Origin of the sequence: Pseudoxanthomonas dokdonensis (assembly GCF_001431405.1) — a bacterium.
Lineage (GTDB): Bacteria > Pseudomonadota > Gammaproteobacteria > Xanthomonadales > Xanthomonadaceae > Pseudoxanthomonas_A > Pseudoxanthomonas_A dokdonensis.
Genome location: NZ_LDJL01000002.1, coordinates 1 through 57,671 on the forward strand (window position 1 = coordinate 1; position 57,671 = coordinate 57,671).

44 protein-coding genes and 1 pseudogene (1 of these 45 running past the window's edge) are annotated in these 57,671 nt (G+C 66.5%); 13 read left to right on the forward strand and 32 right to left on the reverse strand.

Annotated features, from left to right (window positions below):
• From ABB29_RS01290 to ABB29_RS01305, 4 genes are all read right to left on the reverse strand, one after another.
• Window positions 1-835: TPM domain-containing protein (locus tag ABB29_RS01290; RefSeq protein ID WP_057656813.1), on the reverse strand; the 835-nt coding region annotated here is incomplete at its 3' end.
• Between the two features lie 14 nt (window positions 836-849).
• Window positions 850-1,485, reverse strand: a complete 636-nt coding sequence (locus ABB29_RS01295; protein ID WP_057656814.1) for a LemA family protein — start codon at window positions 1,483-1,485, stop codon at window positions 850-852.
• A gap of 99 nt (window positions 1,486-1,584) precedes the next feature.
• On the reverse strand, window positions 1,585-2,331 hold the full coding sequence (locus tag ABB29_RS01300; RefSeq protein ID WP_057656815.1) for a TerC family protein: 747 nt from the start codon (window positions 2,329-2,331) through the stop codon (window positions 1,585-1,587).
• Between the two features lie 39 nt (window positions 2,332-2,370).
• Entirely contained in the window at window positions 2,371-2,751 is a 381-nt protein-coding gene (locus tag ABB29_RS01305; RefSeq protein WP_057656816.1) for a diacylglycerol kinase, read from the reverse strand.
• Between the two features lie 209 nt (window positions 2,752-2,960).
• Between ABB29_RS01305 and ABB29_RS01310 the strand changes: the two genes are divergently transcribed.
• Together ABB29_RS01310 and ABB29_RS01315 are read left to right on the forward strand one after the other, a co-directional pair.
• A complete protein-coding gene (locus tag ABB29_RS01310; RefSeq protein WP_057656817.1) occupies window positions 2,961-3,674 on the forward strand; it encodes an SGNH/GDSL hydrolase family protein in 714 nt (237 codons plus the stop codon).
• Window positions 3,675-3,747: 73 nt separating this feature from the next.
• Complete coding sequence (locus ABB29_RS01315) at window positions 3,748-4,212, forward strand: VOC family protein (protein ID WP_057656818.1); 465 nt, start codon at window positions 3,748-3,750, stop codon at window positions 4,210-4,212.
• 72 nt (window positions 4,213-4,284) lie between these two features.
• Here ABB29_RS01315 and ABB29_RS01320 read toward each other — a convergent pair whose 3' ends face one another.
• The 7 genes from ABB29_RS01320 to ABB29_RS01350 all read right to left on the reverse strand — a co-directional run bounded on the left by ABB29_RS01320 (window position 4,285) and on the right by ABB29_RS01350 (window position 11,013).
• A complete protein-coding gene (locus ABB29_RS01320; protein ID WP_057656819.1) occupies window positions 4,285-4,662 on the reverse strand; it encodes a VOC family protein in 378 nt (125 codons plus the stop codon).
• Between the two features lie 28 nt (window positions 4,663-4,690).
• The gene (locus ABB29_RS01325) at window positions 4,691-5,338 is read right to left on the reverse strand and encodes an RNA polymerase sigma factor (protein ID WP_057656820.1); all 648 of its coding nucleotides are present in this window, start codon (window positions 5,336-5,338) and stop codon (window positions 4,691-4,693) included.
• 71 nt (window positions 5,339-5,409) lie between these two features.
• A complete protein-coding gene (locus ABB29_RS01330; protein WP_057656821.1) occupies window positions 5,410-6,645 on the reverse strand; it encodes an ABC transporter permease in 1,236 nt (411 codons plus the stop codon).
• Entirely contained in the window at window positions 6,642-7,376 is a 735-nt protein-coding gene (locus tag ABB29_RS01335; RefSeq protein ID WP_157062443.1) for an ABC transporter ATP-binding protein, read from the reverse strand. The genes ABB29_RS01330 and ABB29_RS01335 overlap by 4 nt, the downstream gene beginning before the upstream one ends.
• Window positions 7,373-8,908, reverse strand: a complete 1,536-nt coding sequence (locus ABB29_RS01340) for an efflux RND transporter periplasmic adaptor subunit (RefSeq protein WP_057656822.1) — start codon at window positions 8,906-8,908, stop codon at window positions 7,373-7,375. The genes ABB29_RS01335 and ABB29_RS01340 overlap by 4 nt, the downstream gene beginning before the upstream one ends.
• Before the next feature lie 95 nt (window positions 8,909-9,003).
• Window positions 9,004-10,275: a sensor histidine kinase gene (locus ABB29_RS01345; RefSeq protein WP_057656823.1), complete on the reverse strand. Its 1,272-nt coding sequence runs from the start codon at window positions 10,273-10,275 to the stop codon at window positions 9,004-9,006.
• Window positions 10,276-10,311: 36 nt separating this feature from the next.
• Window positions 10,312-11,013 carry a response regulator transcription factor gene (locus tag ABB29_RS01350; RefSeq protein ID WP_057656824.1) on the reverse strand — a complete coding sequence of 234 codons (702 nt, stop codon included), beginning with the start codon at window positions 11,011-11,013 and terminating at the stop codon, window positions 10,312-10,314.
• Window positions 11,014-11,210: 197 nt separating this feature from the next.
• On the opposite strand from ABB29_RS01350, the gene ABB29_RS01355 reads away from it, so the two are divergent.
• Window positions 11,211-11,570 carry a DMT family protein gene (locus ABB29_RS01355; protein WP_057656825.1) on the forward strand — a complete coding sequence of 120 codons (360 nt, stop codon included), beginning with the start codon at window positions 11,211-11,213 and terminating at the stop codon, window positions 11,568-11,570.
• Between the two features lie 801 nt (window positions 11,571-12,371).
• Here ABB29_RS01355 and ABB29_RS01360 read toward each other — a convergent pair.
• The 4 genes and pseudogenes from ABB29_RS01360 to nudE all read right to left on the reverse strand — a co-directional run bounded on the left by ABB29_RS01360 (window position 12,372) and on the right by nudE (window position 15,156).
• Window positions 12,372-12,695 (reverse strand): YnfA family protein, encoded by a 324-nt coding sequence (locus ABB29_RS01360; RefSeq protein ID WP_057656826.1) that lies wholly within the window; start codon window positions 12,693-12,695, stop codon window positions 12,372-12,374.
• A 242-nt stretch (window positions 12,696-12,937) separates the two neighbouring features.
• A pseudogene (mazG, locus tag ABB29_RS01365) lies at window positions 12,938-13,747 on the reverse strand (nucleoside triphosphate pyrophosphohydrolase); the annotation flags it as partial.
• A 43-nt stretch (window positions 13,748-13,790) separates the two neighbouring features.
• The gene (gene cysQ / locus ABB29_RS01370) at window positions 13,791-14,612 is read right to left on the reverse strand and encodes a 3'(2'),5'-bisphosphate nucleotidase CysQ (RefSeq protein ID WP_057656827.1); all 822 of its coding nucleotides are present in this window, start codon (window positions 14,610-14,612) and stop codon (window positions 13,791-13,793) included.
• Window positions 14,605-15,156: an ADP compounds hydrolase NudE gene (gene nudE, locus ABB29_RS01375; protein ID WP_057656828.1), complete on the reverse strand. Its 552-nt coding sequence runs from the start codon at window positions 15,154-15,156 to the stop codon at window positions 14,605-14,607. Before nudE ends, cysQ begins: the two co-directional genes overlap by 8 nt.
• A gap of 62 nt (window positions 15,157-15,218) precedes the next feature.
• On the opposite strand from nudE, the gene bioA reads away from it, so the two are divergent.
• Both bioA and ABB29_RS01385 read left to right on the forward strand, forming a co-directional pair.
• Window positions 15,219-16,619, forward strand: a complete 1,401-nt coding sequence (gene bioA / locus ABB29_RS01380) for an adenosylmethionine--8-amino-7-oxononanoate transaminase (protein WP_083487335.1) — start codon at window positions 15,219-15,221, stop codon at window positions 16,617-16,619.
• On the forward strand, window positions 16,610-17,344 hold the full coding sequence (locus ABB29_RS01385; protein WP_057656830.1) for a 16S rRNA (uracil(1498)-N(3))-methyltransferase: 735 nt from the start codon (window positions 16,610-16,612) through the stop codon (window positions 17,342-17,344). Before bioA ends, ABB29_RS01385 begins: the two co-directional genes overlap by 10 nt.
• A 50-nt stretch (window positions 17,345-17,394) precedes the next feature.
• Here ABB29_RS01385 and ABB29_RS01390 read toward each other — a convergent pair whose 3' ends face one another.
• The 7 genes from ABB29_RS01390 to pilG all read right to left on the reverse strand — a co-directional run bounded on the left by ABB29_RS01390 (window position 17,395) and on the right by pilG (window position 29,196).
• Entirely contained in the window at window positions 17,395-17,745 is a 351-nt protein-coding gene (locus tag ABB29_RS01390; RefSeq protein WP_057656831.1) for a hypothetical protein, read from the reverse strand.
• Between the two features lie 199 nt (window positions 17,746-17,944).
• Window positions 17,945-18,415: a chemotaxis protein CheW gene (locus tag ABB29_RS01395; RefSeq protein ID WP_057656832.1), complete on the reverse strand. Its 471-nt coding sequence runs from the start codon at window positions 18,413-18,415 to the stop codon at window positions 17,945-17,947.
• A 13-nt stretch (window positions 18,416-18,428) separates the two neighbouring features.
• Entirely contained in the window at window positions 18,429-19,685 is a 1,257-nt protein-coding gene (locus ABB29_RS01400) for a chemotaxis protein CheB (RefSeq protein ID WP_057656833.1), read from the reverse strand.
• Window positions 19,672-26,016 carry an Hpt domain-containing protein gene (locus tag ABB29_RS01405; protein ID WP_057656834.1) on the reverse strand — a complete coding sequence of 2,115 codons (6,345 nt, stop codon included), beginning with the start codon at window positions 26,014-26,016 and terminating at the stop codon, window positions 19,672-19,674. The genes ABB29_RS01400 and ABB29_RS01405 overlap by 14 nt, the downstream gene beginning before the upstream one ends.
• Window positions 26,017-26,099: 83 nt before the next feature.
• A complete protein-coding gene (locus ABB29_RS01410) occupies window positions 26,100-28,136 on the reverse strand; it encodes a methyl-accepting chemotaxis protein (protein ID WP_057656835.1) in 2,037 nt (678 codons plus the stop codon).
• Window positions 28,137-28,191: 55 nt separating this feature from the next.
• Window positions 28,192-28,722 (reverse strand): chemotaxis protein CheW, encoded by a 531-nt coding sequence (locus ABB29_RS01415; protein WP_057657104.1) that lies wholly within the window; start codon window positions 28,720-28,722, stop codon window positions 28,192-28,194.
• A 72-nt stretch (window positions 28,723-28,794) separates the two neighbouring features.
• On the reverse strand, window positions 28,795-29,196 hold the full coding sequence (gene pilG, locus ABB29_RS01420; protein ID WP_057656836.1) for a twitching motility response regulator PilG: 402 nt from the start codon (window positions 29,194-29,196) through the stop codon (window positions 28,795-28,797).
• Between the two features lie 227 nt (window positions 29,197-29,423).
• On the opposite strand from pilG, the gene gshB reads away from it, so the two are divergent.
• Together gshB and ABB29_RS01430 are read left to right on the forward strand one after the other, a co-directional pair.
• Window positions 29,424-30,371, forward strand: coding sequence for a glutathione synthase (gene gshB / locus ABB29_RS01425; protein WP_057656837.1), 948 nt, complete (start codon window positions 29,424-29,426; stop codon window positions 30,369-30,371).
• A gap of 1 nt (window position 30,372) precedes the next feature.
• Window positions 30,373-31,266 (forward strand): energy transducer TonB, encoded by an 894-nt coding sequence (locus tag ABB29_RS01430; protein WP_057656838.1) that lies wholly within the window; start codon window positions 30,373-30,375, stop codon window positions 31,264-31,266.
• Window positions 31,267-31,296: 30 nt separating this feature from the next.
• On the opposite strand, the gene ABB29_RS01435 is transcribed toward ABB29_RS01430, so the two are convergent.
• From ABB29_RS01435 to mrcB, 5 genes are all read right to left on the reverse strand, one after another.
• Entirely contained in the window at window positions 31,297-32,910 is a 1,614-nt protein-coding gene (locus ABB29_RS01435) for an ABC-F family ATP-binding cassette domain-containing protein (RefSeq protein WP_057656839.1), read from the reverse strand.
• 116 nt (window positions 32,911-33,026) lie between these two features.
• Complete coding sequence (gene tsaB / locus ABB29_RS01440; RefSeq protein WP_057656840.1) at window positions 33,027-33,743, reverse strand: tRNA (adenosine(37)-N6)-threonylcarbamoyltransferase complex dimerization subunit type 1 TsaB; 717 nt, start codon at window positions 33,741-33,743, stop codon at window positions 33,027-33,029.
• Entirely contained in the window at window positions 33,740-35,719 is a 1,980-nt protein-coding gene (gene yoaA / locus ABB29_RS01445; protein WP_057656841.1) for a DNA repair helicase YoaA, read from the reverse strand. Before yoaA ends, tsaB begins: the two co-directional genes overlap by 4 nt.
• 20 nt (window positions 35,720-35,739) lie before the next feature.
• Entirely contained in the window at window positions 35,740-36,333 is a 594-nt protein-coding gene (locus ABB29_RS01450; protein ID WP_157062444.1) for a tetratricopeptide repeat protein, read from the reverse strand.
• A complete protein-coding gene (gene mrcB / locus ABB29_RS01455; RefSeq protein WP_057656843.1) occupies window positions 36,330-38,726 on the reverse strand; it encodes a penicillin-binding protein 1B in 2,397 nt (798 codons plus the stop codon). The genes ABB29_RS01450 and mrcB overlap by 4 nt, the downstream gene beginning before the upstream one ends.
• Window positions 38,727-38,814: 88 nt before the next feature.
• Between mrcB and ABB29_RS01460 the strand changes: the two genes are divergently transcribed.
• Entirely contained in the window at window positions 38,815-40,914 is a 2,100-nt protein-coding gene (locus tag ABB29_RS01460) for a glycosyltransferase (RefSeq protein WP_057656844.1), read from the forward strand.
• 16 nt (window positions 40,915-40,930) lie between these two features.
• Here the strand turns inward: ABB29_RS01460 and ABB29_RS01465 are convergent, their stop codons facing one another.
• Together ABB29_RS01465 and ABB29_RS01470 are read right to left on the reverse strand one after the other, a co-directional pair.
• Entirely contained in the window at window positions 40,931-42,466 is a 1,536-nt protein-coding gene (locus tag ABB29_RS01465; protein ID WP_057656845.1) for a tetratricopeptide repeat protein, read from the reverse strand.
• Between the two features lie 74 nt (window positions 42,467-42,540).
• Entirely contained in the window at window positions 42,541-44,793 is a 2,253-nt protein-coding gene (locus ABB29_RS01470; RefSeq protein ID WP_425414711.1) for a RelA/SpoT family protein, read from the reverse strand.
• A 57-nt stretch (window positions 44,794-44,850) separates the two neighbouring features.
• Here ABB29_RS01470 and ABB29_RS01475 point away from each other — a divergent pair, with 57 nt between their 5' ends.
• Entirely contained in the window at window positions 44,851-45,366 is a 516-nt protein-coding gene (locus ABB29_RS01475) for a hypothetical protein (protein ID WP_057656847.1), read from the forward strand.
• 38 nt (window positions 45,367-45,404) lie between these two features.
• On the opposite strand, the gene hrpA is transcribed toward ABB29_RS01475, so the two are convergent.
• On the reverse strand, window positions 45,405-49,484 hold the full coding sequence (gene hrpA, locus ABB29_RS01480) for an ATP-dependent RNA helicase HrpA (protein WP_057656848.1): 4,080 nt from the start codon (window positions 49,482-49,484) through the stop codon (window positions 45,405-45,407).
• Window positions 49,485-49,571: 87 nt separating this feature from the next.
• Between hrpA and ABB29_RS01485 the strand changes: the two genes are divergently transcribed.
• Both ABB29_RS01485 and recQ read left to right on the forward strand, forming a co-directional pair.
• Entirely contained in the window at window positions 49,572-50,135 is a 564-nt protein-coding gene (locus ABB29_RS01485; RefSeq protein ID WP_057656849.1) for a Dps family protein, read from the forward strand.
• Window positions 50,136-50,263: 128 nt separating this feature from the next.
• The gene (recQ, locus tag ABB29_RS01490) at window positions 50,264-52,060 is read left to right on the forward strand and encodes a DNA helicase RecQ (RefSeq protein ID WP_057656850.1); all 1,797 of its coding nucleotides are present in this window, start codon (window positions 50,264-50,266) and stop codon (window positions 52,058-52,060) included.
• Window positions 52,061-52,094: 34 nt separating this feature from the next.
• Here the strand turns inward: recQ and ABB29_RS01495 are convergent, their stop codons facing one another.
• Both ABB29_RS01495 and ABB29_RS01500 read right to left on the reverse strand, forming a co-directional pair.
• Window positions 52,095-53,753 carry a mechanosensitive ion channel family protein gene (locus ABB29_RS01495; RefSeq protein ID WP_157062445.1) on the reverse strand — a complete coding sequence of 553 codons (1,659 nt, stop codon included), beginning with the start codon at window positions 53,751-53,753 and terminating at the stop codon, window positions 52,095-52,097.
• Between the two features lie 126 nt (window positions 53,754-53,879).
• Window positions 53,880-54,470, reverse strand: a complete 591-nt coding sequence (locus ABB29_RS01500; RefSeq protein WP_057656852.1) for a DUF4136 domain-containing protein — start codon at window positions 54,468-54,470, stop codon at window positions 53,880-53,882.
• A 285-nt stretch (window positions 54,471-54,755) separates the two neighbouring features.
• Here ABB29_RS01500 and ABB29_RS01505 point away from each other — a divergent pair, with 285 nt between their 5' ends.
• Window positions 54,756-57,065, forward strand: a complete 2,310-nt coding sequence (locus tag ABB29_RS01505) for an FdhF/YdeP family oxidoreductase (RefSeq protein ID WP_057656853.1) — start codon at window positions 54,756-54,758, stop codon at window positions 57,063-57,065.
• A protein-coding gene (gene fdhD / locus ABB29_RS01510; protein WP_057656854.1) for a formate dehydrogenase accessory sulfurtransferase FdhD crosses the window boundary here: on the forward strand, window positions 57,062-57,671 show its 5' portion. 200 nt of this gene lie beyond the right edge of the window; the window shows 610 of its 810 coding nt (coding positions 1-610); the start codon lies at window positions 57,062-57,064; its stop codon lies off the right edge, out of view. The genes ABB29_RS01505 and fdhD overlap by 4 nt, the downstream gene beginning before the upstream one ends.

The window sequence follows — 57,671 nt, forward strand, 5'->3', positions numbered from 1 at the left end:
CGGACGAACCACCGCCCCAACCGCCGCCGCCGCCCCAGCCACCCCAGTCGCGATGGCGGGCATAGCGACCGCGGCCGCTGCTGGCCGGGATCAGCCCGAACACCAGCCCGCCGATGCCGCCGACCACGGCGGCCAGCCACAGGCCACTGAACAACAAAGCCACCACGCCACTGCCAGCACCGGTCAACAGGCCGCGAACACCCGCCGGCACCCGCGAGAACATCGCCCGCAACACACTGGCGGCGACGAAACTGGCAAACAGTCCGGCCAGCAGGCCACCCAGCCAGTCACCGCCACCGCCACCGCCACGGGCGCTGGCGCGGTTGTCGCTGACCGGCTCCGGCAAAGCCTCGCCGTCGATCAAAGTAACCAGAACCGCCGTCGCGGCGACGATGCCGCCGCCGAAGTCGCCGGCGCGGAAGTGGGGGACCAGATATTCCTGGATGACCCGGTTGGCGATTGCATCGGGAATCGCGCCCTCCAGCCCGTAGCCGGGCTGGATCCGCACCTTGCGGTCGTCCTTGGCCACCAGCAGCAGCACACCGTCGTCAACGCCCTTGCGGCCCAGCTTCCACTGGTCGAACACGCGCTGGCTGTACTGCTCGATGGTTTCGGGCTGGGTACTGGCGACCATCAGCACCTGCAACTGGCTGCCCTTGCGTTGCTGCAGGGCCAGCGCCTGCTGCTCAAGCTGCTGCTTCTGCGCGGCATCGAGGGTGCCGGTGGTATCGACCACCGGCGAATCCAGCGCCGGAATCGCGGCCAGCGTCTGCGCCGCTGCCGGCGCGGCCAGCCATAGCGACAGGCACAGCAGCAGCCAGACGCGGGCCAGCATGGCGATGGCGCGGCTCAATTGGCCGGCGTGGGTGCGGGCTGCGGCTGCGGCGCGGGTGGCGGCGTCGGCGCACCGAAATCAACCACCGGCGCGGTCGAAATCTGCGCCTCGTTCTGCACGCTGAAGTTGGGCTTCTGCTTGTAGCCGAACATCTTGGCGGTGATCACCTGCGGGAACGAGCGGATGAACGTGTTGTAGTCCTGCACCGTCTGGATGTAACGGCCGCGGGCCACGGTGATGCGGTTTTCGGTCCCTTCCAGCTGCGCCTGCAGATCCCGGAATGACTGATCCGATTTCAGGTTCGGATAGTTTTCGGTCACCACCAGCAGCCGCGACAGCGCGCTGGACAGTTCGCCCTGCGCGGCCTGGAACTGCTGCAGCGACGCGGCATCGTCGGCGTTGACCTGGATCTGGCCGACCCGTGCACGGGCGTTGGTGACATCGGTCAACACCTTCTGCTCGTGCTGGGCATAGCCCTGCACGGTCTTGACCAGGTTGGGAATCAGATCCGCGCGCCGCTGGTACTGGTTGATGACCTCCGACCAGCCGGCTTTCACCGCCTCGTCCTTCTGCTGGATGCTGTTGTACCCGCAGCCGGACAGCAACGCGACCCACGCCAACAACAATAACGAACGTACCCAGACACGCATGGCAGACTCCTTCTGGCAATCAGATGGCAGGGCCGTGCCCCGCCGACAACGCACTATGGGCAGGGCCGCATTAAGAATGCGTTTGCCCGGCCCAGGTGCTCACCACTGGCCGGCGCCGCTGACATGCCTGCGTGCGGCGCGACGGCGCATCAGCAGGTTGAGCCACTCGACCAGTACCGAGAAACCCATCGCGAAATAGACGTACGGCTTGGGCACGTGGACGTCCAGGCCGTCCAGCACCAGCACCGCACCAATCAGCACGATGAAGGCCAGCGCCAGCATCTTGATGGTCGGGTTGGCATCGATGAACTCGCCCAGCGGATTGGCCGCCAGCAGCATCACCGCCACCGCCAGCAGGATCGCCGCGACCATGATCGGGATGTGCTGGGCCATGCCGACCGCGGTGATCACCGAGTCCAGCGAGAACACGATGTCGATGATCGCGATCTGCAGGATGACCATGCCGAACACCGCCGAAGCCTTGGTAGTGGCCGGATCTTCGTCCTCGCCTCCGGTAATCAGCTCGCGGATTTCCAGCGCACCCTTGATCAGCAGGAACACACCACCCACGATCAGCACCAGATCGCGGATCGAGAAGCCCATCCCCGCCAGCTGGAAGACGTCGTCCTGCATCCGCGCCAGGAACGCCAGCGACACCAGCAGCGCGATGCGGGTGATGCAGGCCACCGCGATGCCGATGCGGCGCGCGCGCGGCCGCTGGTCGATGCGCAGCTTGCTGACCGCGATCGAGATGAAGACCAGATTGTCGATGCCCAGCACGATTTCCAGCGCGCTCAGGGTTACCAGCGTCAGCCAGGCGTTGGGATCGGTGAGAAGTTCTAGCATGCGGGGGAAATCCTTGGTTCAGATAGCGAGCGGATTGTTTCAGAAAAGCCGTGGACCGAGGATCACGCCCCAGCACAGCAACACGTTCATCATCAGCACGAACACCGCCGCCGAACCCATGTCCTTGGCACGACCGGCCAGCTCGTGGTGTTCGGGGCCGTAGCGTTCGATCACGGCCTCGACCGCGGAGTTGAGCAGCTCGGCGGCCAGCACCAGCAGCATGCTGCCGATCAGCAGCGCATGCTCGATGCCGCCCTGCCCCAGCCACACCGCGACCGGCACCAGCACGGCCGCCAGATAGACCTCCAGCCGGAACGAGGATTCATGCAGCCAGGCGGCCTTGAGTCCCTGCATCGACCATTGGGTAGCCTTGAAGATCCGGCCGGGTCCACGCGGTAGATGACCAAATTCGTCTGCCACACCTGCTCCTGATGATTCGTTTGCGCGCCGGGTCATGGCGGTCGCCGGATGGACACGCGCAGGACGCAGCGGGAATGACTCCGCGGTAGCGGCCGACGCCAATGGCCGCTGATTTTGCCACAAGCGCTACTTTTGCCCCGCTGGCGGGTTTGCGCGTATTGTCGGGGCTGGCCTGCATGCCACCTTTTTTTCATCCGGAAGCCCCCGCTATGCCCTTGATCGGGAACAGATTGCCATCATCAGTGTTGTGCGCCTCACTGTTGCTCGCGGCGCTGCTGGCGGGCGCCGCCCCGGCGCTTGCCGAGCGCACACCGCAGGTGCCGCAGCAGGTTTCCCAGCCGAACTGGGAGCAGGACATCCAGCGATTCGAGGCGCAGGACCGCGCCCGGCCACCGGCGCCCGCCGGCGTGGTCTTCGTCGGCAGCTCCTCGATCCGTTTCTGGGACTCGCTGGCGCGGGATTTTCCGGATGTGGCGGTCCTCAACCGTGGTTTCGGCGGTTCCGAAATCCGTGACAGCACCTGGTTCGCTGATCGCATCATCCTTCCCTACCGCCCGCGCCAGGTGGTGTTGTATGCCGGCGACAACGACATCAACAGCGGTCGCGATACGCAACAGGTCGCCGACGATTTCGCTGCCTTCGTGCAGCGCTTGCGCCAGGACCTGCCGGAAGTACGGATCGCCTACCTGGCGATAAAGCCCAGCCCATCGCGGATCAGCCAGTTGCCACGGCAGCAGCAGGCCAACGCGCTGATCGCCGCCAGCGCCGACCGGCTGGGCGTGGATTTCATCGATGTCGCCACGCCGATGCTCGACGCCGCTGGGCAGCCGCGGCCGGAGCTGTTCGTGGCCGATCAACTGCACATGAATGCGCAAGGCTATGCGTTGTGGCGCGAGGTGGTGACGCCTTTCCTGCAACCCTGAGCAGGCCCGGCGCCGGATAACGCGTCGCTAACCCGCCCTGGGCTACGGTGCCGGCTTGCCCCGGAGAGCCGCCATGCCGTCCACCTTCAAACCCGATGGTTACCACAGCCTGACCCCGTACCTGATCGTCGATGACGCCGCCAAGGCGCTCGACTTCTACCAGCGCGCATTCGCCGCCGAAGAGCTGTACCGGCTGCCGATGGGCGACAAGATAGGCCATGCCGAAATGAAGATCGGCGACAGCATCTTCATGCTGTCCGACGAATGGCCGGACATGAATGCGATGGGTCCGCATGCCCGTGGTGGCGGCACCACCAGCTTCATGATCTACACCGAAGATGCCGAGGCCGCGCATGCACGGGCAATCAGCGCCGGTGCCACCCTCGATCGGCCGGTCAAGCTGGAATTCTGGGGTGACCGGATCGGCACGGTGATCGATCCGTTCGGCCACAAATGGTCGCTGGCCACCCATGTCGAGGATGTGCCGCCGGACGAAATGCAGAAGCGGCTGGAACAGTGGTCGGCCGCGAACAGCTGAAAAGGCAGTTCGACACGCGGTCATCGATGACCTGCAGGTTGCCGCCGCGATCAGCGGCAACCTGCGGATGGCTCAACCGCGGCGCGGTCGATCAGCCGGCTGGTGCAGGCTGAGGACATTGCGGTCGGGGTCGACGAAATCCAGCGACCAGCCACCATCAGGCGCCTCGCTGACCGGCACCACAATTTCGACCCCGCGCCGGGCCAGCGCCTCGGCATAGTCGTCGATGCCGCCGTCCACGCTGAAAACCACCACCGGTGACTCACCCGGCCGCACGTCCTGGACGATGAACACCAGCGTCAGTTCGCCGATATCGGCATGCGCGAACGACCCGTCATGGCCATCGACGATGTTGACCGGCAACCCGAGCGCACCACGATAGAACTCGACACTGCGATTCAAATCACTGACAAAGAACACGATGGCGCCAACCTTGCATTGTGAAAGCATGGGAATCCTCCTTTTTGTGTAATCCCATCTACTGGTTGCCGCCGGGCCTCCAAGCGTGACCTCGCGGGCGGATCACCAGCAGATGGCCATCGCGGTCGTGGCTGGCCAGGCCCTGGTGGCCGGCCAACGCTGCCAGCAGCGCCCGCCGCACCAGGCCAAACTGCAGGTCAACCACGCGCGCGGGATCACGCAGATAGGCCAGTGCCAGCGCTTCCGCGCGCAGCGGCGGCGACAGCCCGGCCAGCAGACCGCGCAGGCGACCAAGCCGTTGCCGGAACGCCTCAGGCGTCAACTGCAGGATCCAGCGGATCTCCGCGGCCGACAATCCGTGCAGCGCCAGCACCGCGAGCCGACGCGAGGCGGGCGGCCAGTCCCGCATCCGCGCCAACGATCCGGCGGCGGCCGCTGACACTGCTTCATTGGCGCTGACATCTTCAATGTTCGAGTCATCGGCTTCAGCATGTGCGTGTGCGTGTTCGCGTCGGCGCCGGCGCACGGCGGTCCGCGCCTGCATCGCCGCCAGCTTGCGCAGGGCGCCACTCAACCACGGCAGGTCGCTGCGATCCGCTTTCACGCCGGCCAGCAATGCGTCCTGCACCAGGTCCTCGGCGTCGCTGTCGCGACTGGTCAGCCGCCGCGCCTGGCTGCGCAGGCGCTTGTAGGTATCCAGGTCCATGTGCCGAAGATGCCACAGAAGCCGGATGCCATGGGCGATCACTGCCCGGTCACGGCCTCAGCGCCGATGGCTTACTGCGAGCGCAGTGCCTCAATCGGATCCAGCAGCGAAGCCTTGCGCGCCGGGTAATAGCCGAAGAACAGCCCGGTGGCGACCGAGAAGCCGGCCGCCAGCGCCACCACCTGGCCGTTCAAGGCCACCGGCAATTCACTGAACCTGCCGACCAGCAGCGCACCGACCACGCCGATGGCAATGCCGATGACGCCACCAATCAGCGAGATCAGCATCGCTTCGGCCAGGAACTGCCGGCGCACGTCGGATGGACCAGCACCGACCGCCAAGCGCAGGCCGATTTCGCGGATACGCTCGGTCACCGAGACCAGCATGATGTTCATGATGCCAATGCCACCGATGATCAGGCAGATGGTGGCGACGGCACCGAGCAGTTTCGACATCAGGTTGGTGGTGGCGGTACGGGTGGCGACGATTTCGGAGATGTTGCGGACCCGGAAATCATCCTCTTCGCCCGGTCCTATCCGGTGCCGCTGCCGTAGCAGCGCTTCCACTTCGCCCTGTGCGTAGGTCAGATCCCTGGCATTGCTGACGGTCAACGCGATCTGCATGACCGCGCCAGCCGGCAGCCCCATCGCCCCCATCAACCGTCGGCGCGCGGTTTCCAGCGGCACCATGATCACATCGTCCTGGTCCTGGCCAAATCCACCCTGGCCTTTCGGCTGCAGGGTGCCGACCACGGTAAACGGCACCCGGCCGACGCGGATGGTCTGGCCGATGCCGCTGTCGTCGCCAAACAGCGTGCGGCGCACGGTTTCGCCCAGGATCACCTGCTTGCCGGCACTGGTGTAGTCCTGCGCTTCGAACGTACTGCCATCGGCAATGACCCAGCCGTTGATGGCGAAATAATCCGCCTGCACGCCCTGCCAGCTGGTGGAGGCGTTGTTTTCGGCATAGACCACCTGGCTGCTGCCGCGCAGTGCGCCGGCGACGTACTGCACTTCCGGGATTTCATTGCGGATGGCATCGACATCACCCTCGTTGAGGGTGAAGAAACTGCTGGCGCTCATCCGCGCGCCGCCGCCGCCACGGCTGGCACCGGGACTGATGTCCAGCCGTTGCGAGCCCAGGCCGGAGACCAGTTTGTCGATTTCCTGCTGCGTGCCCTGGCCGACCGAAACCATGACGATGACCGCGGCAATGCCGATGATCACCCCCAGCGAGGTCAGTGCACTGCGCATCCAGTTGCCACGCAGAGCATGCAAGGCGGTACGCAGGATGTCGGTGAAATTCATGCGTCGTGCTCCTGTGGATGCAGCTCGCCATCGCGCATGACCAGGATGCGATCGGCGTGCGCGGCGACATCGGCATCGTGGGTGATCAGGATCACGGTATGGCCTTCATCGCGCAGGCGCTTGAACAAAGCCAGGATCTCCTCGCCGGTCTTGCTGTCGAGGGCGCCCGTGGGCTCGTCGGCAAGGATGACCGGTGGTTGGTTGATCAGCGCGCGCGCGATCGCCACCCGCTGCTGCTGGCCACCGGACAGTTCACTGGGAGTGTGGCCACCACGCTCGGCCAGGCCCACCGCGGCCAACGCCTGGTCGGCACGTTCGCCACGTTCGGCCACCGGCACCCGTGCATAGCCCAACGGCATCGCGACGTTTTCGCGTGCGCTCATCCGCGGCAGCAGATTGAAGCCCTGGAACACGAAGCCGATCTTTTCCAGCCGCAGCTGCGCCAGTTGTTCCGCGTCCAGGGTGGACACATCGACGCCATCGCAGTGGTAGCTGCCTTCGGTCGGTGTGTCCAGGCAGCCGATCAGGTTCATCAGCGTCGATTTGCCCGAACCCGAGGGCCCCATGATGGCGACGAAATCGCCGGCATGGATGCACAGGTCGACGCCCTTCAGCGCCACCACTTCGGCCTCGCCGCCGGGCGAGTAGACCTTGACCATGCCGCGGATATCGATGACCGGTACCCGCGCGTCATCCATGGCCGCTGGGTTGGCCTGCGTCGCCAGATTCATGGCTGCGCCCGTTCGCCGGTCACCAGTTGATCACCGGCCTGCAGCCCGGCGCCGGATATTTCGGTGCTGGTGCCATCGCTGGCACCCAGCCGCACGTTGATCGCCTGCGGCTGTCCATCAAGCAGCTTGTAGACGGTGCTGCGCTTGGCATTGAGCAACGGTGCCAGCGCCGCATCCCAGTCTTGCTGCTGGCTGGCGTCCAGGCTGGCGCGGAACGCGGCGAAGTCCTGCTGCAGGCGCTGGCGCATGCGCTGGCGGACCTGCGCCTGCACGTTGCCATCGCCGCCACCGGCGGTGACCATGCGCGGGCCGCCGCCGGGACCGCCGAACATACCGTTGCCGCCGCTTGGCGCCTGCGCCTGGCGTGCCTGCTGGCGCTGCCTGATCGCGGTGATCGCGGCGTCGAACGCGGATTGCTGCGCCGGGCTGAGCTTGAGTTGCGCCGCTACCCGGCCCAGATCATCGGTGATTCCCGAACCACCCCGGTCGGCACGCGCCCCGCTTGCAGGTGCGGCCTGCGCCAACGGTGAATCCTCGGCTGGCTTGAAGCGCAATGCGGCATTGGCGACCTTGAGCACATCGTCACGCTTGCTGACTTCGATTTCGGCGTTGACGGTCAGCCCCGGCAACAAGGTGCCGTCACTGTTGTCGACCGTCACCACCACCGGATAGGTCACCACGTTGTTGGTGGTAGTCGCCGACAGCCGCACCTGTTCGACCTTGCCGCGGAACTGGCGATCGGCAAAGGCATCGGCGGTGAAGGAAACACTCTGGCCAACCTTGACCTGGCCGATATCCGACTCGTCCACCGCCAGCTCGATCTTCATCTGCGCCAGATCTTCGGCAATGGTGAACAGCTCCGGTGCCTGCAGGCTGGCCGCAACGGTCTGGCCGGGCTCGATGGTGCGGGTCAGGACCACGCCATCGACGGGCGAACGGATCACGGTGCGATCCAGATTGACCCGGGTGTTCTGGGTGGCGGCGGTCTGCTGGCGGATCTGCGCCTGCGCCGCGGCGACCTGCGCGCGCGCCTGATCGAGGCTGGCCCGGGCCAGATCCACATCGCTTTGCGCGACCAGTTGCCGACCGCCGAGATCCTGCTTGCGCTGGTAATCCAGTTCGGCGTTCCTGAGCGTGGCCTGGTACTGCCGCAACGAGGCCTGGGCGCTGGCAATCGAGGCGGCGCCCTGTTCGATCTGCGCTTCGTAGCTGCTGGGATCAATCCGCGCCAGCACCTGGTCCTTCTTGACCGGCGAATTGAAGTCGACCAGCACGTCGGTCACCTGGCCGGAAATCTGGCTGCCGACGGTGACCGTGGAAATCGCGCTGAGGGTGCCGGTGGCCGAGATCGCGACACGGATGTTGCCGCGCTCGACCGGCGTGGTCCGATAGCCGCTCTGGCCGCTGTCGGCAGCGTGCTGTTTCCAGTACCAGCCAGCCCCCGCCAGCGCCACCACGCCCAGCGCGGCGGCCAGCAGGGGTCCGCTCGGGAAACGTTTGGATTTACGGGCAGTACGGCGTGGCTGGCTCATCGGCGAGTCGGCTATGGAAGGGGAGTCATGTGATCAACGCGCCGTGGCGCCATTGGTTGACAGCTGCCGGCGGCGACGGTTCCCGCGACGCCGGATCAGGTCACGAAGCGGATGGTGGCACTGGTGCCCTGGCCGAGCACGCTGTCCAGCTCGATCTTCCAGCCGAAGCGGTCACACAGGCGGCTGACGATCGACAGGCCCAGGCCACTGCCGCGCGGGCGGGTCGGATCGGCGCGGTAGAACGGTTCGAATACCCGTTCCATCGACTCGGCCGACATGCCGATGCCGGTATCGCGCACGGTCACCCGATCCGGATCCAGGATCACGTCGATGCGACCGCTGTCGGTGTAGCTGCAGGCGTTGCGCAACAGGTTGCTGACCACTACCTGGAACACCCGGGGCGGCGCATGCAGGCGCGGCTTGGCGTTGCAGGTCACTTCCAGATCGACCTGCTTGCCGATCAACAGCGTGCGCGCGTTCTCGGCCTCGTCGAGCAGGATGTCGGAAACATCGAAGTCCTCGCGCTGCGGCTCGACCTCGGCCTCGCGGGCCAGGATCAGGAAGGCATCGATGACCGCTTCCATGTCGCGTCCGGCACGCTGGATGCGCTGCAGCGAGCGGGCCATCCGCGGCGAGGTTTCCTCGGCCATCGCCATGTCGGTGGCGACCCGGATCACGGTCAGCGGGGTACGCAGTTCGTGGCTGGCATCGCGGGTGAAATCGCGCTCGCGGGCGACATGCGCGCTGACCCGCTGCGCCAGCCCATGCAAGGCCGCTGCCAGCTGCCGGGCCTCGCCCTGCACTTCCTTGGGCAGGCGATCGGCGGCCAGGGTACTGACGTCGGGCCGCCGTGGGTCCCAGTCACCAACCTGCCGCGCCAGCCAGCTGACCGGTGACACCAGCCGCTTGGACGCCCGGTAGGTCAGCCAGGTCATCAGGTAGATCGTGGTCAGGGTGATGATCACCGGCACCGTGCCGAAATAGAACGCCAGCCGTTCGGCCTGCGAACGCAGGAACACCAGGTACAGGCGGCCGGGCGGTTGCTCGTCGACCAGCACCAGCATGTTGTCGTCCTTGAGCTCGTGGAAACCGGGCTTGAGGCCGCGCAGGTTCTCCGGCAACACCAGGTTGCTATGCCCTTTCAACACCAGATAGCCACGCAGGTTGTGGGTGTTCGGCGGCGGCTGCACACCGGACGCGTCGTACAACTCCCAGAAATGGGTCGCCTCTTCCTGCAGCGTGGTGTTCATCAGGCTGTGCTTGATCACCATCGAGATGACATACACGCCAACCACGATCGCCAGGCTGACGATCACGGCCTGCAGGATGAAGGCCACCCGTAGCTTGCGCGGTAAACCCTGCGGCATGGGAGTCCCTGTTGTCGGCCGGGCGAAAATAACCGGTCAACCAATATCGGCGATACGGTACCCGGCACTCTGCACGGTGTGCAGCAAAGGCTTGTCGAACGGTTTGTCGATCACTTTGCGCAGGTTGTACAGGTGGCTGCGCAGGGTGTCCGAATCCGGCAGCCCGTTGCCCCAGATCTCGCGCTCGATTTCCTGGCGGGTGACCACCCTTGGCGACTCGCGCATCAGGATGGTCAGCAGGCGCAGGCCGATCGGCGACAACAGCAGTTCGGTGCCATCGCGGGTGACCCGCATGCTGACCGGATCCAGCTTGAGGTCGGCCACTTCCAGCACTTCCGAACCGACCTGGCGGCGTTCGCGCCGGATCAGCGCGCGCAGGCGTGCTTCCAGTTCCTGGATCGCAAACGGTTTGGTCAGGTAATCGTCGGCGCCGGAGCTCAGCCCGCTGAGCTTGTCGTCCAGCGTGTCGCGCGCGGTCAGCATCAGTACCGGCGTCGATTTGCGCGCTTCGTTGCGCAGCTTCTTGCAGACCTCCATGCCGTCCATCCGCGGCAGCATCAGGTCCAGCACCAGGGCGTCGTAGCTGTTCTCCACCGCCAGCCGGTAGCCATCCAGGCCATCGGTGGCGTAATCGACTTCAAAGCCGCGTCCTTCGAGGTATTCCCCGATCATTTCCGAGATATTGCGGTTGTCTTCAACCACCAACACCAGTCCAGCCGTTTCCTGATTGTGGCGCATAAGGCCTCCGATGACTTCAGGTTTGTGAAGCTACCGGGCCGGCGGTTGACGCGGCGTGAAGATGGATTTGCCGGTTCAGCGCGCGTCTGCTTTGGCTACCCGGGGCGGCGCAGGAGGGGTGGCGCTGGCGGCGGCATGGCTCCCGCAGCAAGCCCAGCACCGCATAATTCGCCGCCCCCCTTCGATGATCTGATGCCATGCTCGCCCGACTGCTGCCGATCCTGCTTCTGCTCGGCTCCAACATCTTCATGACCTTTGCCTGGTACGGACACCTGAAGTACCGCAGCGCGCCGCTGCTGCTGGTCATCGTCGCCAGCTGGGCGATCGCCTTCTTCGAATACAGCCTGATGGTGCCGGCCAACCGCCTCGGCAGCACGGTGTATTCAGTGGTGCAGCTGAAGACCATCCAGGAAGTCATCACCCTGGTGGTATTCGCCGGCTTTTCCGCCTGGTACCTGGGCCAGCCGTTGAAGTGGAACCACTACGCCGCGTTCGTGCTGATCATCGGCGCGGCGTTCCTGATGTTCTATCAGGGCCCCGGCGCCGAGACCGCGTAGCGATCAGTTCTGCGAGTCAGTACTGGCCTGCTGCTGATCAGCAGGCGTTTAGCCACTGGTAACAGCTTCCATCCGGTTCAAGGATTACTGCCCTATCGTTCCCGGCGAATGCCGGACGTCCAACCGACGACTATCCGGTCATCCAGCAGCTATCGCTTTGCAGCCAGCGAAGGCTGGATCCCGGCGTTCGCCGGGATGACGAGGGAAACATCGCAATCTGATCAATGGTGCGGCGTTCCTGATGTTCTATCAGGGCCCCGGCGCCGAGACCGCGTAGCGATCAGTTCTGCGAGTCAGTACTGGCCTGCTGCTGATCAGCCGTCATTTAATCACCGGCAACAGCTGCCATCCGGTTCAAGGGTTACTTCCCTATCGTTCCCGGCGAATGCCGGACTTCCAGCCGACGAATACCGGGTCATCCCGGCAGCTATCGCTTTGCAGCCAGTAGAGGCTGGATCCCGGCGTTCGCCGGGATGACGAGGGGAGCGTCGCAATCTGATCAATGGTGCGGCGTTCCTGATGTTCTATCAGAGCCCCGTTGCCGAGACCGCATAGCGATCAGTTCTGCAGGTCAGTACTGGCCTGCCTGCTGATCAGCAGGCGTCTAGCCACCGGTAACAGCTGCCATCCGGTTCAAGGGTTACTTCCCTATCGTTCCCGGTGAATGCCGGACTTCCAGGCGACGAATATCCGGTCATCCCGGCAGCTATCGCTTTGCAGCCAGCGAAGGCTGGATCCCGGCGTTCGCCGGGATGACGAGGGAAACATCGCAATCGTCATCCTGGCGGCAGCCAACCATTGCTATGTCGTCCGCGGCGCCAGCATGATCACCAGCATGCCGAGCAGGCACAGGCCGCCGCCGAGCAAATCCCAGCGGCTAGGCGGCACCGCATCGACCTGCCATAGCCACAACAGCGCGCAGACCACGTAAACCCCACCATAAGCGGCATAGACACGTCCGGATGCCGTCGGGTGCAGACTCAGCAACCAGACGAACAGCATCAGGCTGAGCGCTGCCGGCAACAGCAACCATGCACTGCCTTGCTTGCGCAGCCATAGATAAGGCAGATAGCAGCCGATGATTTCGGCCAGGGCGGTGATGAAGAACAGCAACGTGGTTTTCATTGTCCTGGCCTGGCGGGGTCTGGGTCATGCCGGGGCGGCCCCGGATGACGGTTGTTCAGGGATTATCAATCGCGAGTGGGACATCGGCGACCATGCGTGGTCAGGCGATTGAGAGCAAGGCTGCGTGCCAGCCAGCCAACGGACTTCACTCCTGGCCATCCCCGCGAATGGCGGTCGTGCCCAGCAGCTCAAGCGACAAAGCGGGACGTTGCGTGGCTGGCAACGGAGCGATCTGCACTCTAGCTTGCAGCGCGCGTGGAATCCGAATCGGCGGCGACTTGTGCTTCGCGCTCGCGTTGCTTGACCTGTTGCCAATAGGCTTCCTGCGCGGCCAGATCCAGCGACTGCAAATCAGTCTGATGGTCGCTGGCCAGTTGCTCCATGGCCCGGAAGCGACGTTCGAACTTGTGGTTGGCGTGGCGCATGGCCGCGCCGACGTCGACCTTGGCGTGGCGGGCCAGATTGGCGGCGACAAACAGCAGGTCACCGATTTCATCCTGCAGCCGGTCCTGGTTGGCCTCGACCGGGCCGCGTGCGAATTCGGCCCGTACTTCCTCGATTTCCTCGTGCAGCTTGGCGATCACCGGTTCCGCGCCGGGCCAGTCGAAGCCGACCCGGGCCGCGCGTGACTGCAGTTTCAGCGCACGCTGCCATTCGGGCAGCCCGCGCGAGATGCCGGCCAAGGCCGAGTCGTCCTGCTTTCCGCTGGCCGCGCGTTCGGCCTGCTTGATCGCCTCCCAGCTGGCGGTCTGCGCCTGAGCGTCATCGACCTGGGCATCGGCGAACACGTGCGGATGCCGGCGCACCATCTTGTCGCAGATCGCAGCGACCACGTCGCCGAAATCGAATGCGCCCGCCTCTTCGGCCATCCGTGCATGGAACACCACCTGCAGCAGCAGATCGCCCAGTTCGTCCTTCAGATCGGCCAGGTCGCCGCGATCAATCGCATCGGCGACTTCGTAGGCCTCTTCAATCGTGTACGGGGCGATGCTGGCGAAATCCTGCTGCAGATCCCACGGGCAGCCACCGTCGGGATTGCGCAGCCTGGCCATGATGTCGAGCAGGGCCTCGACCGGGCGCTTGCTGCCGGCAGGGTTATCGCGATGCTGCACGCGGGGCGGCCTCCAGCCATTGCTGCCACGGCAGCGTCGGATCACCGAGGGCGATGAAGTCGCCGTTGAGCAGGGTTTCGCGGCGGTTGTAGCGGAATGCACGCCCATCCGGCGCCAGCAGGGCACCGCCAGCCGCTTCCAGCACGCATTGCGCCGCGGCGGTGTCCCACTCGCTGGTCGGGCCAAAGCGCGGGTACACATCCAGCGTGCCCTGGGCGATACGGCAGAACTTCAACGACGAACCGAGGCCGATGACCTCGATGTCGCCCATCCGCTCCAGCACCGACTGGGTCCGTGCATCACGGTGCGATCGGCTGGCCGCCACCACCAGCGGACCGGTTGCGGGCCGGCGGCTGCGGATGACGGTATCCACCTCGCCGGTGCGCAGATAGGCGCTGCGGCCCTGGCGGGCATGCCAGGTCTCGTCGGTCACCGGCGCATGGACCACGCCGAACACCGGCGCGTGGCGCACGATCAGGGCGATATTGACGGTGAACTCGCCGTTGCGCTTGATGAACTCGCGGGTGCCGTCCAGCGGATCGACCAGCCAGTAGGTCGACCAGCGGCTGCGGACATCCCACGGGATGCTGGCTGCTTCTTCCGACAACACCGGCCATTGCGGGGTCAACCTGCGCAGTCCTTCGTTGATGACCCGGTGCGCGGCCAGGTCGGCGGCGGTCAACGGGCTCTCGTCGGCCTTGTGTTCGACCGCGAAATCCCCCTCGTAGACCTTGAGGATGGCCTGGCCGGCCTCACGCGCGATGACCAGCACCGCTTCATGCAAATCGGCGCTGATCTCAGCCATGGTTGCCACGCAACCATTCGCGGGCAATGAACAGGGCCGCCAGCGAACGCCCTTCCGAAAAATCCTCGCGCAGCATCAGCTGGTCAAGTTGATCAAGTTTCCACGGCACTACTTCAAGCTCCTCGGGTTCATCACCGGGCAATCGCTGCGGGTACAGATCCTGGGCCAGCACCAGCCATGACAGATGGCTCATGTAGGTCGGCGCCAGGCTCAGCCCGCGCAGCACGGTCAATTCGCGCGCGCCGTAACCGGCTTCTTCCTGCAACTCACGGTCGGCCGCCTGCACCGGCGTCTCGCCGGCGTCGATACGACCCTTGACCAGGCCCAGTTCATAGCGGTGCATGCCGGCGGCGTATTCGCGTACCAGCAATACGGTGTCGGCATCCAGCATCGGCACCACTACCACCGCGCCGTGCCCCGGCGAGATCAGACGCTGGAAGCGCCGGCGTTCGCCGTTGCTGAATTCCAGGTCCAGTTCCTCGACGTGATCGGTGCGCCCGGCGCGCTCGGTGATGCCGTGGATGGTGGGCAGGCGACGGCTCATGCGACCTGTTGCGGACGGCGCATCGGGATCCGGCAGGCGGACGCGGCCGGTATCATGGGGGAATGGAAAATACGAATCATCAACGCTCTATGCTAGCAGAGGCCGAGCAGTGGCGGTCGCGTGATCTGCGTGTGTTATGGCACCCCTGCACGCAGATGCGCGAGCATCCCGGCACGCTGCCGTTGCTGCCGATTGCACGCGGCGAAGGGGTCTGGCTGCATGGTCACGATGGCCGCCGCTACCTCGACGCGGTCAGCAGCTGGTGGGTCAATCTGTTCGGCCATGCCGAGCCGCGGATCGGCGCGGCCATTGCCCACCAGGCCGGTCAACTGGAACACGTGATGCTGGCCGGCTTCGGCCACGAGCCGGCGATCACGCTGGCCGAGCGGTTGCTGGCGCTGGCGCCGCGGCAGGCCGGTCGCGAACCGCTGGGCAAGGTGTTCTTTGCCGACAATGGTTCGGCCGGGGTCGAGGTCGCGCTGAAGATGGCCTTCCACTATTTCCGTAACCGCGGCGAGGACAACCGGCGCAAGTTCGTCGCCCTGGAAAACGGCTACCACGGTGAAACCATCGGTGCCTTGGCGGTCGGCGACATTCCGCTGTACCGGCGCGTGTATGCACCGCTGCTGGCCGAAGCATTGTTCACCCCCTCACCCGATGCCTACCTGGCCGAGCCCGGTGAGTCGGCCGAGGACTACGCACTGCGCGCGGCCGACCGGCTGGCGGATCTGCTGGATCGGCATCCCGGCGAAATCTGCGCGATGATCATCGAGCCGCGTTTGCAATGCGCCGGCAGCATGCGCATGCATCACCCGGCATACCTGAAGCGGGTGCGTGAGTTGTGCGACGCGCATGGCATCTTCCTGATTGCCGATGAAATCGCCACCGGCTTCGGCCGCACCGGCACCCTGTTCGCCTGCGAGCAGAGCGGGGTGATGCCGGATCTGATGTGCCTGTCGAAGGGCCTGACCGGTGGCTTCCTGCCACTGGCGGCGGTGCTGACCACGCAGGCGCTGTACGACGGCTTCCTCGACGAGTCGCGCGAGCGCGCGTTCCTGCATTCGCACAGTTACACCGGCAATCCGCTGGCCTGCGCGGCGGCCAATGCCACCCTCGACATTTTCGAGCAGGACCAGGTGCTGGAGCGCAACCAGCGCACCGCCGCCCGGATGGCCGAACTGGCCGCACCGATCGCCGGCCACCGGCATGTCGCCGACAGCCGCCAGGCCGGCATGGTGCTGGCCTTCGAGCTGACCCGCGACGGCGACAAGCGCACGCCGTTCCCGGCGGCGGCGCGGGTCGGCCTGCATGCCTATCGCGCCGCCCTGCAACGCGGCGTGGTGCTGCGGCCGCTGGGCGACGTGCTGTACTGGATGCCGCCTTACTGCATTGACGATGCGCAACTGCAACTGCTGGCCGAGACCACCCTGGCCGTGATCGAGGAGGTCACCGCATGCGCGTGACCCGGTGCCACGTCGATCTGCCGTTGCAGGCTGGCCAGGTATTGGCACTGCCGGACAGCAATGCCAACCACCTGGCCCGGGTCCTGCGCCTGCGCGAGGGCGATGGCTGCGTGCTGTTCAACGGCGACGGCCGCGATTACAGCGCCGTGCTGGAGCGGGTCGGCAAGCGCGAGGTCATCGCCCGCATCACCGCGGTCAGCCAGGTCGACAACGAATCGACATTGCCAATCACCCTGCTGCAAGGGGTGGCCCGCGGGGAAAAAATGGACCTGATCCTGCAGAAGGCCACCGAACTCGGTGTAGCGCGTCTGCTACCGGTGATGGCCGAGCGCACCGAGGTCAAGCTGGATGCCGAACGCGCCGAAAAGCGCGTGCAGCATTGGCGCAACGTGGTGGTGTCGGCGTGCGAACAAAGCGGTCGCGCGGTGCTGCCGCAGCTGTCCATGCCACAGTCACTGGCCAGTGCCGCGCAAGACTGCGGGCCCGGGCTCAAATTGACCCTGGACCCGCTCGGCGAACATCGCCTTGGCAGCCTGTCGCTGCCCGCTGGCACCGGCATCATCATCGCGATTGGCCCGGAGGGTGGCTGGTCGCCACGTGACCGCGAAACACTGGCGGCGGCCGGGTTCCGCGGCCTGCAGCTGGGGCCACGGATCCTGCGCACCGAGACCGCCGGACTGGCGGCGATTGCGGCCTTGCAGTCGCACTACGGCGACATGGCTTGAAGCCACCGGCTTGAAGCAACCGTTGAGCAGGTGCGGCGATCAGCTGCCGGTCAGTGCCAGTTGGCCAACTCGGCAGCGGTGATGCGGCCATCATGGTTGACGTCGACCAGCTTGAATTCGCTCGCCAACGCATGGCCCGGCGGTACCTCGCTGGTGCTGATCACGCCATCACCATTGTTGTCCAGATCGCTGACACTGACCCGGTAATCAGCCGCGTTCGGCAAGGTCGCCGATTGTCCCCAGCGCACGGTGACGGGGCCATTTTCACCCTGCAACTGAGTGCTCTGTCGATGCTGGGCGTCGATATCGGACAGCGGCTCGCTGGCCACAGGCTGCACTTGCTGGGCCTGGGCGGCAGAGGCCAGCAGCATGCCGGCGAACAGGATTGCAGTGTTCTTCATAGGGAACCTCCATGCAGCGGATGATGGCTCACCGTGCCAGAGACGGCGGCAATTGGCGGTGAATGCGGCAGGGCGGGGACGCGGAATGACGTCCGCCACACGGCAACAATTCAGCTTTGTCCAATGCCTGTGCAGAGTGCGGCGCGTTGTTCCGCATCAGGCGCATGCGGCCAACGCCGCAGCGGCAATAGCGCGGCCGTCAGGCGGCTTGGGCGATGGCCTGCTGGATCATCCGGTGGATGGTTTCCATGTCGGGCAGGACCGCGGTTTCGTCGCCGAGCAGCACCCGTACCTGCACCCCGACCGGCAACTCCTGTTCGGTCGCGTCGGCCAGCAGACCGTCGCGCGGTACCGAGACCAGACGCGGGAACGACGGGGTCAGCAGGGCGAAATACGGCAGGCGCTCGTCGCCATCCAGATTCTTCAGCACCACGATTTTGCTCTTCTCGGGGGCGACATCACTGCCCTGCCCGCTGAGTTGCGAAAACGCGATCACCGGCACCTGCCAGCCATGCCAGTCGATGTTGCCGGGCAGCCACTCGGGCATGCCCTCCATCGCTACCACCGGTGCCCGCGACAGCACTTCGGCGACCGTGGCATTGGGCAACAGCAGGCGGTCGCTACCGGACTGCACCAGTACGCCGCGGATTTCATCATTCGAGTGGGCCATGGTTCTTCTTCCTTCAGCGCGACCAGTGGCCGGCGAGACGTTGGGCAATCACGGCCGGTGCGGCCAGGCTGGCGCCGTGCGCGGCCAGGGCCAGCGCGGCGCCGGGGTCGTAGCAGCCCTCCTGCGACTGGCCCATCACCAGTGCGCCCTGCCCGGCCAGGCTGGCGGCGGTTCCAACCAGGCCCTTGTCGCTGCCACTCAGCAGCAGCACGGCACTGTCGGCCGGCGGCAGTTGCAGCAGATCCTCGCGCAGCTCGCCGCCCTCGCGGAAAGACACCGCGCCGTTGCTGATATCAAGACCGACATCGTTGGGCAGCACGTAGACGTGTGCGGGCTCGGCAGGCTTGCCATGTTCGGCCAGCTGCACCGGCATCTCGGTTACCCGCGCCAGCTGCTTGACCAGGTTGTCATAGCGGCCGCCATCGAGCTGCAGGTGGATCAACACCGGGCGCACGAAGTCCAGCGGCAGCGCCGCCAGCAGTTTGCGTACCGCATCGGGACCGCCGATGCCGGCGAACGCGATCACCGCGCCGCTGCAACGGGCGGTTGATGTCGAGACCGGTTCCAGCGGTTCCAGCGACAGCTCCCACTTGCCGGGCGCGGCAACCGCGGCGGCAGGCGTTTCCGGATGCGTGCTGCCGGCAACCTCGTCCGCGCTCGAAGCCGCATTGATGACTTCCTGCCCGGCCGGCGCCGGCTCGTCACCGGCGCTGGCCTGGCGCAACCACTGATCGGCATCGACCAGGGTGGTGTTGCCGCGGCTGGCCGGCAGGCTGAAACTGTAGTCGTCGCTGGGCAGGTCCAGGGCCAGTTCGTGGGCCTCGTCGACATGCACATCGAGCATGGCATCGACATGTTCCTGAGCGGGCTGGCGCGGGCGACCGGGCTCCAGTGCCGGCAGCGTGTCCTCTTCGCGACCCGGCGGCAACACGTCGGAATGACCGTGCAGCTTGGCCGACAGATGCCGTGCCCAGCGCTGTGCTTCCCAGCCTTCGCGACGCGCGGCCAGATCGGCCTCGTCGAAAATAACCCGCACGCTGGCGTCGTGCAGCAGCGGTTCCAGCCGCACCAGGGCGTCTTCGATGGCCGGTTCCAGCGCCACCAGCACCGCCTGCGGCGAGACGTCCTGCAGGGTCTGCAGGTCGATTGCAGCAGGGTCGTCCTCGAGCACGATCTCGGCACCGGCCTCGTGCAGGGCAAAACGCAGTTGTTCGCGGGCAGTACCCGCGCGGGCCAGCAGCGCTACCCGCTTGCTATCAATCGCGGACACGCGCCATCCCCAGCAGGTCGTAAACGTTGCGCATCAGGTCCAGCTCCTGGTACGGCTTGCCCATGTAGCGCTGCACGCCGATGTCGAACGCGCGCTGGCGATGCTTGTCACCGGTACGCGAGGTGATCATGACGATCGGGACATCCTTGAAGCGCGGGTCGTTCTTCATCGCCGTGGCCAGCTCGTACCCGTCCATGCGCGGCATTTCGATGTCCAGCAGCATCAGATCCGGGACCCGTTCGTCGAGGCGTTCGAGCGCTTCGACGCCGTCACGGGCCACCATCACTTCCAGGTTGTGGCGCTCCAGCACGCGGCTGGTGACCTTGCGCATGGTCAGCGAATCGTCGACCACCATCACCAGCGGCACATGACGCTGCTGCAGCGCGGCGCTGGGGCCGGTCGGCTGCTGCGGCGCGGCCAGGTGGCGGCGGACCAGCGGAGCGACGTCGAGGATGACCACGATGCTGCCGTCGCCGGTGATGGTGGCGCCATAGATGCCGGGAATCGAGGCAATCTGCGGACCAACCGGCTTGACCACGATTTCGCGGTTGCCGAGCACCGCATCGACCGCGACGGCGGCTCGCAGTTCGCCGGCGCGTACCAGCAACAGTGGTACCTGCGGCTGGCCTTCGGCGCGTGCTGGCGGATGCCCGACCAGGCCACCGAGGTTGTACAGGGTGTAATCCTCGCCGGCGTAGTGGTAGACGCCGCCGTCGGCTTCGAAACGTTCGCGGCTGATCCGGCCGATACCGCTGACCGCGGCGACCGGCACCGCGAACTGGGTGTCGCCGATCTGCACGAACACCGCCTGGGTGACCGCCAGCGTCTGCGGCAGGCGCAGGGTGAAGGTCGCGCCCTGGCCGGGATTGGAGCGGATGTCGAGCGAACCGCCAAGCTGGCGGACTTCGTTGTGGACCACGTCCATGCCCACGCCGCGGCCGGCCAGCTGGCTGACCTTGTCGTAGGTGCTGAAGCCGGACTCGAGGATCATCCGGTCCAGGTCAACGTCGGCCAGTTGCACGCCGGGCTGCAGCAGACCGCGCTGTTCGGCGCGCTTGCGGATGGCATCGCGGTTGAGGCCGGCACCGTCGTCGGTGACTTCCAGCACCATTTCCGAGCCTTCGCGGCGCAGCGTAACCTGGACGTTGCCTTCGGCCGGCTTGCCGGCGGCGCGCCTGGCCTGCGGTGTTTCCAGCCCGTGCGCGACCGAGTTGCGCATCAGGTGTTCCAGCGGCGCGGTCATCCGCTCCAGCACGTTGCGGTCCATTTCGCCGTGGGTACCGGACAACTGCAGCTTGACCTGCTTGCCGGTATCGGAGGCGGCCTGGCGCAGGACCCGGCGCAGGCGCGGCACGATGCCTTCGAACGGCACCATGCGCGCACGCATCAGGCCATCCTGCAGTTCGGAGCTGACGCGCGACTGCTGATGCAGCAAGCCGTCGTACTGGCGCGCGAGCTCGTCCAGCACGCCCTGCAGGCCGGTCAAGTCGGCGGCCGACTCGGCCAGCGCGCGGCTGAGCTGTTGCAGGGTCGAGAAACGGTCCAGTTCCAGCGGATCGAAGGTGGCATCGGGTTTTTCATGCTCGCGCTGGTAGCGGGCGACGATCTGCGCCTCGGTTTCCAGATCCAGACGCCGCAGCTGATCGTGCAGACGCGTGTTGGTGCGGTCCAGTTCGGACATCGCGCCACGGAAAGCACCCAGCTGCTGCTCGAGGCGGGCACGGTAGATCGCCACTTCGCCGGCGTGGTTGACCAGCTGGTCGAGCAGATCCGAACGAACCCGGACCTGTTCCTGCTGGCTGCTGGGGAAGAATTCCTCGTCCTGGCCGAAGTCGGTCTCCACCGGCGCCGACAGCGGTGCCAGTTTGCGTTCGGCGTCGGCCTGGGCGGCAGCCGGGCCGGCCTCGGGCAACGGCGCGACCGGTGCATCCAGACCGCGCGCGTGGGCATTGAACTCGGCCACCATTCCGGCCGGGATGTGCGCGGCCCGCTGGCTGCTGACCCGGCCCACCATCCCGTGCAGTGCGTCGAAACCGCGTTCCATCAACTGCATGGCGCGCGGATCGAGCTGGATGCGGTCGCCGACGATGGCCTCCAGCATCGACTCGATGGCATGGCCGAGGTCGCCGATGGAATGGATGCCGGCCATGCGCGCACCACCCTTCAGGGTGTGCAGATCGCGTTGCAGGCTGGTCAGCAGGGCACGGTCATCGGGGGTCTCGCTGAGCTGGGCCAGCAAGCCATCGGAATGATCCAGCAGGTCGTTGCCTTCTTCGACGAAGATGTCGACCAGTTCCAGATCCAGTCCGCTGGTATCCAGTGCGTCGTCGCCGTTGTCGGTTGCGTCGTCGTGCCCGGACTCGTCGAGATCGCGCGGTTCCCCGGCGTTCGCCTCGTCGATATCGTCGCTGTCCGTTGCCATCATCGGCTCGACGCCGGCATCGCCGACGGCAGTAACCGATGTTGATGCGTCGTCTGGGCTGGAATCGACGTCCGCATCGACACCGGCCAGCTCATCGCTGACAGCCGCTTCGGCTTCGATGTCCGCTTCGATATCAGCGCCGGTCTCTACGTCAGCCTGCTCTACGTCAGCCTGCTCTACATCAGCCTGCTGCTGTACGTCGGATTGCTCCTCGACCGCTGCTTCTTCCACCGCGGATTGTCCGGCCGCTTGCGTGCTTTCCGCTTCCGCGGCCTGCAGGTCGGCAGCACCGTCCATTCCAGCATCGGCGAGCAACGCGGTGTCGCCCGCCGCGTCGGTATCGGTATCGGTATCGGTATCGGTGTCGGTATCGGTGTCGATGCCGGTAGCGGCAGCCGGCATCCAGTCCGTCGTTTCCAGCAGCTCCGGCGGTGCCTGTTCGCCGAGGTCCGCGTCGGCCAGCACGCGGCTGTCATCGTCGCCGTCAGCCACTGCCTCATCCTGCAGCGACGGCACCTCGTCGGCATCGGTCGGCTCGACAGGCGCGGTGTCGCCGTCCAGGGTGATTTCCTCGATGTCGAGATCTGCGCCCGGATCGGCCCAGGCCGGGGCCTGATCCGATGTTTGGGTGTCGGAGTCCAGCTCAAGCGTGATCAGGTCGGCATCGGCATCGGTGCTCCGTTCGACAACCATCCGATCGTCGACCAGATCAGCGCCGGTGGATGCGGGGTCGCTTTCGGCGTCGGCCGCGATGTCGCTGATCGCCGGTTCAAAGCCGTCGGCGTCCTGCGCGGGCGGCTGCTCGACTGGCGGCTGCTCGACTGGCGGTTGTTCGGCCGGGGGTTCCTGCGCCGGCGGTTCTTCGGCCGGGGGTTCCTGCACCGGTGGTTGCTCGGCCGGCGGCTCCTCCATCGGTGGTTCCTGCGCAGGGGTTTCCTGCATCCAGGATTCGCTGGCATCCGCGCTTGCGGCCGCGTCATCATCCGACCGCGATTGCGATGGCATTTCCGGCGCCGTGGCTTCGCCACCGGTGTTGTCGTCAAGGCCTTCGCGCAGGGCATCGGCCAGCGGTGCGGCGCTCAATCCGGCGGCAGCTGCTGCCTGTTCGCCGTCGGCGATGATTGACGAATGCGCGCGCGGGGTGAAGGTGTATTCGACTTCGAAATAATTGACCGGGTTGGCTGGCGCCGGCGGTGCTGTACCTTCGCCCAGATACTGGCTGAGATCGTGGACCTGCAGCGTCGGTTCCGCCGCCGCATCGATGCTGGCGTCTTCGGTGCCGGCCAGGCCGCCGACATAGCTGCCCTGCTGGGCGCTGTTGACCAGCTGCGAATGACGCGCTTCGGGCAGTCGATCCTTCAGCGCCGCCAGCCGTGCCGACAGATCGGCGAACACCGGCACCCGCGGCATCGGCCGCTGCAGGGCGGCAATCGTGTCCTGGATGGCCTGCACCACGTCGCCGAGCGCGGCCACGCCATCGGCATCGGCGCTGGCCGATTGCGCCAGCAGGCGCTTGACGTATTGTTCGGCCGGGTTGGTGACCTCGGTGATCTCCGGAACATCGGCCATCGCGAATGCACCATTCATGGTGTGCAGCGCGCGCAGCAGTGCGTCGTCGACCGTCGCATCAGCGTCGGCCCGGGCCAGCCAGGCCTGCACGGTGCGCAGGTGGGTGGCGACTTCGACCTCGAGGATTTCGCGCAGCACGGCGTCGACCGACGCCGGCGTGCCTTCCGTGCTCTCCTGCCATGCGGAAGCCGGTTCGATCTCGTCTTCGTCCCAGGCGACGGCGGGAATCTCGTCTTCCAGCTCCAGCGCCGGTTCGCTGTCGAATGCCGCTGGCGGTGCCGGCTGGTAGCTGGCTTCCTCACCGGCGGCGAGCTGGTCGGCAACCTGCTTGAGTCCTTCAAGGTCAGCGCTGATCGTGCCTTCGCCGCGCAGGGCGGCGTTGAGCTGCGGCAACACGTCGCAGGACTGCTCGAGCAATACCACCACCGCCTCGCTCGGCGGCCGCGAGCCGTCCAGCACGCGGTTGAGCATGTTCTCGACTTTCCAGCTGAACTCGCCCAGCGTCTTCGCGCCGACCAGCCGGCCACTGCCCTTGAGGGTATGGAACACCCGGCGGATCGGGCGCAGGCGCTCCAGATCCTCGGGCGCGCTGCGCCAGTTCGGCAGCATCCGCTGCAGGTTGACGATCTCCTCGTCGAATTCCTCCAGGAACACCTCGCGGATTTCGTCGTCGATGTCGCCGGATTCGGAATCAAAGCCATCGACGCCACCGACCGCTGCGCCCTGGCGGGTCGGCGCCGCGACCACCGGCGTGGCATCGGCGACCGTGGTGGCCGCTTCGGCCATATGGCCTGCGGCCGCTTCCTGGCCTTCGAATTCGAGCGGCTGCAATGACAATGCATCGGCGGCCGTCTTGGCTTCCTGCAGCGCTGGCGGCATGGCCTCGGCTGGACTGGCGGCCACGTCCGGCGCCGGCTGCCCGGCTTCCTCGAAGCCAATCGGATCGAACGGATGGCTGCTGGCATCGGCGACCGGCGTTTCGCTGCTCGCCGGCTGCGCGTGATCCGCGGCATCGTTGGCCGGCGGGATGTCCGGGATTGCCGGGACGTCGACCATCGGGTCCGCCACCGACGGGGTGAACAGTTCTTCGTCTGGCAACGGCCAGTAGCGCAGCGTTTCCAGGCTGTTGCGGGTGATCTCGAGGATCTCCTCGCGGTTGGGCCGGCGTTCGCGCAGGGCTTCCAGGTAGTACTCGAGGCTGGCCATCGCGTCGGCCAGGGTGTCCAGCTGCTGGCCACCGGGGATGCGTTTCTTGTTGATCAGCTCGCTGCCGACATAGCGGCGCACGCCGACCAGGTAATCGGCGGCTTGCCCCAGCTCCAGCATGCGCAGCGCACCGGACACTTCGTCCAGCAGGCGCGGCACGTCAGCCAGTTGTTCGTGGCTCCAGTTGGTCTCGATGAAGGCGACGAACTTCTCGCGCGCGGCGGCGAAATTGTTGATCGCCTCCTGCGCCAGCACCTCGACCGTGGCCTGCGATTCGGCGGCACTGCCGGATTCGACATGGCTGGCGTCTGCATGGCCCAGGCGGGCGACCTGATCATCCAGCGAGGCATCGACATAAAGCAGCGCGCCGGCGATATCCAGCAACGTGTCTTCATTGGCGGCGCGGCGGCCTTCGGCGACATCGCGCAAGGTGTCACGCTGCTGCAGGACCACGCCGCGGGCGACGCCCAGCCCCATCATGCCGAGGGTATCGGCGACGTTGCCCAGTTCGGTGACCTGGCCGTGCAGCTGGGCCGCATCGGCGCTGGTGCGCAGGTGCAGGTCGAGTGCGTCCTTGACCCGCAGCAGCTCTTCCTTGACCGCGCTGCCAACGGTGTCCAGCAGGGCGCGGTTGCGCCCGCTCAGGCTGCCGCGGGCATGGTCGATTTCCTCTTCGGTCGGCGCATCCTGCTCGGGCGCGCCGGCCGGGAACAGCATGTTTTCGTTGAGCCCGGCGGCGCCGCGCGCATCGCGGATTTCGTTGAGCAGCGGCAACAGCACGATCGGGATGTCGCGATGACCGTCCTGCAACCGTTCCAGGTAATCGGGCAACAGCACCGCGCCGCGCATCAGTACCGCGCAGGCGGCGTCGACGTCTTCCACCTGCTGTTCCTGCAGCGCCTGCGCCAGCAGTTCCAGCTCCTCGGCGACCATCGCCGGCGCATACAGCTCGACCATCCGCAGGGTGCCCTGCACCTGGTGCAGGTAGCCACTGCAGAAACGCATGCGACTGGTGTCGGCGGGTTCTTCGACAAAGGCTTCGATTTCGTTGCGCACCTGGCGCAGCGATTCATCCAGCTCCGGTTTGACCCAGCCCAGCACGGCATGGCTCATCGCTTCGCGCAGCGCACTCATGGGTTCACCTTGCCGCGAAGTAGGGTCGTCGCCGGTGGCGACGATGGCTGGGAAATACGTGCGTTCATCCGTAATGCCCGTCCTCAGCCTGGCAGTTTGAAGTCAGCGACCGAGCGACGCAGGTCGGCGGCCAGCTGGGCAAGGTGACCGATTGACTCGGCGGTCTGGCCGGCGCCCAGCGAGGTCTGCGAGGTAATCTGCCGGATCACGCCCATGGTCTGGGTGATGTCGGTCGCCGCCGACGACTGTTGCTGGGCGGCGCCGGAGATGTTCTTGATCAGTTCGTTCAAGTCGCTGGACACGCGCTCGATTTCGCCCAGCGCGGTGCCTGCGTCCTCGGCCAGGCGTGCACCGGACACCACTTCGGCGGTGGTCTGTTCCATCGAGCTGACCGCTTCGTTGGTATCGGCCTGAATCGTCTGCACCAGCGATTCGATGCGGCGGGTGGCACCGGAGGTACGTTCGGCCAGTCGCTGCACTTCGTCGGCCACGACCGCGAAACCGCGACCGGCCTCGCCCGCCGAAGCAGCCTGCACGGCGGCGTTCAACGCCAGGATGTTGGTCTGTTCGGAAATGTCGTTGATCAGTTCCACCACCGAGCCGATTTCCTGCGAGGACTCGCCCAGGCGCTTGATGCGCTTGGAGGTTTCCTGGATCTGGTCGCGGATCTGGTCCATGCCGCGGATCGTCTCGCGGACCACGCCGGCGCCTTCGGTGGCGATCAGCACCGACTTCTGCGCCACTTCCGCCGACTCGGTGGAGTTGCGCGAGACCTGGTCGATGCTGACCGCGATTTCGTTGATGCGCTCCGAAGCCGTGTTGATCTGGTCGGACTGGTGGCCGGCCGCTTCGGCCAGCTGCAGCGCGGTCGCCTGGGTTTCCTGGGTCGAGGCCGCGACCTGCACCGAGGTGTCGTTGATCGTGGTGACCAGGTTGCGCAGCTCATCGACGGCGTAGTTGATGGCGTCTGCGATGGCGCCGGTCATGTCCTCGGTCACCGAGGCCTTGACCGTCAGATCGCCTTCACCGAGTGAGCTGATTTCGTCCAGCAGCCGCATGATCGCCTGCTGGTTGCGGCTGTTGAACTCGACCTGGGCCTGGTAGCGGACTTCCTGTTCGCGCTGGCGGCTGCGGTACAGGCTGTACAACAAGCCGATGATCGACACCAGCAGCAGTACGCCGGAGCCGACCGACAGCCAGAAATTCGGGAACAGGCGGGTATCGCGCACCGAGCCGAAAGCCGAGAACGCCTGGAACAGCTTGCTGCTGTCTTCCAGCATGCGGGTCGAGCCGTCGGTGAGCGCGGCAGCGGCCGACTGCGCGGCAAACAGATCCCTGGAGGTGCCGAGGATGGCGTCCAGATCCTTCTTCATCGCTTCCCACAGGGTCTGCGACTGGGCCAGTGCCTGCAGCGCGGCCGGGTTGCGCACGGCGGCGATGCCCATTGCCTCGTTGCCATCGCGCAGGCCGTCCATCACCTGGCCAAACACCACCGCGTCGCGGCCCAGCGCGTCGCCGGCGGTAACCGCACCGACGCCACCGGCGCGGATTTCAGTGACCCGGCGGGCCATCGTCGATGCCAGCACCACCTGCTGCAGTGCGCTGTAGATTTGCGAGGCCGGCGCGCCGCTGGCGGACATCGCGCGCACCACTTCGTTGAGCTGTGCCTGCAGCTGCGGCACCTGGTTGGCAAAACGGTTGGCGTTGCCGGACAGCGCCAGCACCGCCGATTCACTGGCGATGATCTGATCAGCGCTCTTGCTCAGCGGCGCCCAGGTCGCGCCGAGCTGGTTGAGCGGGCCGGCGATGGCCGCTTCGTTGCCAAACCGGCTGCGCAGTTCGGCAACGGTGGAGTCAATCTGCTGCTTGGTGGTCTTGAATTCCTTGAAAGTCTCGGGATTGCCAGCCACCGCCTCCCTGGCCTGGTTGGCCAGCTGCTGCGACAGCACGCGCATGTCCGAAGCGCCGGTGCTGGCGCCGGCCAGGCGGCTGCCCTGCCAGGTCGCGACACCGGTGTTGGCACCGAACACGATGACCGACAATGCCAACAGAACCAGCCAGAAGGTGCTTCCGAAGCTGCTGACTTTGGCAGCTGTTGGAGAATCCGTGGAAGTACTCATCATTCAACCCCTGAAAAAATTTTGAATTCCGTGCCTGGTGCGTGAAATGCACGCGTCAGCCGGCGGCCTGTCTGAATTCCGGCGTCCTGGCCAGCAAGGAAAGCGAGAACACACCCCAGTCGTGTTCGTCACTGTGGAACGCGCTGTCGATGAAGTTGGCGTAGCGACCTTCGGCCAGGCTGCCCGGCTCGGTGCGCTGGCTGTGCAGGAAGCTGCGCTGGCCATACAGCTCGTCGATGGTCAGAGCGACGTCACCGCCGGCCTGGCGCATGACCAGCACCCGCTGGCCCTCATGCAGCACGGTGCGCTCGCCCTCGAGGAACTGCTTGAGGTCGACCACCGGGAACAGGTTGCCACGCAGGTTGCCGATGCCCAGCAGCCACGGCTGCGCCCCCGGTACCGGGGTCATCGGCGGCAACGCCACGATTTCCACCACTTCGGCGAAATTGGATGCCAGCCGGCGCTGGCCGACCCGGTAGCCGACCCCGCGCCACTGGTCCGGCGCGGCTTCCTGCGCCGGCAGCACGACCGCGTGCTGCAGGCTGCGGCGCTCGTACTCGGCAAGGATGTCGAACGGCGTGCGGATCGGGTTCGCTTCAACGCCTGCGCGGCTGCGATCGATTGTGGATGGACCTGTCATGACTGTCGCCCCCCGCGATCAGATGCTGACGTGGGCGCGGATCGCGGCGAGCAGTTCTTCGCGCGTGAATGGTTTTGTCAGGTATTGCTCGGAACCGACGATGCGGCCACGCGCCTTGTCGAACAACCCGTCCTTGGACGAAAGCATGATCACCGGCGTGCTCTTGAAGACCTGGTTGTTCTTGATCAGCGCACAGGTCTGATACCCGTCCAGGCGCGGCATCATGATGTCGACGAAGATGATCTGCGGCTGCTGGTCGGCAATCTTGGCAAGCGCCTCGAACCCGTCCGTCGCCGTCACTACTTCGCAACCTTCTCGTTTTAACAAGGTCTCCGCGGTACGGCGGATGGTTTTCGAATCATCGATCACCATGACCCTGAGACCGGTCAGTTCCCCGGCCTGCCCTTCATTCTGCGTCATTAAGTTTTTCCCCATGCGCGGTGCTTCTGTGACGATCTGGCACCGCTGCGAAGTTACTTATATCCCAATCCAGTGGCAAACTGTCAAGCACGCCGCAACAATCGCAGCCAATCCGGAGCGGCGCTGCGAACCCGGTCGCAGTTGTGCGCGGATCCGCGCCGGCGGCGACCCGTGGGCCGGCGCATTCATCCTGCTACCATGCGCGGACCCTGACTGCCGCTACTGCCATGCCCCTCGACGTCGTCGTCATCATGGACCCCATCGGGTCGATCAAGATCGCCAAGGACACCACCTTCGCGATGCTGCTGGAAGCCCAGCGGCGCGGCCACCGGCTGCTCTACGTGGTGCCGAGGCGGTTGGCGCTGCGCGATGGCCGGGCGGTGGCGCAGGTCGCCACCCTGACCGTCAACGACGACCCCGGCAGCTGGTATCAGCTGGGCGACACCAGCGAAATCAGCCTCGGTCGCGGCCAGGTGGTGCTGATGCGCAAGGACCCGCCGTTCGACGAGGAATACCTGTACGACACCCAGATCCTGGGCATCGCCCAGCAGGCCGGCGCGCTGGTGGTCAACGACCCGCAGGGCCTGCGCGACTACAACGAGAAGCTGGCGGCGCTGCTGTTCCCGCAGTGCTGCCCGCCGACCGTGGTCAGCCGCGATCCGGCGCTGCTCAAGGCCTTCGTCGGCGAGCATGGCCGCGCCGTGCTGAAGCCGCTGGACGGCATGGGCGGCAAGTCGATCTTCCTGGTCGATGCCGGCGAGGCCAACCAGAACGTGATCCTGGAAACCCTGATCGGCCACGGCCGGCTGACCATGGCCCAGCGCTTCCTGCCTGACATCAGCGACGGCGACAAGCGCATCCTGCTGATCGATGGCGAGCCGGTCGACTATGCGCTGGCGCGGATACCCCAGGGCGACGAATTCCGCGGCAACCTTGCCGCCGGTGGCCGTGGCGAAGGCCGGCCGCTGAGTGATCGCGACCGCTGGATTGCCGGCCAGGTCGGCCCGGAAATGAAGCGCCGCGGGATGCTGTTCGTCGGCCTTGACGTGATCGGCGACTACCTGACCGAAGTCAACGTCACCAGCCCGACCGGTGTGCGCGAACTCGATCGCCAGTTCGGCATCAATATCGCCGGGCTGCTGTTCGACGCCATCGAGCGCCGACTGGCGGGCTGAAATGTCGGCCGAGGCCATTCCCGCCGGCGATGCGCCGGTACCGCCGAGGGTCGGCGAGAACGAGCGCCTCAGCGCAACCCTGGTGCTGTCGCTGGTGTTGTACGGGCTGTTGATCCTGGGCGTGGGTTTTGCCCTGGACGATGCCGCGCCGGTGGTGCCGACGCTGGACGTCATCCTCAGCCAGACCCAGACCCCGCTGACCCCGCAACAGGCCGATTTCCTCGCTGCCGCCAACCAGCAGGGCGGCGGCGATCACGACAAGGCCCAGCGGCCGCGCGACAACCAGGCCGGCTGGGTGCCGCAGACCGAAGCCGGGCTGGCACCGCAGCCGCTGCGCGCGCAGTCACCGGCGCCGGCGCCGCCACCGGAGTCGCGCATCATCAGCAGCCGCGACAGCGATATCCTGGTGCCGCCGCTGGATACCCGGCCGCAGCCGGATCAGGACAAGCTGCCGCCCGGCGAACAGAAAATCCAGCGTGATGCGGAAATGGCCCGGCTGGCCGCTGAAATCCATCTGCGCTCGGAGTTGTATGCCAAGCGGCCGAAGCGCAAGTTCGTCTCGGCCAGTACCCGCGAATACGCCTACGCCAACTACCTGCGCGCCTGGGTCGACCGCGCCGAGCGCGTCGGCAATCTCAACTATCCCGACGAAGCGCGTCGCAAGCGCCTGTCCGGTCGCGTCGTGATCAGCGTGGCGGTACGCCGTGACGGCTCGGTCGAAGGCAGCCGCATCATCCGTTCCAGCGGCATCCCCCTGCTCGACTCCAGCGCGCTGCGCATCGTGCAACTGGCGCAGCCGTTCCCGCCGTTGCCGGAGACCGAGGAAAACATCGACATCCTCCATGTCACCCGGACCTGGAACTTCCTGCCCGGCGGCGAAGTGCGCGACGAGTAGCCGCTCGGCGGACCGCCGGCGGGGACGTATCTACCATGGCGACAGTTGCCACTGGTCGACCTCCAGATGCAGGCGCGTGTCCAGCGCCAGCTGATCGAGGAAGACCGCGTCGTGGGACACCACCATCAAGGCGCCGGGGTATTGCCGCAGCATCTGTTCGAGTGCTTCCAGCGCGTCGAGATCGAGATGGTTGCTGGGCTCGTCCAGCAGCAGCAACTGCGGCGTCTGCTCCGCATACAGCACGCAGGCCATCGCGGTCTTCAGCCGCTCGCCCCCACTCAACCGGCCCAACGGTGTCTCGACCGTGGCCGCCGGCAGCCCGAGCAACGACAGCCGTCCGCGCAGCAACGCCGGATCCGCCGGTGGATTGGCCGCCTGCAATGCCTGCAGCGGTGTCAGTAGCGGATCCAGCTCCGCCAACTGCTGATCCAGTCGACGGCAGGCCACCTGCACCCGGCACTGGCCGCTGGCTGGGGCAACATCGCCGGCCAGCAGCTTGAGCAGGCTCGACTTGCCGCTGCCATTGGCCCCTGTCACGCCGATGCGCTGGCAACCGCGCAGCACCAGGTCCAACGGCGGTCGTGCGCCCTGGCCGTAGGCCAGCACCACCTGCTCGAGTTCGGCCACGTGGCGTTGCGCCGCTGACGCCGGTTGCGGCGCGAACAGCGCCAGTTCCACCGTGTCCGGCAACTGCCGGGCGGCCTCGCGAACCGCCAAATCCAGCTGTTCGCGCTGCTGCAGCTGCAGGCGTTGCTGGCGACCCGCGGTCTGCTCGCTGCGTTGCCTGGCCCCGCCCAGCAGGATCGGCGCCTGATTGGCCTGGCGGGCCTGCCGGTTTGCGTGCGATTGTTGCCGCCGCTGGCGGTCCTGCAATGCCTGCAGCTGCTGTTCGCTGTGCCGGCGTTGTTGTTTGACGCGTTCAAGTCCGGCCACCGCCTGCGCCCGTTCCTGATCCCGCAGCTGCCGATAGAACCGGTAATCGCCGCCGTAGCTGCGCAAGCCGCCGGGCGAGAGTTCGATGATGCGCTGCATCTGGCCCAACAGTTCGCGATCGTGGCTGACCACCAGCAGGCCACCGCTCCATTGCCGCAGCTGCCGCCACAGCGCCTGCCGTTGCCGGCGATCCAGATGATTGCTGGGTTCGTCGAGAATCAGGAAATCGGCCTGCGCCAGCCAGGCACCGGCGAGTGCCAGGCGGGTCAGTTCGCCACCGCTGAGCGCGTCCGCCGGGTACTCAGGCGACCGCTCCCCGAGGCCCACGTCACGCAGCAGTTCCTGCAGTTGCTGGCGGATGTTCCAGCGCTCGCCGACGCGTTCGAAATCGGCCTCGTCAACACTGCCGTGCTCGATCCGGGTCAACGCATCCAGCACGGTCCGCACACCAGCCACCGAGGCCAGGTTGTCGCCTGCGCCAGCGTGGATCTGCTGCGGCAGGTAGTGGACGACACCTGATGCCAGCCGGCGCCCGCTGGTGGGCGACAACTGGCCGGCAAGAATGCGCGCGAGCACGCTCTTGCCGACGCCGTTGCGCCCGACCAGGGCGGTTGGCTGCCGGTCCAGCACGATATCGAGATGGGAAAAAAGCGTCCTGCCATCGGGCAGTGAGAACGACACGCCTTGCAGCGCGAGCGAGCTGTCAACCATGGAACCTCCAGTATGCCGAGCCACGCACCATCCGAGCGATGGGCGATGATCAGGCCGTCACGCGGACGGCGGCATTACTGGCGCATTGGCGTAGTCCCTGCGAAAGAATCTGCCGCCTATTCTAGCGCCCGGCTGGCGGCCTTGCTGGCGCGCAGCGCCTGTTGTTCAGCCAAAGTCAACGCCACGTTGTTGCGCAGATAGGCCGGTTCGACTTTTTCCGGGGCCAGTATTTCGCCGCGGGCAAACGCCAGCGCGGCCAACCCGGCAACCGCGGCGGCGCGCGGCAACGCGGTTTCGTCGATACTGGCGAAACCTGCCTGGCAGCGTTGCCGCAACACGCCATCGACCGCGGCAAAACCGCTGCCCACGCCATGCCATCCATCAGCCGGAACGGGCAGTTCGACCGCGCCCGGCAACAGCACCTGCTCGGCGCTGATCGCCTGCAGCTGGCCGTCGCGCCAGTCGAAAGCACCGGTATAGATTTCGCCCATCCGCGCATCTATCGCGGCCAGCACCGGACCCTGCTTCGATGGCCAGGCCAGCGCGGCCAACGTCGACACCGCCAGCATCGGCCGGTCCAGCGCCAGGGCGATGCCCTGGCCGATGGCAATTGCCAGGCGGACGCCAGTGAAGGCGCCCGGGCCTTTGCTGATGGCGATCGCATCCAGTTGCGATTTGCGGATGCCTGCCTCATCCAGCAACGCCTGCGCCCATGGCAATGCCAGCTCGGCATGCCGGCGCGGGGCGATCTCAAAGCGTTCCAGCACGCGGCCATCGTCGTAAACGGCGACGGCGCAGGCTTCGGTAGCGGTTTCGAAAGCGAGCAGTTTCATGGCTGGGATTGTGGCGCAAAAAAGCCGGTCACGTCCTGCAGATCACGGGTGCGGGTGAATGGCGGCAGCGAATCGAGGAACACCCGGCCATACGATTTGCTGGTCAGGCGTGGATCGCACAGGACCAGCACGCCGCGATCGGTTTCGCTGCGGATCAGCCGGCCGACGCCCTGCTTGAGTGCAATCACCGCCTGCGGCAGTTGTTCATCACGGAATGGATTGCCGCCCTGGCGGCGTATCGCATCCAGCCGCGCCTCGAACACCGGATCATCGGGCGCGGCGAAGGGCAGCTTGTCGATGACCACCACCGACAGGGCATCGCCAACCACGTCGACGCCTTCGCGGAAACTGGCCGCGCCGAGCAGCACGCCGTTGCCGGATTCGCGAAAGCGCTGCAGCAATACCCCGCGCGGTGCCTCGCCCTGGACGAACAACGGCCACGGTGCATCGCGCAGTGCCTCGGCGGCCTCGCGCAGCGCGCGGTGCGAGGCGAACAACAGGAACGCTCGGCCCTGTGACGCTTCCAGCACCGGCATCAAGGCCGCAATCAAGGCGGTGCCATAGCCGCGCGCATTGGGTTCGGGCAAACCGCCCGGCAGGTAGCAGAGCGCCTGCCGTGGCCAATCGAACGGGCTCGGTTGCAGCAGGGTGTTCGGATCCAGCAGCCCGAGGCGCAGTGCCAGGTGATCGAAGTTGCCGCCGACCGCCAAGGTCGCCGAGGTGAACACCCAGGCCGCATGCGAGCGCTCACGATGTTCGCGCAACGGCGCCGATACATCCAGCGGGGTGCGCTGGCAGCGGAAGCCCCGCGCGGTCAGTTCGTACCAGAACACATCGCCGGACTCGGCCGGGGCCGGTTCCTCGAACTCCTGCCCGGCAGGTGCGTCACCCAGCCAGCGGCGCAACCGCGCCAGCAAGTCCTTGCAACGTGCCGCACAGGCATCCAGTCCCAGCGAAGCGTCGGCCAGCTCCAGCAGCGATTCATGCAGATCGGCCAGGCCATCGACCAGGCCGGTGAAGGCGGCATCGACCTCGGGCCTGGCCAGCGCACGATCACGGGTGCCACGGTTGGGCAGGCCTTCCAGGCCGGCGCGCAGCTCGCGCAAGCCCTGCTCCAGCGCCCGCACCGGTGGCTGCAACGCGGCCAGCGCACCGGCGACGTCCTTGCATTCGGCCAGGCAGTCACGGGCCAGTTCCTGCAGCGGCCGCATGCCGAAGCCTTCGCCGAAGAAGTTGGCCGCCAGTTCCGGCAGCTGGTGTGCCTCATCGATCACGAATGCCTGCGCACCCGGCAGGATTTCGCCGAAGCCTTCCTGCTTCAGCGCCAGGTCGGCCAGCAGCAGGTGATGGTTGACCACCACCACGTCGGCCGACTGCGCGCGCTGCCGCGCCTGCACCACGAAGCACTCTTCGAAGAACGGGCATTCGCTGCCCAGGCAATTGTCGACGGTGGAGGTGACCAGCGGCAGCAGCGGTGAGTCTTCCGCCAGCGATGACAGCTCGGCCATGTCGCCGAAGCGGGTGCGGCCACTCCAGGCGACGATGCGCTGGAACTGGTCGGCCTGCTCGCGACTGGCATGCGCGGCGCGGACCATCTGCGGCTCGCCTTTGGCCTGCTGCAGGCGATAGCGGCACAGGTAATTGGCGCGTCCTTTCAGCAAGGCCGATTTCAGGCCGACCCCGAGCGCATCGCGCACGCGCGGCAGGTCGCGATGGTAAAGCTGGTCCTGCAGGGCGCGGGTGCCGGTGGAGATGATGGTCTTCAGGCCGGACAACAGCGCCGGCACCAGGTACGCGTAAGTCTTGCCGGTGCCGGTACCGGCTTCGGCCAGCAGCACGTCACGTTGTTCGAAGGTCTCGGCGATCGCCGCGGTCAGCCGCAGCTGGGCCTGGCGCGGGGTGAAATTGTCCAGCTGCCCGGCCAGCGCGCCGCCATCGCTCAGCGCTTCGCGGCTGGCCTGGGAAAGTTGCGACATGATCGGTCAGTACATCCCGATTAGTAGCGGTTGAGACCGGCGACCGTGCAGGCATCGAACTGGCGGCTGGCGTCGGTGACGCCGGCCTTCAGCACCGCGATCCGCGCAGTACGTTCGGCGGCGGCGGTGTCCTTTTCGCGTGGCGGTACCACCGAGGCCACGTCCAGTTGCTTCTGCCGGACCTGGCGGATGGTTTCCCAGTGCCGGCGGCATAACGGACCCACCGCCGAACCGAGGTCGACCGCCTTGCCAGCCAGGCTTTCGGCCAGCGGCAGATTGCCCTGCAGCAATGCCAGCTCGGCGTTTTCCTGCAGCACCGCCGGATCCTCGGGGGTGATTTCAAGTGCTTTCTGCAGATCCGTCGCAGCCACGTCCAGTTGCCGCTGGCTGAGCGCGGCCATGCCACTGGCACGCAGATCCTCGACCTGCGGATCGCGCAGCGGCTGCACGTTGAGTTCGCGCTCGTCCTGGCCAGCGGCGGCGCGGACCAGCGCGTACATCTGTTCGGGGGTACGCCCGGCCTCGGCCACGACGGCTTCCGGGGTGCTGGCACAGCCAGCGACGATCACGGCCAGCGTGGCCAGCATCAATCTGGGGGAATGTTCGGGAATCATGGTTGGGTGGTTTCTTCCGCGGCCTGTTCGGCCGGTTCTGGTTTCCTGTCCAGGCCGAACCAGCTGCGCCAGCCACCGCTTTCCTGTTCCTGCGGTGGCGGTTCGATGACACAGCTGGCATAGGCCGGTGCGAAGCCGGCGACGAAGGCGAACCGGCGTGCGCCCGGGCAGGTCTGGTCACTGCTGTTGTTGCCGACCACCCACTGCCAGTCGATGCCCTTGCCGGAAACCCGCAGCGGCGCGCTGGGCAGACGGCTGAACAGTGTCGACCACACCCGCATGCCGCCGGTGGCGCCGTACAGGCCGGTCTGCTCGTTCTTGTCGTTGCCCATCCACACCACCGCCAGGTGGTCGCCGGTGTAGCCGGCATACCAGCTGTCGCGGCCATCGTTGCTGGTGCCGGTCTTGCCGGCCGACTGCAGCCGGCCGAGGCCATCGCTGAGCAGGCGCCGGCCGGTGCCGTTGCTGACCACGTCCTGCAGGGCGACGCTGATCAGGTTGGCGGCGACCGAATCGCCGGCCTGCGCCGGTGCCGGTGTCTTGTCGTAGCGCTTGAGCATGCGCCCGGACGGGTCCAGCACCCCGCGCACCGCATGCAGCGGCTGGATTTCGCCACCGGAAGCGAGGAACTGGTACAGCTGCGCCATCGCATAGGGACTTTGATCGGTGGAGCCGAGAATCAGCGATGGATTCGGCTCGGCCTTGATCCCGGCCAGCACCTGGATCAGTTCGGCCAGCCGCTGCGGATCGACACTCATGCCCAGGCGCACGGTGGCCTGGTTATACGAATGCGCCAATGCGTCGATCAGGCGCACCGTGCCGTGACTGCGATTGTCGGAGTTGCCGGGACTCCAGCGCCGGTTCTTGCCCAGTTGCACGGTGACCGGCGAGTCATCGACCCAACTGGCCAGCGAATAGCGATCCGGCTGTGCCAGCGCCAGCAGATAGACGAACGGCTTGAGCAGCGAACCGACCGGCCGTTGCGCCTCGATGGCGCGGTTGAAACCGGGCTTGGCGACATCGCGGCTGCCGACCACGGCCAGCACGTCGCCATTGTGGACGTCGGTCACCACCACCCCGGCCTGCAGCGGCGGCCGCTTCTTGTTTTCCAGCGACTTGATGGTGCGGGTGACCGCGCCTTCGGCATAGGCCTGCGCCGAGGGTGACATGCCGGTCATCACGCTCAGTCCGGCCCCCTGCAGCGCGCCTTCGGGATAGTCGCGGGCCAGCTGGCGGCGGACCAGATCGACATAGGCCGGGAAGCGGTTGGCGGCGGCGATGCCGGGATTTTCGCTGATGCCCAGCGGTGCGGCCAGCGCGCGCTGGTATTCGGCCTGGTCAATCAGGTTGCTCTGCAGCAGCTTGCCGAGGACGAAGTCACGGCGCTGCCTGGCCCGCTGCGGGTGCCGGCGCGGGTCGTAGAACGACGGGCCCTTGACCATGCCGATCATCAGTGCGACCTGCTCGGTGGTCAGCGCATCCAGATCGCGGTTGAACCAGAACTCCGAAGCCGCCGATACGCCGTGGATGGCCTGGTTGCCACGCTGGCCCAGGTAGACCTGGTTGAAATACGCCTCCAGCAGGGTGCGCTTGTCGTAGCGCGCTTCCAGAATCAGCGCGTACAGGATTTCGTTGAACTTGCGGCTGAGGGTGACTTCCTTGCCGATGCCGAGCAGGCCGCTGCGTGCCAGCTGCTGGGTCAGGGTGCTGGCGCCCTGGCGCGACTCGCCACCGGAACGCAGCATCACCCATGCGGCGCGGATCATGCCGCTGATGTCAATGCCATGATGCGTCTTGAAGTCGCGGTCCTCGACCGCCTGCAGGCCGGTCAACAGCAGTTCCGGCACTTCTTCCAGCCGCACCAGCCGGCGCTCTTCCTGCTTCTGACCGTACAGGGTGGCGATCCGCGCCGGGTCCAGCCGCGCGGACTTCAGCGCCTTGCGGCTGTCGGCCTGGCGCACGCTGGCGACCCGGCCGCCAGAGAGGCTGACATCCAGCTGCCGCGGCTCGATCCGGCCATCCAGGTCCATGTAGCCACGGGTGGCGATGCGGTAGCGGCTGCCTTGCTTGTGGTAGGTGCCGGGGATCTGGCCACGGCCATCGTCACGGTAGGCGGCCGCTTCCAGCTCGGTCTTCAGCATCTGCGCATCCATCGCCAGTCCCGGCGCCAGTTGCAGCGGACGCGCGTAGACCCGGGTCGGGATCTGCCAGCGCAGCTCGCCGAAGCGCTGGCTGACCTGGTGATTGAGATACAGCGTGTACGGAATCAGGAACCCCAGTCCCAGTCCCGCCGCCGCCAACAACAAGGTGAGCAGGTGACGACGCCACGCCGGCGTGGGTGAATCGCTGTCGTCGTGGTGGTCGTCGGAATGATCGTTATGGGCCACGGGGATGAGACAATGGAAGTTCCGGCCAGTCTAACGCAGGCACTCCCGCGCGGACCGGTCCGGGGTCCCACCGCTCAGCTGGAGTTGCAACCGGATGTCGATGTCGCTGGCCGAAGTGCGTTTCATGTTCGAACGCGCCCGCGGCCTGATCCAACGCGGATTGACCAGCCTGCGCACGCGTGGCTGGCAGGCCAGCTGGGAGCGGGTGAAGCGCCAGTTCGCCCGCCACACGCCACTGCCGGCCGAGGCACTCTATCTGCCAGCCAACGTGCCGTTCGCCGCGTTCGCGGTACCCGCCAGCAGCACCCCCAGCGCCAGCATCATCATCCCGGTCTACAACCAGGTCGAGCATACCCTGGCCTGCCTGCGTGCATTGGCCGCGCATCCGCCGGCGGCCAACATCGAAATCCTGGTGGTCGATGACGGCAGCAGCGATCAGACCGGGCAATGGCTGCCGCAGCTGCAGGGGCTGCATTACCACCGCCGCGCCAGCAACGGCGGCTTCATCGCCGCCTGCAACGACGGCGCCGCGCGCGCCCGCGGCGACTACCTGGTGTTCCTCAACAACGACACCGTGCCGCAGCCGGGCTGGCTGGATGCGCTGCTCGGCACCTTCAGTGATTACCCGGAAGCGGGCCTGGTCGGCGCCCAGCTGGTGTATCCCGATGGCCGGCTGCAGGAGGCCGGCGGCATTGTCTTCGCCGATGGCAGCGCCTGGAACTACGGCCGCTTCGAGTCACCGGAACATCCGCTGTTCGGCAGCGTGCGGGCGGCGGATTACTGCTCGGGCGCGGCTATCGCCGTTCCACGGGTTCTGTTCGAAGAGCTGGGTGGATTCGATACCCGCTATACCCCCGCCTATTACGAGGACACCGACCTGGCCTTCGCGGTCCGCCAGGCCGGTCGCCAGGTGCTGTACCAGCCACAATCGCGGGTCGTGCACATGGAAGGGGTGACCTCGGGCACCGACCCCGGCAGCGGCACCAAGGCCTATCAGTTGCGCAACCGCGCGGTATTCGAACAGAAGTGGCGCGCGGTCCTGCAGCAGCACGCGGCGGCTGGCGGCGTACCGGGCGCGGCGATGGCACACCGTCGCCAGCGCGAGATCCTGATCATCGACGAGGTAACGCCACGTCCGGACCACGATTCCGGCTCGCTGCGGCTGGTCAACCTGATGCGACTGCTGATTCAGGAGGGTGCGCACGTGGTGTTCCTGCCTACCTCGCTGCAATATGCTGGCCGCTACACGCAGGCCCTGCGGGCAATCGGAGTCGAGGTCTGGCACGAACCCTGGTGCCAGCGGCCGGCGCGCTGGCTGGCGAGCCACGGCCCACGTTTCAGCAGCGTGCTGATGTCGCGTCACTACGTCGCGTCGGAGTTCATGCCACTGGTGCGCCGTTACGCGCCGCAGGCGCAGCGGGTGTTCGACAGCGTCGATCTGCATTACCTGCGTGAGTCACGCGCTGCGGAATTAATCAACGACAAGGCCCTGCGGCGTTCAGCCGCGGCCACCCGCAGGAAAGAGCTGGCGGTAATCGCCGCCGCGCATGCAACGCTGGTGGTCAGCCCGACCGAAAAACAATTGCTGGCGAGGGATGCCGCCGACAGCCGGGTCGAGGTGGTGTCCAACCTGCACCAGCCGGCGACGTCGGCATTTCCGTTCGCACAGCGGCGTGATCTGTTGTTCGTCGGTGGCTTCCGCCATCCACCCAATGCCGATGCGGTGCGCTGGTTCGTCAGCGAAATCCTGCCGCGCGCGCGCCAGCTGCTGCCGGCGCTGCAGTTCCACTGCATCGGCAGTGATCCGGGCGCCGACATTCTGGCCCTGGCCGGGCAGCCTGGCGTCCACATCCATGGCTATGTCGAAGATCTGCAGCCGTATCTGGATGGCTGCCGGCTGGCCCTGGCGCCGCTGCGCTACGGCGCCGGGGTCAAGGGCAAGATCAACCTGAGCATGGCCCACGGACAACCGGTGGTCGCCACCACCTGCGCGGTCGAAGGCATGCATCTGGTTGATGGTCACGATGTGCTGGTGGCCGACGATGCGCAGGCCTTCGCCGACGCCATCGTGCGCCTGTATGGTGACGAGGATCTGTGGCAAGCGCTGAGCCGCAACGGGATTGAAAACGTCCGCCAGCATTTCTCGCTGGACTCGGCCCGCGCTGCGGTGCGCGCGGTGTTTTTCGCTGACTGAACCCGCTTCGGCGGTGTCAACGGCGGCCGCCGCCGGCGTTGGCGCTGCGCACGCGGCTGGCGAAATCCGCCACCCCGGCGGCATTGGCATCCAGCGCCATCGCCTCGCGCATCGCCCGGTTGGCGAACGCCAGGTCACCGGCACCGAGCTGTTCGTTGCCGACCGCGACCCATTTCTGCGCAAGCCGGCGCTTGCCGCTGGCCAACCCGGCGTCCATCGGCGCCAGCGATTGCCACGCCTGCAGGCAGGCCTGCGAACGGCCGATCCGGTTCTGCTGCAACTCATGTTCGAAACAGCCACGGATGTTCGGCAACAGGCGTGTGGCGGCAAGCCGTACCCGCGCATCATCGGGCGCGATCGCCTGCGCCGAACGCAACGCGTCGTACGCGCTCTCGCCTGGCGGTGACAACCAGTCGCCGCGTGCTTCGGCCTGTTGCATGCGCGCCAGCAACTGGTCCAACCGCGCAGGATCGGCACGCGGTACGCGTTGTTTCGCGCTGGCCTGCAGGCTCGCCAGTTCGCGCCTGCCCTCGGCAATGGCCGCCAGTCCCGGTGCCAGCTCCGTCGCCTGCTCCAGCGCCGCATTGGCCGCTTTGAACTGGAAGTCCGCCGCCAGCGCCTGCGCCTGTCGCACCTTCGCCATCGCCGCCCGCTGCAAGCCCTGGCGGGAGCCGCTGTCATTCGGGTCGACCGCCAGGATCGCGCGATAGCCGCTGGCCGCCTGCGCGATATGGTCCTGCGCCAGCTGCCGATCCGCCTGTTCGCGTTGTTGCTGGATCAGCGTGGCCAGTTGCGCCCGCGCTTCCGGCAGCGCCACGTGTCCGGGATCAAACTGCTCGACCTGGCTGATCAACGCCGCCGCTTCCGCCAGTTGCCCATGCTGCAACAGCCCATCAAGCGGCTGCAGCAGATCCGACAACGCGTCCTCGCGCCCTTCCAGCGCCGCCATCAGATCCGGCTGCAGGACCAGGATGCGCTGGTACAGCGGCAGCGCGGCATCGGTCGCGCCGACCAGCCGGCCCTGCTCACGCGCCTGATCCGCGCGCAGCAGCAGATCGTCGATACCGGCGGCATCGGCCTGCGCCCTACGCAGCTCGGCGGCGACGGCATCGGCCTGCTCACGCGGCACCTGCAGGTCACGCGCCAGCGCCAGTGATCGCTGGGCCTGCGCCAGGTCATTGCCGGCGAGCGCGGTACGTGCCTGCTGCAACGCCTGCACTGCGACCTCGGCCAGCCCGGCGCGGGCATCGCCGCGATCATTGTCCAGCGCCTGCGCGGCTTCGAAATACTGGCGCGCACCGTGGCCGGCCGGGTCATCCAGGCGGCCTTCGGCCAGCGCCTGCCGGCCCTGCACCAGCAACGCCTGGGCACGGGTCTGTGGCCACAGCCGATCCGCCAATGGCTGTCTCAGCAACACCACCAACAGCACCAGCAACAGCAGGATCGTGAGCGCGATCCAGCCACGGCGACGACGGCGCGGTGGCGGATGGCGGGTGGGTTGGTGGCCACCGATGTCGACGCCGGGATCGGCATCGATGTTCTGCCAGTCCACGCGGGGTTCGTGGCGTCGGTGTGGATCCGGTGGCAGGGATGGGCGGTCGCGCGTCACCTGCGCAGGATACCCAATCAAGCTGAACGTCTTGCTTCCTGCACCCCCGGCAACGCATCCAGTTTGCCGAGCAAGGTCGACAGCTGGCCGAAATCAGTGACCCGCAGCCGCACCCGGATCTGGGCCCGGCCGCTGTCCTGGCGGGTGTCACTGTGGATGCCGAGCAGATGCGCATCTTCCTGCGCAATCAGCGTGGTGATGTCCTTCAGCAACCATTTGCGGTCAAAGCCTTCGATCACCACGTCGGCTTCGTAACCGCCCTTGGCCTGCGCCCATTCCACTGGCAGCACCCGTTGCGGATGCTGGGCCGCCAGTCGTTGCAGCGACCGGCAGTGGCGGCGATGCACGCTGACGCCGCGACCGCGGGTCAGGTAACCGACAATCGGCTCGCCCGGCACCGGCTGGCAGCAGCGGGCAATCTGCACCAGCAGATTGCCGACACCTTCGACGGTGAAGGTACTGTCGCCTATCGCCTTCGGCTTGGGCGGCGGACGCTTGGGACCCGGCGGCGCCGCCGGCGCGGCACTGGCACGCTGTTCCTCATGCAGCGCACGCGACACCTGGTGCGGGCCGACATCGCCCAGCGCCACCTGGATGTACAGATCATCGATGCCGTCGGCGTGGAATCTGCGTGCCACCGCCGACAGGTCCGCCTGCTGCAGCCCCAGCCGCTTGAGTTCGCGATCCAGCAGCTCGCGGCCGGCCTGCAGGTTGCGCGCCCGGTCCAGTTTGTGGAACCAGGCCCGGACCTTGTCGCGCGAGCGGCCGCTGGCCAGGAAACCATTCGACGCCAGCAACCAGTCGCGGCGGGGTTCGCCGGTCTTGGAGGTCAGGATTTCGACCCGGTCGCCGCTGCGCAGCACATGGTTCAGCGGCACGATACGGCCGTTGACCTTGGCCCCGCGGGTGCGGTGGCCGACCATCGTGTGCACGTGGTAGGCGAAGTCCAGCACGGTGCCGCCGCGCGGCAGATCGATCACCTCTCCCTTCGGCGTCAGCGTGTAGACGCGCTCCTCGACGAGGGCCGCATCGAGGCCACCGGCCAGCTGGCGATCGTTGTCGCCGTTTTCCTGTGACTGGTCCAGCAGCTGGCGCATCCATGCGATCTTGCGATCGAAGGCCTTGTCGGCGCCGCCTTCCTTGTAGCGCCAGTGCGCGGCCACGCCGAGCTCGGCCTGCGCGTGCATTTCATGGGTGCGGATCTGCACTTCCAGCGTGCGCCCTTCCGGCCCGATCACCGCGGTGTGCAGCGAGCGGTAATCGTTTGGCTTGGGGCGGGCGATGTAGTCGTCGAACTCGCTCGGTATCGGTGTCCACAGTGCGTGCACGATGCCAAGCACCGCGTAGCAGGTGGCAACGTCATCGACCGCTATGCGCACCGCGCGCAGGTCGTACAGTTCGTCGATCGAGGCCTGCTTTTTCTGCATCTTCCGCCAGATGCTGTAGATGTGCTTGGGTCGGCCGCTGACCTCGGCGGCGATGCCGTGGCTGGCCAGCGACTGCCGCAACTGCTGCAGCACCGCGGCGATGTAGGTTTCGCGGCCGGTACGCTTTTCGTCCAGCTGCCGGGCGATGCGGCGATAGGTCTCGGGGTCGAGGAAGCGGAACGCCAGATCTTCCAGTTCCCACTTCAATTGCCAGATGCCGAGCCGGTTGGCCAGCGGCGCATGGATGTCGCGGGTCAGTTGCGCCAGGGCGACGCGTTCGCCCTCGGCCAGGGCACTGGCATGGCGCATCCGGGCCAGTTGCCGGGCGAGCAGGATCGGCACTACCCGCAGGTCGCGCACGATCGCCAGCAACAACCGCCGCAGGCCCTCGCTGTTGGCCTGCCGCTGCTGTTCGGCGTGCAGGGTCCAGACCTGATTGGCGGCAGCCTGGCCATCAAGCAGGCCACCGATGCTGGGCGCCCACTGCCGGGCCTGGGCCAGCAGCGGTTCCGGCAACGGCAACCCGAACAGCAGCGCGGCGGCGACCACATCGGCGTCGGCGGACAGCATTTCCAGTGTCTGCAGGGTATCGGCCAGCACTGCCAGCGTCGTTTCATCCGGCACTGCGCTGGCCGCCAGCGCATCACGCAGGCCGTCGCGCAGCGGCGCCGGCACGCGTGCCAGCGCCGGTGAATCAAGCAGGCTTTCAGGGGTGGGGAGCGCGGTCGACATGACGCTGGAAGATCGGCAACAAAGCCCTACATTAACGGATGCCGGCGGACCTTGTTGTGCACATTCGGCACTGCGCCACCACCGCCGCCAGCGTGCGCGCCGCAGCATCATTGTCGAACCGCTGGCGAGGCGTTCTACACTAGCGCCTCATCGCCCCAGGAAAATCCCATGAAGCATTTCCGTGTTCTCTGCCTTGCCGCCGCGTTGCTGTGCAGCACCGCCGCATTCGCCCAGCAGGCTGCCGACGGCAATCCGCCGACCGATCTGAAGTCGCAGATGTCCAGCGAGCAGTTCAAGGCCGCCGGCCTGGACAAGCTGGATGCCTCCGAACTGGCCGCGCTCAATGACTGGTTGAACAAGAAGGTGGTCGCCCAGACCGCCATCGTCGCCGCCGCCGCCAAAGAAGAAGGGCGCAAGGAAGTGGTGCAGGAAAATCGTGGCTTCTTCGACTTCGGCACCAGTGAGCCGATCGAAAGCACCCTGACCGGCGATTTCAACGGCTTCGGCAAGGGCAAGACCTATGTGCTGGCCAATGGCCAGGAATGGCAGCAGACCGATGCCGCCACGCTCGCAGGCGTGCGCAAGAGCTCGCCGGAAGTCAGCATCAAGCCTGGCACCCTGGGCGTGTGGTACATGCGGGTCAAGGGCTACAACACCACCGCCAAGGTCCAGCGCATCAAGTAAGCCGCTGGGCCGACAGCGGCCCACCCAGCGGCAGCTGTTCAGCCTGCCGCCGACTCGCGCAATGCCTGCAGTCGTTGCGCGAGTTTTTTCGCCGAAATACCGCTACGGGCGCCCAGTTCCTGGGCGAACAGCGACACCCGCAACTCTTCCAGATCCCAGCGCAGGGCCTGCCATTCCGCACTGCCGGTCCTGCCCTCGTCGCTGGCCTGGGCCAGGGCCTCGATGAACGGGACCAGTTCCAGCATCCGCGCTTGGTCGCGGGCCGGATCACGTTTGGCGCGTTCGGCACGCAAGGCCATGCCTTTCAGATAGCGCGGCAGCTGGGCCAATGCCTCGGCCGGCGTCTCGCGCAGGAATCCCGGATGGACCAGCGCCTGCAGCTGCGCGCGCAGGTCGTCCAGATTGCCGGCCGCCCAGCCCATCAATGGCGATTCCAGTTGCGGTTTCAGATCGGCGACCGCGCCGAGGATGGTCTCGGCCAGTTGCAGGCGCTGCATCGCCTCCGGGAACAGTTCCCGGGCCGCCTTTTCGCGCCGCTGTTCGAACGTGGCGCGATCACGGATAGCGGCCACGTCCTGCGCCAGCACCGCATTCAGCGCCGCCTCCAGCAGGTCACCACGCAACCGTTCTTGTGATTCGATGGCCGCATACAGCAGACCGGTCTTCGGCGAAATCGGCAACTGCTTGCGCGCCTGCTTGAGCTTGTCGGCCAATCCGATATGCAGCAACCGGCGCACCCCTTGCGGATGCCTGCGCTCGGCTTCGCGGCGGTCGGCGAACATCCGCAAGGCGACGCTTTCGCCTTCATCGACCAGCGCCGGATAGGCCGGCACCCCGGCTTCGCCGGGAACCTGCAGCGGTATCGGCCCGGCCGGAAACTCGCGCAGGCCATCGGCGGCCATGTCGCGACCGGCACGGGCGGCGAATGCGTGGCCGGCACGCTCGCTGAACCGCGCTTTCAGCTGGTCCAGGTCGCGGCTGGTCGCCAGTATTCTGCCGTTGTCGTCACGCAGCCGCAGGTTCATCCGCAGATGTGGCTCTAACGCAGTTTCGTCGAAATCAATCGCCGCCACCGCGGCACCGGTGGTGCGGGTCAGGAAGCGCGCCAGCGCGCCACGGATGTCATCGGCGCCAGCGTGCGGATGGCTCTCGAAGAATGCACGGCCGAAGTCCGGTGCCGGCACGTAATTGCGGCGCTGCGCTTTCGGCAAGGTGCGGATCAGGCCGGCCGCCTTGTCGGCGACGAACCCCGGTGCCAGCCATGACAGCTGCGCCGGATCCAGCGCATTGAGCAGATGCAGCGGCACGTCGACGGTGACCCCGTCGTCTTCGCTGCCGGGCTCGAAGCGGTAATGCAGCGGCAACCGCGCATCGCCCAGTACCAGATACCTGGGGAAGCGGTCGGCTTCGCTGCCTTCCCCCGGCAGCAGATCGGTCAACGACCACTGCAGGGCGTGCCGGGCCTCGGGCGCCAGCTTCTTGTACCAGGCTTCCAGGCCGGCGGCCGAATGGATTTCGGATGGAATCCGGTCCAGGTACCAGCGTGCCTGCCAATCCTCATCGGCGACGATGCCGGCGCGACGCAGCTTGGCTTCTTCTTCATGGGCCTGCGCCAGCACCTTGAGGTTGTCGGCGACGAATCCGGCGCGCAGGTTGATTTCACCCGTCACCAGTCCCTGTCTGACGAAGATCTCATGCGCTTCCTGGGGTGCGATGCGGCCGTAATGGACCGGCTTCTTCGGCGCCAGCACCAGCCCGAACAGGCTGATCTGTTCCGACGCCAGCACATGGCCCTGGGCCCGCGACCAGTGCGGATCAAAATGCTTGCGCGCCAGCAGGTGCGGCAGCTCGGCGATCACCCAGTCCGGCTCGATCGCCGCATTGGTCAGGCCCCAGACCCGCTGGGTGTCGAGCAGGTTGGCACTGAGCACCCAGGGCGGTGGTTTTTTCGCCAATGCCGAACCCGGGAACAGATGATAGCGACGCTGGCGCGGACCGAGGAAATCGCCTTTCTCCGTGCGATGGCCGACCTGGGTCGGCAAGCCGGCAATCAGCGCCCGATGCAGCAACAGATAGGCTTGCTGGCGCTGCTTGTCGCTGCCGCCGTCTTCAACCAACGAGGCCTTGGCCGGGGCGGCCTCGGCAGCCGCCGGCTTGCCACGGCGCCGGCGGCGCGCAGGCTTGTTGCTGGCCGGCGCCACTGCGGCGTCGGACGATGGTGCCGCCGAGGCCTCACTGCCCGCATCCGGTTGCCAGCCCAGTTCGCGGCACAGCACCAGCAACTGGCGGTGCAGTTCGCGCCATTCGCGCATGCGCAGGAAACCGACGAAATGACGTCCGCACCAGTCGCGCAGTTTCGACTGGGTCAGTGCTTCATGTGCTTGCCGGTACTCGTTCCAGAGCTTGAGGATGCCGATGAATTCGGAACGCGGATCGGCGAATCTGGCATGTGCGTTGTCGGCTGCCTCACGCGCTTCCGGCGGCCGCTCGCGCGGGTCCTGGATACCGAGAAACGCCGCGATCACGGTCATGTCGGCCAGCGTGCCGTTGGCCTGTGCGGCCACCAGCATGCGCGCCAGTTTCACGTCCACCGGCAACCGCGCCATCTGCTTGCCGACCGCGGTCAGGCTGCGCTGGCCGTGCCGGTCCGGGGCGCTGACCGCACCCAGTTCGACCAGCTGCTGCCAGCCATCGGCGATGGCACGCTCGTCCGGCGGTTCCAGGAACGGAAAATCCTCGATCCGGCCCAGCCCCAGCGACAACATCCGCAGGATCACCCCGGCCAGGCTGGAACGGCGGATCTCCGGATCGGTGAATTCATCACGGGCCAGGAAATCCGACTCCGCATACAGCCGGTAGCAGATGCCTTCGGCAATGCGCCCGCAGCGGCCCTTGCGCTGGTTGGCGCTGGCCTGCGAGATCGGTTCGATATGCAGGCGGTCCAGCTTCTGCCGCGGGCTGTAGCGCTTGACCCGGGCATAGCCGGGATCGATGACGTAGCGGATGCGCGGCACCGTCAGCGAGGTTTCGGCGACATTGGTGGCCAGCACCAGCCTTCGTTTGCTGCCCGGGCTGAAGACCCGGTCCTGATCCCTGGCCGACAGCCGCGCATACAGCGGCAACACTTCGGTCTCGCGATACTTGCGCCGTTCCAGCGCCTGGTGGGCATCGCGGATCTCGCGCTCGCCGGGCAGGAACATCAGCACGTCGCCGCGCGGATCGATGCGGGTGATTTCATCGACCGCAGCGACAATCGCCTCGTTGACGCTGCGTTCGCCCGTGCGTGATCCACCTTCATCGGCGTCGCCGTCGCTGCCTTCGCCACCTTCCAGCGGCCGGTAGCGCAGCTCCACCGGATAGGTGCGGCCTTCGACGCTGATCACCGGGGCATCGCCGAAATGCCTGGAGAAACGTTCGGTGTCGATGGTCGCGCTGGTGACGATCACTTTCAGGTCGCGACGCTTGCGCAGCAGTTGCTTGAGGTAGCCGAGCAGGAAATCGATGTTGAGGCTGCGTTCGTGGGCCTCGTCGACGATGATGGTGTCGTAGGCTGACAACCAGCGGTCGCTGGCGATTTCGGCCAGCAGGATGCCGTCGGTCATGAACTTGATGCGGGTGTTGTCGCCAACCTGATCGCTGAAGCGGACCTGGAAACCGACCACATCGCCGATGCCGCTGTGCAACTCCTCGGCGACCCGCCGCGCCACAGCGCGCGCGGCAATCCGCCGCGGTTGGGTACAGCCGATCATGCCGGCCACGCCCTGACCGGCGGCCAGGCACAGTTTCGGCAGCTGGGTGGTCTTGCCGGAGCCGGTCTCGCCGGCGATCACCACCACCTGGTGGGCGCGGATCAACTCAATGATGCGCTCACTTTCGCGCGCAATCGGCAGGCTTTCATCCAGGGTCACCGTCGGCTGCTGGCTGGCCCGCTGCTGGCGCTGTGCCAGCGATGCCTGCAGCGCCTGCTCGAAACGCTCGCGGCTGCCGGCGTCATCGGGGCGGGCCTGCCAGCGCGACCACAGACCGTGCAGGCGGCCACGGTCGCGGGTCAGCGCCTGATCGATGTCATGGCGGCGCGCGGACGGAGACGGTATGGCTGCGGCGGAAGTGGATTTCATTGTTCTGTTGGCTGTGAAAAACGAATGAACACAAGATGCGTTAACGTGGGATATTGTGAGCCATCCCCCTCAGATAAGGAGATTCACATGCCCAAGACCAAAACCAGCAAGTCCGGCGCGGCTTCGGCCAAGGCCAAGCGCAAGCCGCAGCCGTTGAGCCCGGCCAACACCTCGCCCGGCATTGATATCGGGATCAGTACCGGTGATCGCAAGAAGATTGCCGAAGGTCTGTCGCAGTTCCTCGCCGACAGCTACACCTTGTACCTGAAGACCCACAACTTCCACTGGAACATCACCGGCCCGATGTTCAATTCGCTGCATGTGATGTTCGAAGGCCAGTACACCGAGGAATGGACCGCACTGGATGAGATCGCCGAACGCATCCGCGCACTGGGCTTCAACGCACCGGGTTCGTATGCCGAGTTCGTCAAGCTGACCTCGATCAAGGAAGAAACCGGCCTCAGCGGCGTGCCCGGCTGGCAGGACATGGTCCGCCAGCTGGTTGACGGCAATGAAGCGGTCTGCCGTACCGCACGCCGGGTGCTGCGCACCGCCGATGACGGCGGCGACGACCCGTCGGTGGATCTGCTGACCCAGCGCCTGCAGGTACACGAAAAGAACGCCTGGATGCTGCGCTCGCTGCTGGAATGAACTGACGGCAGTAGCGTTGGACAACGGAGCCCGGCCATGTGCCGGGCTTCTCTTATGCGCCCGCCGGATGCCGCCTGCACGGCGTGGTCACCCGTCACCAGCCGGGCCGCGCCTGCTACCCTATTGGCATGCCTGAATCTCCTCGGGACCTGCTGCGGCGGGTCTTTGGCCACGATGATTTCCGTGGTCCGCAACAAGCCATCGTCCAGCATCTCGCCCACGGCCAGGATGCGCTGGTGCTGATGCCCACCGGTGGCGGCAAGTCGCTGTGCTACCAGGTGCCCGCGCTGCTGCGCGACGGCGTCGGCATCGTGGTTTCGCCGCTGATCGCGCTGATGCAGGACCAGGTCGATGCACTGCGCCAGCTGGGCGTGCGCGCGGCCTTCCTCAACTCCTCGCTGGACGCCGAGAGCGCCAGCCAGATCGAGCAGCAGTTGCTGCGCGATGAGCTGGACCTGCTGTACGTAGCTCCCGAACGGTTGCTGACACAGCGCTTCATGTCGCTGCTGGACCGCAGCCGGCTGGCCCTGTTCGCGATCGACGAGGCGCACTGCGTGTCGGCCTGGGGCCACGATTTCCGCCGCGAATACCTGCAGCTGACGGTGCTGCACGAGCGCTGGCCGCAGGTGCCACGGATTGCCCTGACCGCGACCGCCGATCCACCGACCCAGCGCGAGATCGCCGAACGCCTGAATCTGACCGGGGCGCAGCGCTTCGTCAGCTCGTTTGACCGGCCCAACATCCGCTACACGGTGGTGCAGAAGGACAACGTCAAGCGCCAGCTGGCCGATTTCCTCAAGCCACGCCACGGCCAGGCCGGCATCGTCTATTGCCTGTCGCGCAAGAAGGTCGATCAGACCGCCGGATTCCTCTGCGAGCAGGGTTTCAATGCCCTGCCCTATCACGCCGGGCTGGACGCCGAGGTACGTGCACACAACCAGCGCCGGTTCCTGCGCGAGGACGGCATCGTGATGGTGGCCACGGTCGCCTTTGGCATGGGCATCGACAAGCCGGACGTGCGCTTCGTCGCCCACACCGACCTGCCCAAGTCACTGGAAGGCTATTACCAGGAAACCGGCCGCGCCGGCCGCGATGGCGAAGCCGCCGATGCCTGGTTGTGTTACGGCCTCGGCGACATGGTGATGCTCAAGCAGATGATCGAGCAGTCCGAGGCCGGCGAAGAGCGCAAGCGGCTTGAGCGCAGGAAGCTGGATCAACTACTGGGCTACTGCGAATCGATGCAGTGCCGGCGCCAGGTGCTGCTGGCCGGCTTTGGCGAACACTACCCGCACCAGTGTGGCAACTGCGACAACTGCCTGCATCCGGCCGCGACCTGGGATGCGACCGAGGCCGCGCAGAAGGCGTTGAGCTGCGTCTACCGCAGCGGCCAGCGCTATGGCGTCAACCACATCATCGACGTGCTGCGCGGCTCGGACAGCGAACGCATCCGCGATTGCGGCCACGACCAGCTCAGCACGTATGGCATCGGCAAGGATCTGCAGGCCTCGACCTGGCGCAGCGTGTTCCGGCAACTGGTCGCCTCGGGCCTGCTGGACGTGGACACCGAGGCCTACGGCGGCCTGCGCCTGACCGAGGCCAGCCGCGCGGTCCTGCGCAATGAACGCCAGCTGGTGTTGCGCAAGGAGCTGCCCAGCCGTCGCGAGCGCGAACGCAACCTGCCCGGCTCGGTGGTCGTCGCGCCAGCCGACCTGTCGCTGTTCGGCGCCCTGCGCGAACTGCGCGCGCAACTGGCCCGCGAGCAGAACGTGCCTGCCTACGTCATTTTCCACGACAGCACCCTGCGCAACATCGCCGAGCACCGGCCGCAGGATCTGGGCCAGTTGTCGAAGGTCGGTGGCATCGGCGGGACCAAGCTGGAGCGGTACGGCCAGCAGGTGCTGGAAACCGTTCGCGAAGCGGGTTGAGCCACCGGCAACCTGGTGCTGGACCTGTTCCGCCCTACGTGGGCTTGCGTGCCGCCTGGCCGGTGATGTCCTTCAGCATCTCGCCGGGGGTGACGGCTGCCGACGGGCCATTCCACTGCTCGCGCGGTACCACGATGGCCTGCTCCGGCTGGGCCTCGAAGTGCGGCGACATGATCTGCACGTTGGCGGCGTTGAACGCATCCTGGATGTTGGCATGGAAGTCCGACATCAGATGCGGTTTGCGCGCCAGTCCATCGGCCGGATTGGCGAGCGCGGCAAACACTTCGTACTCGACATAGAAATCACTGAGCCCACGCTGCAGCACGAACGGCGGCGGGGTGCTGGCAAAGCCGTCGGTGGCGGCAACCGCCTCCAGCAGGATCTGGTGCACCTGCCGCCACGGCGCGTCATAGCCGATGGTGACCTGGGCCGAATAGAACACCGGCCCCAGCGCGGCGCGCTTGCTGTGGTTGATGATGGCGTTGCCGATCAGCACCGAATTGGGCACGGTGATTTCCTGCTGGTAGCTGTTGACCAGCTTGGTCGCCAGGCCCCCGATCTCCTGCACCACCGCTTCCTGGCCATTGATGGTGACCCGGTCGCCACGTCCCAGCGCGCGCGAATAGATCACCACCAGGCCACTCATCAGCTGGCTGACCACGCCGGCCGATCCCAGCGACACCATCAATCCGAAGAACAGCGAAATGCCTTTGAAGGCCTCGCTCTTGGCGCCGGGAATATAGGGATAGGCCAGGCCAATGCCGACGCCCCAGACCAGCAGGCTCACCAGCCGCTTGGTCGCCAGTGCGGTTTCCGGATGCGCCAGCGGCACCTGGATGCGACCGGCGTGGACATTGTTGAAGAACAGACCGATGGCCTGGGCCACGCCATGGGTGATGAACAGGATCAACAGCATCGTCATCAGGCCCGGGCTGGCCTCCAGCGCGGCGCGGCCGAATACATGCAGCCGTTCGCCAAAGAAGCCGAGTACGCGCTGTCCCAGCGGCTCGGTCAGCGGAAACGCCTCCAGCACCGTCACCAGCGCCAGCACTGCCGCCAGCAGATAGCAGAACCAGCGCAGCAGCAGTGACACCCGCATCACCACCGGAATCGTGTATTCGCGCCAATGCATCTGACCGGCCTGGCGATGCTTGAGCAGGCGCCTCTGCAACCAGCCTTCCAGCAGCCCCCCGGCGCGCGACAGCAGCCAGATCAGCACAGCGGCCAACGCCAGCGCAGCCACGCTGATCGCCACCCCGCGGGCAATGATCGCCGGCCGCCGTTGCTGCTGGTCGACCGCCAGCGCCGCGCTCAGGCGCTCGGTGATGGCCCGGCTCTCGGCCTGCAGATCGGCGTCGGGATCAATGGCATCGCCCGGGAACAGGGCCAGGATCGCGCGGTCACCGACCATCACCACCGCGGCCGGCGTGTCCTGCAGGGTCAGCATCTGCGCACGCACCGGGTTGCGTCTTTCACGATCGGACAAGGCGCTGATCGAGGCAGCCGCCCGGTCCACCCGCTGCGCCGGCGACATCCCGTTCCAGTCACGGCGGAACTCGGCGATATCACGATTGGCCCAGCGCAGCAGCGCCGGCTCGTCCGACCGCTGCGGAGGGTCCTGTTGCGCCAGCGCCACGCCGGGGCCGATGCCCAGCAGCAACAACCAGAAGCCGAGGACGAGACGGCGAAGCAAGGCACCACGCATGTGCATACGCATTGTTCCCGGTAGGAGAAACTGCCTGTTGCCGGCGGCGACCGCCGCCGGCATGGCCGCCAACAACAACGAGGGCCGTCAGACGGCCCTCGTTACCTGCTTTGTTTACTTCTGCGGCTGCGCGGTGGCGCTGCCGGCAGTGAACGGATACTTGGCGAAGATCTGCGTCACCGCCGCATTCACCGAAGCACTGTTGGTGTCATCGCTGACCCGGCCAACGGCCACGCCTTCCCACACCAGCTGCTTGCGGGCCGGATCGACCAGATCGATGTTCAGGGTGCCTTCGTTGTACTGGTCGACGTAGGTTTCATTGCCCCAGCCGCCCCACGGTGCATAGAAGCCACCGCGATAACCGTAGTAACCACCGACCGGCGCGGCCGGCACCGTATTGACGTCGGTCTTCTGCTGGACCTTGGCGCCGAAATTGACCAGCAAGGTCGGCGAGCTGCTGCTCTTGACGTAGCCGCGGGCCTGCATTTCCCGGTCCACCGCCGACTTGATGGTGTTGGTCAGGATGGTCGAATATCCCTCGCTGTCGGTGCCCAGCGGAGAGAAATAATCGTAGGTGCGGTACTGGGAGAAATCAGCGCTGGGATCGAAGTCGGAACGGATGGTCGGGCTGCTGGCGCAACCGGCGACGACCGCGACCAGCGAGGCGGCGGCCAGCCATTGGAACTTTTTCAGGGACACGTTCATTGCGATAACTCCTTTTGTTCGGTGGACGTCCGTCCAGACTCATTGCGCGCGGGCGGAACGATGCAGCCAGTGTCGGCAGGCGGCACGATACTGTCAATCGACGCGGGCCGATGCCGGTGCCACCGCCCGCTGCTGGCAAACGTGCCTGCCAAGCGGTCGCCATGCATGCGCCGCCAAACCGTCGTTGGCGGCCGTTGCCCGCAGCGGGCCGCGCCCTGGCCGTCCGAGGGCCATGACCGCTCTGTGGCAGAATCATCCACATCCAGCAGAGCCGTGCCGTTGCCGATGAAGAAGCCTGTTGTTCCCGGAGTTGCCGACTACGACGCGGCCGCCGGCGGTTGGGGCGCGCTGGGCGCGGTGGCCAGGGCCCTGCAGGGGCAGATGGCGGTCGGCCGCGAGACCGCCGCGTTGCGCCGGGTCAACCAGCCCAGCGGCTTTGATTGCCCCGGCTGCGCCTGGCCGGATCCGCGCCACACCTCTTCGTTCGAATTCTGCGAGAACGGCGCCAAGGCGGTGGCCTGGGAAGCGACTGGCAAGCGGGCCACAGCGGAGTTCTTTGCCGATCATTCATTGGCCGAGCTGTGGCTGTGGAGCGATCACGCGCTGGAGAACCAGGGCCGCCTGACCCAGCCCATGGCCTACGATGCGGAAAGCGACCGCTACCTGGCGATTACCTGGCAGGACGCCTTCGATCGCATCGGCGCCGCGCTGCGGGCACTGCCACGGGCCGAGATGGCCGAGTTCTATACCTCCGGCCGGACCTCCAACGAGGCTGCGTTCCTGTACCAGCTGATGGTCCGCGAATTCGGCTGCAACAACTTTCCCGATTGCTCCAACATGTGCCACGAAGCGACCAGCGTCGGCCTGCCCGCGTCGATTGGCGTCGGCAAGGGCACGGTCACCCTCGCGGACTTCGAACACTGCGACGCATTGTTCAGTTTTGGCCACAACCCCGGCACCAATCACCCGCGCATGCTCGGCACGCTGCGCGAAGTCGCCCTGCGCGGGGTGCCGATCGTGGTGGTCAATCCATTGCGCGAGCGCGGGCTGGAGCGCTTCGTATCGCCGCAACACCCGGCCGAGATGCTGACCGGCAAGGGCACCACGCTGGCGCAGCATTACTACCAGGTCGGCATCGGCGGTGACCTGGCGTTCCTGAAAGGGATGATGAAAGCGCTGTTCGAGGCCGATGCCGCGGATCTGCAGGGCGGCGGCACCGGGCTGCTGGACCGCGGTTTCATTGATGCGCATACCGCAGGCATCGATGCGTTGCGCGCCGATGTGCAGGCCACTAGCTGGTCCAGCATCGAGCAGGCCTGCGGCCTGCCGCGCACCGAGATCGAAGCCGCCACCCGCCTGTACGCCAATGCCGAACGGGTGATCTTCTGCTACGGCATGGGCATGACCCAGCACCATCAGGGCACCCACAACGTGCAGCAGATGTGCAATCTGCTGCTGTTGCGCGGCAACATCGGCCGGCCGGGCGCCGGCATCGCGCCGATCCGCGGCCATTCCAACGTACAGGGCGACCGCACCGTCGGCATCACCGAAAAGCCGACGCCGGCCCTGGTCGACGCCATCGAGCGCCGCTTCGGTTTCCGTTTTCCGCTCAGTCATGGCCACGACTCGGTGCAGGCGGTCAAGGCGATCCGCGATGGTCGCTCGCGTGCGCTGATCTGCATGGGCGGCAACCTGGCCACGGCGATGCCGGACCCGGAGGCGACGATGGCGGCGATGCGCAAGCTGGATCTGGTGGTGCACGTGGCGACCAAGCTCAACCGCTCGCACCTGATCCCGGCGCGACAGGCGTTGCTGCTGCCGTGCCTGGGGCGGACCGAGCGCGACCTGCAGGCCAGCGGTCTGCAGTCGGTGACGGTCGAGGATTCGATGTCGATGGTGCATGCCTCCCAGGGCGGCCTGCCGCCGGCCTCGGAACAACTGCTGTCGGAGCCGGCGATCGTCGCCGGCATCGCCAAGGCCACGCTGCCGGACAGCCGGGTCGACTGGCAGGCGCGGATCGATGACTACGATCTGATCCGCGATGACATCGAAGCCGTGTTCCCGCAGTTCCAGGACTACAACCAGCGGATCCGGCAGCCGGGCGGTTTCCGCCTGTACGTCGGCGCGTCGCAGCGCGACTGGGGTGCGCTGGGCAAAGCCCGCTTCATCGTCGCGCCGGGCCTGCGCGAGGACCCGCCGGCGGCGGCGGAGCTGCTGACAATGACCACCATCCGCTCGCACGATCAGTACAACACCACCATCTACGGCTACAACGACCGCTACCGGGGCATCAGTGGTCGCCGCGACGTGGTGTTCCTCAATGCCGGCGATCTGCAGCGGCGCGGACTGCGCCACGGTGATCGCATCGACGTGCAGTCGTGCGCGCCCGGCTGCGACGGCAACGACGCCTATCGGGTCGCTGGCTTCACCGCGGTCGAATACGACATCCCGCCGGGTTCGGCGGCGATGTACTACCCGGAAGGCAATTGCCTGGTGCCGCTGGACAGCCACGACCCGCAATCCGGAACCCCCGCCTACAAGTCGACGCCGGTGCGGATCACCGCCGCGGCGGTTCCCGACCCGCCCGCGCAGTGAGCGCCACGGAGGATCCGCTGCGCGGCAAGGTCGCCCGGCCGCTGCTGGAATGGCGCGACGGAGTGACCAGCGAGCGCGTCGATCAGCTGGCCGAGGAGGTTCCGGTCGCAGTGCGGTTCAATGGCGAGCCGTTCGCAGTGATGCTGGCGACGCCGGCCGATCTGGAAGACTTCGCCCACGGCTTCGCGCTCAGCGAACGCGGCCTGCGGCCCGGTGACATCCGCCACCTCGAGATCCAGCAGGTGGTCGAAGGCATCCTGCTCGACATCCAGACCCACACGCGGTTGCCGGCGGATGGGCGCGGCCAGGACCGCGCAATGCCCGGCCGCAGCGGTTGCGGCGTCTGCGGCCAGCGCCTGCTCGAGGACGTGATCCAGCGACCGCCGCCGTTGCAGGACACGCTGCGCGTGTGTGCCGACGCCATCCAACGGGCACTGGCCAGCCTGCAACAGCAACAACCCTTGAATGCCGCCACCGGCGCCGTGCATGCCGCGGCGTGGGCGGACCCGCAGGGACAACTGCGGCTGGTGCGCGAGGACGTCGGCCGCCACAACGCGCTCGACAAACTGACGGGCGCAATGCTTCGCCAGGGCATCGACGGTGACA

Bases quoted from the DNA above. Each gene is read 5' to 3' on its own strand.
- ABB29_RS01295 (WP_057656814.1), bottom strand. From the start codon at position 1,485: ATGCGTGTCTGGGTACGTTCGTTATTGTTGTTGGCGTGGGTCGCGTTG.
- ABB29_RS01300 (WP_057656815.1), bottom strand. From the start codon at position 2,331: ATGCTAGAACTTCTCACCGATCCCAACGCCTGGCTGACGCTGGTAACC.
- ABB29_RS01310 (WP_057656817.1), top strand. From the start codon at position 2,961: ATGCCCTTGATCGGGAACAGATTGCCATCATCAGTGTTGTGCGCCTCA.
- ABB29_RS01315 (WP_057656818.1), top strand. From the start codon at position 3,748: ATGCCGTCCACCTTCAAACCCGATGGTTACCACAGCCTGACCCCGTAC.
- ABB29_RS01320 (WP_057656819.1), bottom strand. From the start codon at position 4,662: ATGCTTTCACAATGCAAGGTTGGCGCCATCGTGTTCTTTGTCAGTGAT.
- ABB29_RS01325 (WP_057656820.1), bottom strand. From the start codon at position 5,338: ATGGACCTGGATACCTACAAGCGCCTGCGCAGCCAGGCGCGGCGGCTG.
- ABB29_RS01330 (WP_057656821.1), bottom strand. From the start codon at position 6,645: ATGAATTTCACCGACATCCTGCGTACCGCCTTGCATGCTCTGCGTGGC.
- ABB29_RS01335 (WP_157062443.1), bottom strand. From the start codon at position 7,376: ATGAATCTGGCGACGCAGGCCAACCCAGCGGCCATGGATGACGCGCGG.
- ABB29_RS01340 (WP_057656822.1), bottom strand. From the start codon at position 8,908: ATGAGCCAGCCACGCCGTACTGCCCGTAAATCCAAACGTTTCCCGAGC.
- ABB29_RS01345 (WP_057656823.1), bottom strand. From the start codon at position 10,275: ATGCCGCAGGGTTTACCGCGCAAGCTACGGGTGGCCTTCATCCTGCAG.
- ABB29_RS01350 (WP_057656824.1), bottom strand. From the start codon at position 11,013: ATGCGCCACAATCAGGAAACGGCTGGACTGGTGTTGGTGGTTGAAGAC.
- ABB29_RS01355 (WP_057656825.1), top strand. From the start codon at position 11,211: ATGCTCGCCCGACTGCTGCCGATCCTGCTTCTGCTCGGCTCCAACATC.
- ABB29_RS01360 (WP_057656826.1), bottom strand. From the start codon at position 12,695: ATGAAAACCACGTTGCTGTTCTTCATCACCGCCCTGGCCGAAATCATC.
- cysQ (WP_057656827.1), bottom strand. From the start codon at position 14,612: ATGGCTGAGATCAGCGCCGATTTGCATGAAGCGGTGCTGGTCATCGCG.
- nudE (WP_057656828.1), bottom strand. From the start codon at position 15,156: ATGAGCCGTCGCCTGCCCACCATCCACGGCATCACCGAGCGCGCCGGG.
- bioA (WP_083487335.1), top strand. From the start codon at position 15,219: ATGGAAAATACGAATCATCAACGCTCTATGCTAGCAGAGGCCGAGCAG.
- ABB29_RS01385 (WP_057656830.1), top strand. From the start codon at position 16,610: ATGCGCGTGACCCGGTGCCACGTCGATCTGCCGTTGCAGGCTGGCCAG.
- ABB29_RS01390 (WP_057656831.1), bottom strand. From the start codon at position 17,745: ATGAAGAACACTGCAATCCTGTTCGCCGGCATGCTGCTGGCCTCTGCC.
- ABB29_RS01395 (WP_057656832.1), bottom strand. From the start codon at position 18,415: ATGGCCCACTCGAATGATGAAATCCGCGGCGTACTGGTGCAGTCCGGT.
- ABB29_RS01405 (WP_057656834.1), bottom strand. From the start codon at position 26,016: ATGAGTGCGCTGCGCGAAGCGATGAGCCATGCCGTGCTGGGCTGGGTC.
- ABB29_RS01410 (WP_057656835.1), bottom strand. From the start codon at position 28,136: ATGAGTACTTCCACGGATTCTCCAACAGCTGCCAAAGTCAGCAGCTTC.
- pilG (WP_057656836.1), bottom strand. From the start codon at position 29,196: ATGACGCAGAATGAAGGGCAGGCCGGGGAACTGACCGGTCTCAGGGTC.
- gshB (WP_057656837.1), top strand. From the start codon at position 29,424: ATGCCCCTCGACGTCGTCGTCATCATGGACCCCATCGGGTCGATCAAG.
- ABB29_RS01430 (WP_057656838.1), top strand. From the start codon at position 30,373: ATGTCGGCCGAGGCCATTCCCGCCGGCGATGCGCCGGTACCGCCGAGG.
- ABB29_RS01435 (WP_057656839.1), bottom strand. From the start codon at position 32,910: ATGGTTGACAGCTCGCTCGCGCTGCAAGGCGTGTCGTTCTCACTGCCC.
- tsaB (WP_057656840.1), bottom strand. From the start codon at position 33,743: ATGAAACTGCTCGCTTTCGAAACCGCTACCGAAGCCTGCGCCGTCGCC.
- yoaA (WP_057656841.1), bottom strand. From the start codon at position 35,719: ATGTCGCAACTTTCCCAGGCCAGCCGCGAAGCGCTGAGCGATGGCGGC.
- ABB29_RS01450 (WP_157062444.1), bottom strand. From the start codon at position 36,333: ATGATTCCCGAACATTCCCCCAGATTGATGCTGGCCACGCTGGCCGTG.
- ABB29_RS01460 (WP_057656844.1), top strand. From the start codon at position 38,815: ATGTCGATGTCGCTGGCCGAAGTGCGTTTCATGTTCGAACGCGCCCGC.
- ABB29_RS01470 (WP_425414711.1), bottom strand. From the start codon at position 44,793: ATGATGCTGCGGCGCGCACGCTGGCGGCGGTGGTGGCGCAGTGCCGAA.
- ABB29_RS01475 (WP_057656847.1), top strand. From the start codon at position 44,851: ATGAAGCATTTCCGTGTTCTCTGCCTTGCCGCCGCGTTGCTGTGCAGC.
- hrpA (WP_057656848.1), bottom strand. From the start codon at position 49,484: ATGAAATCCACTTCCGCCGCAGCCATACCGTCTCCGTCCGCGCGCCGC.
- ABB29_RS01485 (WP_057656849.1), top strand. From the start codon at position 49,572: ATGCCCAAGACCAAAACCAGCAAGTCCGGCGCGGCTTCGGCCAAGGCC.
- recQ (WP_057656850.1), top strand. From the start codon at position 50,264: ATGCCTGAATCTCCTCGGGACCTGCTGCGGCGGGTCTTTGGCCACGAT.
- ABB29_RS01500 (WP_057656852.1), bottom strand. From the start codon at position 54,470: ATGAACGTGTCCCTGAAAAAGTTCCAATGGCTGGCCGCCGCCTCGCTG.
- ABB29_RS01505 (WP_057656853.1), top strand. From the start codon at position 54,756: ATGAAGAAGCCTGTTGTTCCCGGAGTTGCCGACTACGACGCGGCCGCC.